At 71.2% G+C, this 55,216-nt stretch carries 55 protein-coding genes and 2 pseudogenes (1 of these 57 only partly in view); 20 read left to right on the forward strand and 37 right to left on the reverse strand.

The features are described 5' to 3' along the window. Positions 1-11 precede the first annotated feature (11 nt). From AB0E07_RS23040 to AB0E07_RS23060, 5 genes are all read right to left on the reverse strand, one after another. A complete protein-coding gene (locus AB0E07_RS23040) occupies positions 12-1,145 on the reverse strand; it encodes a SchA/CurD-like domain-containing protein (protein WP_362255136.1) in 1,134 nt (377 codons plus the stop codon). Positions 1,146-1,326: 181 nt separating this feature from the next. Then, positions 1,327-2,052, reverse strand: coding sequence for a class F sortase (locus AB0E07_RS23045; protein WP_362255138.1), 726 nt, complete (start codon positions 2,050-2,052; stop codon positions 1,327-1,329). A gap of 112 nt (positions 2,053-2,164) precedes the next feature. Next, entirely contained in the window at positions 2,165-2,668 is a 504-nt protein-coding gene (locus tag AB0E07_RS23050) for a hypothetical protein (RefSeq protein WP_362255141.1), read from the reverse strand. Positions 2,669-2,999: 331 nt separating this feature from the next. Beyond that, positions 3,000-4,667, reverse strand: coding sequence for an FAD-dependent monooxygenase (locus tag AB0E07_RS23055; protein WP_362255144.1), 1,668 nt, complete (start codon positions 4,665-4,667; stop codon positions 3,000-3,002). Positions 4,668-4,823: 156 nt separating this feature from the next. Then, positions 4,824-5,453, reverse strand: coding sequence for a TetR/AcrR family transcriptional regulator (locus tag AB0E07_RS23060; protein WP_362255147.1), 630 nt, complete (start codon positions 5,451-5,453; stop codon positions 4,824-4,826). Positions 5,454-5,519: 66 nt separating this feature from the next. Between AB0E07_RS23060 and AB0E07_RS23065 the strand changes: the two genes are divergently transcribed. Then, a complete protein-coding gene (locus AB0E07_RS23065) occupies positions 5,520-7,133 on the forward strand; it encodes an FAD-binding oxidoreductase (RefSeq protein ID WP_362255150.1) in 1,614 nt (537 codons plus the stop codon). Between the two features lie 58 nt (positions 7,134-7,191). Here the strand turns inward: AB0E07_RS23065 and AB0E07_RS23070 are convergent, their stop codons facing one another. The 5 genes from AB0E07_RS23070 to AB0E07_RS23090 all read right to left on the reverse strand — a co-directional run bounded on the left by AB0E07_RS23070 (position 7,192) and on the right by AB0E07_RS23090 (position 13,559). Further along, a complete protein-coding gene (locus AB0E07_RS23070) occupies positions 7,192-8,949 on the reverse strand; it encodes a ThuA domain-containing protein (protein WP_362255152.1) in 1,758 nt (585 codons plus the stop codon). Positions 8,950-8,966: 17 nt separating this feature from the next. Continuing rightward, complete coding sequence (locus tag AB0E07_RS23075; RefSeq protein WP_362255155.1) at positions 8,967-11,813, reverse strand: PQQ-dependent sugar dehydrogenase; 2,847 nt, start codon at positions 11,811-11,813, stop codon at positions 8,967-8,969. Positions 11,814-12,184: 371 nt separating this feature from the next. Further along, positions 12,185-12,874 carry a GAF and ANTAR domain-containing protein gene (locus AB0E07_RS23080; RefSeq protein ID WP_362255372.1) on the reverse strand — a complete coding sequence of 230 codons (690 nt, stop codon included), beginning with the start codon at positions 12,872-12,874 and terminating at the stop codon, positions 12,185-12,187. 175 nt (positions 12,875-13,049) lie between these two features. After that, complete coding sequence (locus AB0E07_RS23085) at positions 13,050-13,205, reverse strand: DUF6131 family protein (RefSeq protein WP_362255158.1); 156 nt, start codon at positions 13,203-13,205, stop codon at positions 13,050-13,052. A gap of 138 nt (positions 13,206-13,343) precedes the next feature. Continuing rightward, on the reverse strand, positions 13,344-13,559 hold the full coding sequence (locus AB0E07_RS23090; RefSeq protein WP_362255160.1) for a hypothetical protein: 216 nt from the start codon (positions 13,557-13,559) through the stop codon (positions 13,344-13,346). Here AB0E07_RS23090 and AB0E07_RS23095 point away from each other — a divergent pair. After that, the gene (locus tag AB0E07_RS23095) at positions 13,522-14,061 is read left to right on the forward strand and encodes a hypothetical protein (RefSeq protein ID WP_362255163.1); all 540 of its coding nucleotides are present in this window, start codon (positions 13,522-13,524) and stop codon (positions 14,059-14,061) included. The genes AB0E07_RS23090 and AB0E07_RS23095 overlap by 38 nt on opposite strands. A 60-nt stretch (positions 14,062-14,121) precedes the next feature. Then, positions 14,122-14,418, forward strand: coding sequence for an antibiotic biosynthesis monooxygenase (locus tag AB0E07_RS23100; RefSeq protein WP_362255166.1), 297 nt, complete (start codon positions 14,122-14,124; stop codon positions 14,416-14,418). A gap of 101 nt (positions 14,419-14,519) precedes the next feature. Here AB0E07_RS23100 and AB0E07_RS23105 read toward each other — a convergent pair whose 3' ends face one another. Both AB0E07_RS23105 and AB0E07_RS23110 read right to left on the reverse strand, forming a co-directional pair. After that, positions 14,520-14,789 (reverse strand): alpha-L-rhamnosidase C-terminal domain-containing protein, encoded by a 270-nt coding sequence (locus AB0E07_RS23105; RefSeq protein WP_362255374.1) that lies wholly within the window; start codon positions 14,787-14,789, stop codon positions 14,520-14,522. An 18-nt stretch (positions 14,790-14,807) separates the two neighbouring features. Further along, positions 14,808-14,969 (reverse strand): annotated as a pseudogene (locus tag AB0E07_RS23110) (hypothetical protein); the annotation flags it as partial. A gap of 20 nt (positions 14,970-14,989) precedes the next feature. Between AB0E07_RS23110 and AB0E07_RS23115 the strand changes: the two are divergent. Continuing rightward, complete coding sequence (locus tag AB0E07_RS23115) at positions 14,990-15,337, forward strand: TetR family transcriptional regulator C-terminal domain-containing protein (protein WP_362255169.1); 348 nt, start codon at positions 14,990-14,992, stop codon at positions 15,335-15,337. Between the two features lie 145 nt (positions 15,338-15,482). On the opposite strand, the gene AB0E07_RS23120 is transcribed toward AB0E07_RS23115, so the two are convergent. Beyond that, on the reverse strand, positions 15,483-15,935 hold the full coding sequence (locus AB0E07_RS23120) for a MarR family transcriptional regulator (protein WP_362255172.1): 453 nt from the start codon (positions 15,933-15,935) through the stop codon (positions 15,483-15,485). 104 nt (positions 15,936-16,039) lie between these two features. On the opposite strand from AB0E07_RS23120, the gene AB0E07_RS23125 reads away from it, so the two are divergent. Further along, the gene (locus AB0E07_RS23125) at positions 16,040-16,597 is read left to right on the forward strand and encodes a quercetin 2,3-dioxygenase (protein WP_362255175.1); all 558 of its coding nucleotides are present in this window, start codon (positions 16,040-16,042) and stop codon (positions 16,595-16,597) included. Continuing rightward, positions 16,594-17,460, forward strand: coding sequence for an alpha/beta hydrolase (locus tag AB0E07_RS23130; RefSeq protein ID WP_362255178.1), 867 nt, complete (start codon positions 16,594-16,596; stop codon positions 17,458-17,460). The genes AB0E07_RS23125 and AB0E07_RS23130 overlap by 4 nt, the downstream gene beginning before the upstream one ends. A gap of 107 nt (positions 17,461-17,567) precedes the next feature. On the opposite strand, the gene AB0E07_RS23135 is transcribed toward AB0E07_RS23130, so the two are convergent. Beyond that, on the reverse strand, positions 17,568-18,140 hold the full coding sequence (locus AB0E07_RS23135; RefSeq protein WP_362255181.1) for a dihydrofolate reductase family protein: 573 nt from the start codon (positions 18,138-18,140) through the stop codon (positions 17,568-17,570). 307 nt (positions 18,141-18,447) lie between these two features. Further along, positions 18,448-19,014 (reverse strand): dihydrofolate reductase family protein, encoded by a 567-nt coding sequence (locus tag AB0E07_RS23140; protein WP_362255184.1) that lies wholly within the window; start codon positions 19,012-19,014, stop codon positions 18,448-18,450. A gap of 226 nt (positions 19,015-19,240) precedes the next feature. Here AB0E07_RS23140 and AB0E07_RS23145 point away from each other — a divergent pair, with 226 nt between their 5' ends. Both AB0E07_RS23145 and AB0E07_RS23150 read left to right on the forward strand, forming a co-directional pair. Next, positions 19,241-20,155 (forward strand): LysR family transcriptional regulator, encoded by a 915-nt coding sequence (locus tag AB0E07_RS23145; RefSeq protein WP_362255187.1) that lies wholly within the window; start codon positions 19,241-19,243, stop codon positions 20,153-20,155. Positions 20,156-20,203: 48 nt separating this feature from the next. After that, a pseudogene (locus AB0E07_RS23150) lies at positions 20,204-20,529 on the forward strand (hypothetical protein); the annotation flags it as partial. A gap of 79 nt (positions 20,530-20,608) precedes the next feature. On the opposite strand, the gene AB0E07_RS23155 reads toward AB0E07_RS23150, so the two are convergent. Then, the gene (locus tag AB0E07_RS23155) at positions 20,609-21,172 is read right to left on the reverse strand and encodes a DUF4440 domain-containing protein (RefSeq protein WP_362255190.1); all 564 of its coding nucleotides are present in this window, start codon (positions 21,170-21,172) and stop codon (positions 20,609-20,611) included. 209 nt (positions 21,173-21,381) lie between these two features. Continuing rightward, positions 21,382-22,287, reverse strand: coding sequence for a helix-turn-helix domain-containing protein (locus tag AB0E07_RS23160; protein ID WP_362255193.1), 906 nt, complete (start codon positions 22,285-22,287; stop codon positions 21,382-21,384). 156 nt (positions 22,288-22,443) lie between these two features. Here AB0E07_RS23160 and AB0E07_RS23165 point away from each other — a divergent pair, with 156 nt between their 5' ends. From AB0E07_RS23165 to AB0E07_RS23180, 4 genes are all read left to right on the forward strand, one after another. Beyond that, positions 22,444-22,740, forward strand: a complete 297-nt coding sequence (locus AB0E07_RS23165; RefSeq protein WP_362255196.1) for a hypothetical protein — start codon at positions 22,444-22,446, stop codon at positions 22,738-22,740. Positions 22,741-22,863: 123 nt separating this feature from the next. Then, a complete protein-coding gene (locus AB0E07_RS23170) occupies positions 22,864-23,496 on the forward strand; it encodes a histidine phosphatase family protein (RefSeq protein ID WP_362255198.1) in 633 nt (210 codons plus the stop codon). A gap of 73 nt (positions 23,497-23,569) precedes the next feature. Next, the gene (locus tag AB0E07_RS23175; protein ID WP_362255201.1) at positions 23,570-24,232 is read left to right on the forward strand and encodes a class I SAM-dependent methyltransferase; all 663 of its coding nucleotides are present in this window, start codon (positions 23,570-23,572) and stop codon (positions 24,230-24,232) included. Positions 24,233-24,296: 64 nt separating this feature from the next. Further along, complete coding sequence (locus AB0E07_RS23180; RefSeq protein ID WP_362255204.1) at positions 24,297-24,683, forward strand: luciferase family protein; 387 nt, start codon at positions 24,297-24,299, stop codon at positions 24,681-24,683. Positions 24,684-24,792: 109 nt separating this feature from the next. On the opposite strand, the gene AB0E07_RS23185 is transcribed toward AB0E07_RS23180, so the two are convergent. Beyond that, positions 24,793-26,250 (reverse strand): catalase, encoded by a 1,458-nt coding sequence (locus tag AB0E07_RS23185; protein ID WP_362255207.1) that lies wholly within the window; start codon positions 26,248-26,250, stop codon positions 24,793-24,795. A 112-nt stretch (positions 26,251-26,362) separates the two neighbouring features. Next, a complete protein-coding gene (locus tag AB0E07_RS23190) occupies positions 26,363-27,649 on the reverse strand; it encodes a glycoside hydrolase family 27 protein (RefSeq protein WP_362255210.1) in 1,287 nt (428 codons plus the stop codon). Positions 27,650-27,772: 123 nt separating this feature from the next. Between AB0E07_RS23190 and AB0E07_RS23195 the strand changes: the two genes are divergently transcribed. Then, positions 27,773-28,420, forward strand: coding sequence for a GNAT family protein (locus AB0E07_RS23195; RefSeq protein WP_362255213.1), 648 nt, complete (start codon positions 27,773-27,775; stop codon positions 28,418-28,420). 15 nt (positions 28,421-28,435) lie between these two features. Here AB0E07_RS23195 and AB0E07_RS23200 read toward each other — a convergent pair whose 3' ends face one another. The 5 genes from AB0E07_RS23200 to AB0E07_RS23220 form a co-directional block, all read right to left on the reverse strand. Further along, positions 28,436-29,167 (reverse strand): flavodoxin family protein, encoded by a 732-nt coding sequence (locus AB0E07_RS23200; protein WP_362255216.1) that lies wholly within the window; start codon positions 29,165-29,167, stop codon positions 28,436-28,438. Positions 29,168-29,281: 114 nt separating this feature from the next. Further along, positions 29,282-30,691 (reverse strand): GH1 family beta-glucosidase, encoded by a 1,410-nt coding sequence (locus AB0E07_RS23205; protein WP_362255219.1) that lies wholly within the window; start codon positions 30,689-30,691, stop codon positions 29,282-29,284. Between the two features lie 61 nt (positions 30,692-30,752). Continuing rightward, a complete protein-coding gene (locus AB0E07_RS23210) occupies positions 30,753-31,658 on the reverse strand; it encodes a carbohydrate ABC transporter permease (RefSeq protein ID WP_362255222.1) in 906 nt (301 codons plus the stop codon). Beyond that, a complete protein-coding gene (locus AB0E07_RS23215; protein WP_362255225.1) occupies positions 31,655-32,602 on the reverse strand; it encodes a sugar ABC transporter permease in 948 nt (315 codons plus the stop codon). Before AB0E07_RS23215 ends, AB0E07_RS23210 begins: the two co-directional genes overlap by 4 nt. Before the next feature lie 203 nt (positions 32,603-32,805). Further along, positions 32,806-34,107: an extracellular solute-binding protein gene (locus AB0E07_RS23220; protein WP_362255228.1), complete on the reverse strand. Its 1,302-nt coding sequence runs from the start codon at positions 34,105-34,107 to the stop codon at positions 32,806-32,808. 274 nt (positions 34,108-34,381) lie between these two features. On the opposite strand from AB0E07_RS23220, the gene AB0E07_RS23225 reads away from it, so the two are divergent. Then, entirely contained in the window at positions 34,382-37,162 is a 2,781-nt protein-coding gene (locus tag AB0E07_RS23225) for a glycosyl hydrolase (RefSeq protein ID WP_362255231.1), read from the forward strand. A 92-nt stretch (positions 37,163-37,254) separates the two neighbouring features. Here AB0E07_RS23225 and AB0E07_RS23230 read toward each other — a convergent pair whose 3' ends face one another. Beyond that, positions 37,255-38,274 (reverse strand): LacI family DNA-binding transcriptional regulator, encoded by a 1,020-nt coding sequence (locus AB0E07_RS23230; RefSeq protein WP_362255233.1) that lies wholly within the window; start codon positions 38,272-38,274, stop codon positions 37,255-37,257. A 231-nt stretch (positions 38,275-38,505) separates the two neighbouring features. On the opposite strand from AB0E07_RS23230, the gene AB0E07_RS23235 reads away from it, so the two are divergent. Next, positions 38,506-39,000, forward strand: coding sequence for a hypothetical protein (locus tag AB0E07_RS23235; RefSeq protein ID WP_362255236.1), 495 nt, complete (start codon positions 38,506-38,508; stop codon positions 38,998-39,000). A gap of 31 nt (positions 39,001-39,031) precedes the next feature. On the opposite strand, the gene AB0E07_RS23240 is transcribed toward AB0E07_RS23235, so the two are convergent. The 3 genes from AB0E07_RS23240 to AB0E07_RS23250 form a co-directional block, all read right to left on the reverse strand. Further along, entirely contained in the window at positions 39,032-39,214 is a 183-nt protein-coding gene (locus AB0E07_RS23240; protein ID WP_362255239.1) for a hypothetical protein, read from the reverse strand. 384 nt (positions 39,215-39,598) lie between these two features. Further along, positions 39,599-40,957, reverse strand: coding sequence for a lipase family protein (locus AB0E07_RS23245; protein ID WP_362255242.1), 1,359 nt, complete (start codon positions 40,955-40,957; stop codon positions 39,599-39,601). A gap of 49 nt (positions 40,958-41,006) precedes the next feature. Next, the gene (locus AB0E07_RS23250; RefSeq protein WP_362255245.1) at positions 41,007-42,614 is read right to left on the reverse strand and encodes a GMC oxidoreductase; all 1,608 of its coding nucleotides are present in this window, start codon (positions 42,612-42,614) and stop codon (positions 41,007-41,009) included. 332 nt (positions 42,615-42,946) lie between these two features. Here AB0E07_RS23250 and AB0E07_RS23255 point away from each other — a divergent pair, with 332 nt between their 5' ends. The 4 genes from AB0E07_RS23255 (at position 42,947) to AB0E07_RS23270 (ending at position 47,231) form a co-directional block, all read left to right on the forward strand. Beyond that, positions 42,947-43,597 carry a TetR/AcrR family transcriptional regulator gene (locus AB0E07_RS23255; RefSeq protein WP_362255248.1) on the forward strand — a complete coding sequence of 217 codons (651 nt, stop codon included), beginning with the start codon at positions 42,947-42,949 and terminating at the stop codon, positions 43,595-43,597. Positions 43,598-44,099: 502 nt separating this feature from the next. Continuing rightward, complete coding sequence (locus tag AB0E07_RS23260; protein WP_362255251.1) at positions 44,100-45,536, forward strand: condensation domain-containing protein; 1,437 nt, start codon at positions 44,100-44,102, stop codon at positions 45,534-45,536. Further along, positions 45,527-46,975, forward strand: a complete 1,449-nt coding sequence (locus tag AB0E07_RS23265) for a condensation domain-containing protein (protein ID WP_362255254.1) — start codon at positions 45,527-45,529, stop codon at positions 46,973-46,975. The genes AB0E07_RS23260 and AB0E07_RS23265 overlap by 10 nt, the downstream gene beginning before the upstream one ends. 82 nt (positions 46,976-47,057) lie before the next feature. Next, on the forward strand, positions 47,058-47,231 hold the full coding sequence (locus AB0E07_RS23270) for a CsbD family protein (RefSeq protein WP_362255257.1): 174 nt from the start codon (positions 47,058-47,060) through the stop codon (positions 47,229-47,231). A gap of 68 nt (positions 47,232-47,299) precedes the next feature. Here the strand turns inward: AB0E07_RS23270 and AB0E07_RS23275 are convergent, their stop codons facing one another. Further along, positions 47,300-48,292: an RNA polymerase subunit sigma-70 gene (locus AB0E07_RS23275; RefSeq protein WP_362255261.1), complete on the reverse strand. Its 993-nt coding sequence runs from the start codon at positions 48,290-48,292 to the stop codon at positions 47,300-47,302. Positions 48,293-48,411: 119 nt separating this feature from the next. Between AB0E07_RS23275 and AB0E07_RS23280 the strand changes: the two genes are divergently transcribed. Then, positions 48,412-48,825, forward strand: a complete 414-nt coding sequence (locus AB0E07_RS23280; protein ID WP_362255264.1) for a contact-dependent growth inhibition system immunity protein — start codon at positions 48,412-48,414, stop codon at positions 48,823-48,825. A 34-nt stretch (positions 48,826-48,859) separates the two neighbouring features. On the opposite strand, the gene gap is transcribed toward AB0E07_RS23280, so the two are convergent. The 8 genes from gap to AB0E07_RS23320 all read right to left on the reverse strand — a co-directional run. Then, positions 48,860-49,858: a type I glyceraldehyde-3-phosphate dehydrogenase gene (gap, locus tag AB0E07_RS23285; RefSeq protein ID WP_362255267.1), complete on the reverse strand. Its 999-nt coding sequence runs from the start codon at positions 49,856-49,858 to the stop codon at positions 48,860-48,862. Between the two features lie 107 nt (positions 49,859-49,965). Then, the gene (locus AB0E07_RS23290; RefSeq protein ID WP_362255270.1) at positions 49,966-50,922 is read right to left on the reverse strand and encodes a helix-turn-helix domain-containing protein; all 957 of its coding nucleotides are present in this window, start codon (positions 50,920-50,922) and stop codon (positions 49,966-49,968) included. A 50-nt stretch (positions 50,923-50,972) separates the two neighbouring features. Beyond that, the gene (locus AB0E07_RS23295) at positions 50,973-51,134 is read right to left on the reverse strand and encodes a hypothetical protein (protein WP_362255272.1); all 162 of its coding nucleotides are present in this window, start codon (positions 51,132-51,134) and stop codon (positions 50,973-50,975) included. A gap of 64 nt (positions 51,135-51,198) precedes the next feature. Then, complete coding sequence (locus AB0E07_RS23300) at positions 51,199-51,420, reverse strand: hypothetical protein (protein ID WP_362255275.1); 222 nt, start codon at positions 51,418-51,420, stop codon at positions 51,199-51,201. A 197-nt stretch (positions 51,421-51,617) separates the two neighbouring features. Continuing rightward, positions 51,618-52,256: a hypothetical protein gene (locus AB0E07_RS23305; protein WP_362255278.1), complete on the reverse strand. Its 639-nt coding sequence runs from the start codon at positions 52,254-52,256 to the stop codon at positions 51,618-51,620. A gap of 105 nt (positions 52,257-52,361) precedes the next feature. Next, positions 52,362-53,261: an STM4011 family radical SAM protein gene (locus tag AB0E07_RS23310; RefSeq protein WP_362255280.1), complete on the reverse strand. Its 900-nt coding sequence runs from the start codon at positions 53,259-53,261 to the stop codon at positions 52,362-52,364. Between the two features lie 10 nt (positions 53,262-53,271). Further along, the gene (locus AB0E07_RS23315; RefSeq protein WP_362255283.1) at positions 53,272-54,645 is read right to left on the reverse strand and encodes an STM4012 family radical SAM protein; all 1,374 of its coding nucleotides are present in this window, start codon (positions 54,643-54,645) and stop codon (positions 53,272-53,274) included. Beyond that, positions 54,642-55,216, reverse strand: partial view of an STM4013/SEN3800 family hydrolase gene (locus AB0E07_RS23320; RefSeq protein WP_362255376.1) — the 3' portion only. It continues 241 nt past the right edge of the window; only the last 575 of its 816 coding nucleotides appear in the window; the start codon falls outside the window, past its right edge; its stop codon occupies positions 54,642-54,644. Before AB0E07_RS23320 ends, AB0E07_RS23315 begins: the two co-directional genes overlap by 4 nt.

A 55,216-nucleotide genomic window follows, 5' to 3' on the forward strand; every position in this document is an offset into this window, starting at 1 on the left:
ACCGGCGCGGATCAGGCCTCGGGGGCCTGGCGGTCGGTGACGAGTTCCATGCGGGAGACCGCGAGAGGTCCGGCAAAGCCGCCGGACACCGGGTGCGCCTCGCCGTCGAGGAGCGCGGCCAGCTCGGCCGCCCGGGCGGGGTCCGGCACACCGAGGGCGAGGTCGGGGTCGAGGCCGTCGCGCAGGTCGACCAGCCGCACCACGATGTCGTCGCGCTGGAAGATCGTGCTGCGCAGCACCGGGGCGTTGGGGTCGTCCGCCGCCGCCTCGTCCTGCCGGGCGAGGAACTCCGCCAGGCGCAGCCCCGCGCCCTCGCGGGCCGGGTAGTACAGCGCGTGGCGCACGGCGTCCGGGCTCTCCTGACCTGCCGTCACATGGTGTACGGCGGGCAGCGCGGCGCGGGTGAAGAAGACCCGGGCGGACTCGGGGTCGTCGAGGTCCCGGTCGTGCTCCAGGTAGGGGTTGATGGCCTCCTCGACGGCCCGCACCTCGGGCTGCCGGGCCACGTGGCGCAGCGCGGCGAGCAGGTCGCCGCGCACCTCGATGGCGCGGACCACACGGTTGCCGTGCATGAACAGGGAGGTGCGGCACAGCCGGGTGGTGTCGTCGACGCGCGGGTCCGGCGAGGTGTAGCCGGACAGGATCCGGGCGACGGTCGCCTCGCTGCCGGGCTTCACCGTGAAGGTGAGCGCGTGCCGGATCAGCCCGTCGCCGATCCTGGGCGAGGTCTGGAGCCTGCGCTCCCCGGGCGAGGTGTCCGCCGCCGGGCCGCCGGTCTCGCGCACGATGTGGAAGCGCAGCGACCTGGTGTCCCGCACACAGCTGTGCAGCGGCTCCACCATGTGGACGTGCTCTTCGCTGTTCACCCAGGTGAGGAAGGGCGGGGCGCTCTCCCACTCGCTGGTGATCAGCCACTGCGAGGGGTTCTCGATGGACTGGCACAGCTGGTCGCTGACGTGTCCGGGAACGGACGCGACCTGGTTGCACAGTTGCTCGTACGCCTCCAGGAACTGCTGCTGGGCGCCGTCGTAGACATCGACGAGGAGGACGACACGGAGCCTCGATCCGTCGAAGACGGACTGCGAGACACGCTGCGCCGCCTGTCGCAGCAGCGAGTCCGGAACACGTTCAGAAGTGGTGGTCATCCTGCGCACAGCTCCTTCGCGGGGCCAGGGGAGGGGTGAGGGGCCGACACCGGCCGCGTGGTCTAGACGAGATCCACGTGGTCTAGACGTCGTCGTGTTTTGATCCTCAGCCCGCTCCCGCAAGCGCGCGACTCGGGTGCACTACGCGGGTGACCGGCCCGCCGGCCGGGCGGAACCCGGCTCAGACCAGGTGCGCGAAGACCACCAGGTTGTCGGTGTAGTCCTTGGCCGTCCGGTCGTAATCACCCGCGCAGGTGATCAGCCGTACCTGCGCCCGGGGGGTGTCGGCGTACACGCGATCGCTGGGGAAGTCGTCCTTGCTGAACGTCTCCGCGCTGTCGACGACGAAGTTCGCCGTGCGTCCGTCGGCCCGCTCGACCTGGAACTTGTCGCCCTTCTTCAGCTCGCTCAGTCCGGCGAAGACGGCAGGCGCGGTCGTTGTGTCGACATGCCCGGCGACGATCGACGTGCCCGTCTCGCCGGGGGAGGCGCCCTTGGCGTGCCAGCCGACGAGGTTGGTGTCCTCCGCGGGCGGCGGGTCGAGCTGTCCCGTGGGGCCGATCGCCAGGTCGGTGAAGGGGGCGTCGACCGAGATCTTCGGAATCAGCAGCCGCACGGGCTTCGAGCGCGGCAGGTGCTTCCCCTCCGGCTTCACCGAGGGCGTCACGGCCGGCTGCTCGGCGGGCTGCCCGGCGGGGGGAGTCCGCGGGGCGGAGGACGCGGTGCTCGGCGCGAGGGGAGTGCCGGGCGACGCGGTGTCGGAGGAGGTGTCGTTGCCGCCGAACAGGCTGACGGCCAGCACCACGGCCACCACGGCACCGAGCAGCATCACGGTACGGGATCCCCGCCCGGCGGAGTCCGGGCCGGTGCCGGGGTCGGTTGTGGGAGAGGAAGGGGGGACTGCCATCGGAGACCACCTCACCAGGGCACGGCAGCAGGTCGGACGGGGGAGGGGAAACGGCGAGGGCCGTCACGCGGGGCAAGCGTGACGGCCCTGTCGGCTATCGCGGCCGGCATGGTCAGGCCACGCTTCCGACGGCCTTCTTGCGGCGGACCGTGTACAGACCGGCACCGGCGACCGCGAGGACGGCGAGGCCGCCGGCGGTCACGGACGGCGTGGCGAGCCCACCGCCACCGGTGTGCATGCCGCCGCTGGGCTTCTCGTGCTTCCAGCCGCCGTCTTCCTTACCGCTCCAGGAGCCGCTGTCCTCCTTGCTCCACTCCTTGCTCTCCTCCTTGGTGCCCTCCTTGTCCTTGTACGTCTCGGGGTCGAACTTGGGGTCGGCGTCCACCGCGGTCAGCGCGCCGCCGCCGGTGTGCATGCCGCCACGGGGGGACTCGTGGTCCTTGTCCCACTCCTTGTGGTCCTTGCCCCAGTCCTTGTGCTCCTTCTCCGCTTCCTTGCTGTGGGACGAGCTCTTGTCGCCGTCCCACTCGCCGTCGGCCGCCCAGGCGCCGGGCGCGCTGAGGACGAGGACGGTCGAAGCCGCCGCGGTGGCCAGGAGCATACGAGCAGAGTGCATCTGATGTTCCTTCCGTCGTGGGGCCGGCAGCCGGCGCTTCGTCAGCTGATAGGACCGGCCCTTGACGTGATCCACCGTCAGGCAGCCAGCGCGAGCCCACCACTCAAGAAGGTCACACGGGTGAACCGGCCGGCCGCTCCGAGCCGTCGCCTCCAATGTGTCGACCCGCTCAACACGCCTATTTTCAGGCGGTTTTGACGACAGGTGAGCGCACCCTGATGGGCCGTCCGATGACGCTCCGTCGGGTGACACGGACGGCGGAGGGGGTGCGGGCCCACAACAGAGCCGGCCGACCCCCTCCGCGGGGATCGGCCGGCTGCGGGTCGTTCGGTCAGTGCCGTGCGAGCAGCGTCTCCAGCGCGGCGCGGAGGGCCGACTCGGCGTCCGCGACCGGCCCGGCCGACCGGCACGCCACGAACCCGTCGGGCCGGACGAGGACCGCGCCGTCGGGGGTCGTGCCATGGGCCGCGGCCCAGTCCGCGTCGCCCTCGGGGACCAGTTCGGCGTCGGCGTCCCGGCCGAACCGGTACGACTCCAGCGGGACGGACATCGCCTCGCCGAGGCGGAGTGCGGCCCCGTGCCAGCCGTTCGGGTCGTCGGCGCCGCTGAGCAGCACGAACGACCGCTCGTAGAGGTCCAGCGTGGAGATCCGTTCACCCCGGTGGCGCACCGCCAAGTGGGGGGCCCTGCTGCCGGGTTCGCCGGAGAGGTCGACCCGCTCGGGGACGACCGGGCCGGCGGGGTCGGTGCCGAGAACGGCGCCCTCGGTGTACCGGTAGCCGAGTGCCACGTTCAGGATGCCGCGCTGCGGCCCGCCGGCACCGCCACCGCCCGCGCCGGGCGGCGGGGCGAAACCGGGATGGCTGTGCTCCACGGAGCGGGCGGCCGCACGGGCGCTGGTCGCCTCGGCCACCGGGCGGCGCTCCGCGTCGTAGGTGTCCAGCAGCCCCTCACCGGCCCAGCCGCCCAGGACCGCGGCCAGCTTCCAGGCGAGGTTGTGCGCGTCCTGGATACCGGTGTTGGAGCCGAAGGCGCCGGTGGGTGACATCTCGTGGGCCGAGTCGCCGGCCAGGAAGACCCGCCCCGCGCGGTAGCCGCGGGCGACCCGCTGGGCCGCGTGCCAGGGCGCCCGGCCGGTGATCTCCACGTCGAGGTCGGCGACGCCGATCGCGCGGCGGATGTGCTCCACGCACCGCTCGTCGGTGAACTCCTCCAGCGTCTCGCCGTGTTCGGGGTGCCAAGGGGCGTGGAAGACCCAGTTCTCCTGGTTGTCGACCGGCAGCAGGGCGCCGTCGGCGCCGGGATCGGTCAGGTAGCAGACGATGAACCGGCGGTCGCCCACGACATCGGCGAGGCGCCGGGAGCGGAAGGTGATGCTCACGTTGCTGAACAGGTCGCCCGGGCCGCTCTGGGCGATGCCGAGCTGCTCGCGGACGGGACTGCGGGGGCCGTCGGCTGCCACCAGGTAGTCCGCGCGGATGGTGGTGTGCTCACCCGTCTCACGGCTCTTGACCACCGCGGTGACACCCGAGGGGTCGCTGTCGAAGGACAGCATCTCGGTGTTGTACCGCAGGTCGCCGCCGAGCTGCCGGGCGTGGTCGAGCAGCACCGGCTCCAGGTCGTTCTGGCTGCACAGGCACCAGGAGCTGGGGCTGAACCGGGCCAGTCCGCCGCCCGCGTCGATCTCCTTGAACAGCCACTCGCCCGCGTCTCCGACCAGCGTGGGCGTTTGCAGGATGCCGTGGTTGGCGGCCAGTGTCTCGGCCGCCTCCCGGATGCCCTGCTCGACTCCCGCCGTGCGGAACAGTTCCATCGTGCGGACGTTGTTCCCCCGTCCGCGGGGGTGGATGGACGTGCCGGCGTGGCGCTCCACCAGGACGTGGGGCACCCCCAGCCGTCCGAGGAACAGTGAGGTCGAGAGGCCGACGAGGGAACCGCCGACGATCAGGACCGGGACCCGTAGGGTCGTGGGGTCGGTTTGGTCGGCTCTTTGGGTCATCGCTCGCCTCCAGCGCGTGGTGTCCGCCGACTCGGCCGGGAACGGCCGGGGGCTTCATCCATGCCCCGAGCCACGGGCGGGGGCCCAAGCTTCACCCGCTTAACGCGCATGGTTCGCCGAGTCGGCGGGCAGTGGCCCGCGGCGTGCGACCCGGGGTCAGGTGCCGTGCTCCGACTGGCCGAGGGCGGCGAGGACGCGTTCGAAGCGAGCGTTCATCTGGGCGGCGCTCTGTTCCGGGTGGTGGCGCCACCAGGCCACCGCGGCGCTGACGGCGCCGTACCAGAGATGGGTGGTGAGGTCGGCGTCCAAGGGCTCGGTGGCGGCCGAACCGCCGAGGTACTCGGCGACACCCGCAGCGCCGAGCCGGTTGAGGCGGCGACGGTGGACCGAGGCCGCCGTGTGCAGTGCGGTGCCGGGCGGCAGCGTGGGGTCGTAGACCAGCTCCCAGTCGTGCACGCGTGACTCCAGTGCCACGAAGACCGCCCGCAGGGTGCGCGCGGCGCGCGTGAGGTCGGCCGGACCGTCCTGCGCGGCCTCGACGGCGGTGACCAGGCGGGTGCCCGCGCGGTCGAGACAGGCCAGGTACAGGCCGTCCTTGGAGCCGAAGTACTCGTAGATCATCGGCTTGGAGATGCCCGCCCGGGCCGCCACGTCCCGCGTCGAGCCGCCCGCGTGGCCCCGGCGGCCGAACTCCTCGGCGGCGGCGTCCAGGATCAGCAGCTCCCGGTCCTTGCGGGGCATGCCCTTGGTGCCCACCGTGCGCGGGGCGTCAACCTGCTTGCTCATGCGCTCCATCCTATGCGAAAGTGACCGCCCGGTAATTTACCCAGCGTTCAGATCGGTGGTGCGGACGTGGACGGCAGGACTCGGTCGTGGTGGGGATGGGGGAACGTCGAGGACGCGGTGACGGGCCGCGAGCGCGCCGAACTGACCCGCCGCGCGGCGGAGTTGCTGCCGGACGCCGACCTGACCGCCCACGAGCCGCCGCCCGTCGAGTCCTTCGGAGTCCGCCCCAGTCGGATCCAGGCGCCGCCCGCGCTGGCCGCACTCGCCTCCGAGGACATACGGGACCGGCTCGCGCACAGCCACGGGCAGGCGTTCCGCGACGTCGTACGGGCCCTGCTGGGGCGGTTGCCCCACGTACCGGACCTCGTCGTGCGTCCCACCACGGAGGAACACGTCGTCCAGGTCCTGGAGTGGTGCGGCGAGGCAGGGGTCGCCGTGATCCCCTTCGGCGGCGGTACCTCGGTCGTGGGCGGCGTCGAACCCCGGGTCGGGGACGACTACGCCGGCGTGGTCAGCCTCGACCTCACCTCCATGGACCGGGTCCTCGAAGTCGACACCACCAGCCGGGCCGCGCTCATCGAGGCCGGAGCACTCGGCCCGCACCTGGAGCGGCAACTGCGGCCCCAGGGCCACACCCTGCGCTTCTTCCCCCAGTCCTTCGAGTTCTCCACCCTCGGCGGCTGGCTGGCCACCCGCGCGGGCGGGCACTTCGCCACCCACCTCACCCACATCGACGACCTCACCGCATCACTGCGTGTCGTCACACCGGCCGGCCTCGTGGAGACCCGCCGCCTCCCGGCCTCCGGCGCCGGGCCGTCCCCCGACCGGATGTTCCTCGGCTCCGAGGGCTCGCTCGGCGTCATCACCCGGGCCTGGGTCCGCCTCCAGGACCGGCCCCGGTGGCGGACCGGCGCCTCGGTCGCCTTCACCGACCACGAAGCGGGCGTCGAGGCGGTGCGCGCGCTGGCCCAGTCCGGCCTGAACCCCGCCAACTGCCGCCTCCTGGACCCCGTGGAGGCGTTCCTCAACGCCGGCTCGCCGACCGCCGTCCTGGTCCTCGGCTTCGAATCGGCGGACCACCCCGTCGACGCGTGGCTGGACCGTGCCCTGGAACTCTGCCGCGACCACGGCGGCAGCCTGACCGAGCCGCCTCGCCGCACCGATACGTCGGCCGCGTCCGCGGGCGCGCGCACCGAGGCCGCCGACACCTGGCGCTCCTCCTTCCTGCGCATGCCCTACCAGCGGGACGCGCTCGCCGCCCAGGGCATGATCGTGGAGACCTTCGAGACGGCCTGCACCTGGGACCGGTTCGCCGCACTGCGCGCGGCCGTCGACGCCGCCGCCCAGGACGCGATGCGCCAGGTGGGCGCCACCGGAGTGGTCACCTGCCGCTTCACCCACGTCTACCCGGACGGCCCCGCACCGTACTTCGGCGTCTACGCCGCGGGCCGCTGGGGCGGCACGGTGGAGCAGTGGGACGAGATCAAGCAGGCCGTCTCCGAGGCACTGATCGCGGGCGGCGGCACGATCACCCACCACCACGCGGTCGGCCGCGACCACCGGCCCTGGTACGACCGGCAGCGCCCCGACCTCTTCGCCGCCGCACTGCGGGCCGGCAAGAAGGTCCTCGACCCCGAGGGAATCCTCAACCCCGGCGCGGTCGTCGACCCCGCACGCTGACGGCCCGGCCCCGGCGAGGACACCGGGACCGGGCCGCTCTCACGAGGGGCTCCCCTCTCTACGGAAGGGTCCATTTCTGGTTGGGGCCGGTGTGGCAGGTCCAGAGGTGGACGGGGGTGCCGTCGTTCCAGGTGCCGCCGGATGCGTCGAGGCATTTGGCGGACTGGGGGTTGCGGAGGGTGCCGTCGGGTTGGGGTGTCCATTTCTGGGCGCCGGTGTTGTTGCAGGTCCAGAGCTGGATTCTGGTGCCGTCGGTGGTGGCGCCGCCGGAGACGTCGAGGCATTTGCCGAGGGCTCGGACGGTGTTGTCGGGGTGGAGGGTCCAGTTCTGGGCGGTGCTGTTGTTGCAGGTCCAGATCTGCGCCTTGGTGCCGTCGGCAGTGTTGCCGCCGTCGACGTCGAGGCACTTGCCGTTGACGCCCTTCACCGCACCCGAACGCGGACCGGGCGGTGTGCCGCCCGCCTCGTCGATCCGGATGTCGCGGAACGCGACCTCGTCCCCGTCCCCGTGGTTCTGGATACCGATGTGGCCCTGCCGGAGACTCCGGGCGGGGTCGGTGTTGGTGAAGTCGTTGATCCTGCGGCCGTTGAGGAAGATCTCCAGCCGTTCCCCGGTGACCCGCAGTTCGTACGTGTTCCACTCGCCCGGCGGATTCAGCGCCGCGTCCCGGGCCGCGAGGTCGGCGGACTTGAACCCGTACACGGATCCCGTAGTGCGGTCCGCCGCGTCGGTGGCGTCGATCTGGATCTCGTAGCCGTTGTTCACCGCCGACCACGGGTCGTCGGAGGCGGGGAAGCCGAGGAAGACGCCTGAGTTGTCGTCACCGGCGGCCCGCCAGTCGAGCTTGAGGGAGTAGTCGCCGGTGAACTCCTTCGCCGCGTACCAGAGCATGCCCAGTCCGCCGTGGGAGGTGAGGCTTCCGTCGGCGAGGGTGAAGCCGCCGGGCCCCGCCTGGCGCCAGCCGGCGGTGGACGAGCCGTCGAACAGCGAGGTGTAGCCGGTCTCGGGCCGGCAGTCCGCCTCCGTCATGCCGGAGGCCCAGCGGATTCCGCCCAGCAGATGGCGGCGGAAGGCGGGTTCACCGTACGACTCGTCGGTGTGGCCGCCGCCCGTGTAGAAGGCCCGGCCGCCCTGGTAGTCCTTGCACCAGGCGATCGGGTGGTCGCCGGACATGTTCCCGCCGGAGTAGCTGGACTCGTCCAAGGAGGCCAGCACCCGTGCGGTGGTCCGGGGATTGGTGCGGTAGTTGTACCACTCGTCGGTGCGCTGCCAGGTGGTGCCGAGATGGGCGGTGGCGTCGTGCGCCCGGTCCTCGACCCTGACGGTCGCGGACTGGATGGCCGGGTGGGAGTGGAACAGGGCGCCCGCCAGGCCCTCGTAGAAGGGCCAGCCGTACTCGGTGTCGGCCGCCGCGTGGATGCCGACGTACCCGCCGCCGCCCTTGATGTACTGCTCGAACGCGGTCTGCTGCGTGTCGCCGAGCACGTCCCCGGTGGTGGACAGGAAGACGACCGAGCGGTACTGGGCGAGATTGCCGGTGGTGAAGACCTGCGGGTCCTCCGAGGCGTCCACCGTGAAGTTGTTCTCCGCGCCGAGGGACCGCAGGGCCGCGATGCCGTCGTCGATCGAGGAGTGCCGGAAGCCCGCGGTGCGGGAGAACACCAGAACCTTGTACGCCGGGTCGGCCGCCACGGCCTGCGGGGCGGAGCCGGACACGGCGTTCCCCGCGTCGGGCATCGCCCCGGCCGCCTGGGGAGTCAGGCAGAGCACGAGCCCGGTGACCAGGCCGAGCAGGGCATTGAGTCGCCTACGCATGTCGAGTCGCCTCCTCTCTACGGAAGGGTCCATTTCTGGTTGGGGCCGGTGTGGCAGGTCCAGAGGTGGACGGGGGTGCCGTCGTTCCAGGTGCCGCCGGATGCGTCGAGGCATTTGGCGGACTGGGGGTTGCGGAGGGTGCCGTCGGGTTGGGGTGTCCATTTCTGGGCGCCGGTGTTGTTGCAGGTCCAGAGCTGGATTCTGGTGCCGTCGGTGGTGGCGCCGCCGGAGACGTCGAGGCATTTGCCGAGGGCTCGGACGGTGTTGTCGGGGTGGAGGGTCCAGTTCTGGGCGGTGCTGTTGTTGCAGGTCCAGATCTGCGCCTTGGTGCCGTCGGCAGTGTTGCCGCCGTCGACGTCGAGGCACTTGCCGTTGACGCCCTTCACCGCACCCGAACGCGTCGTGCCGCCGGACGTGGTGAAGGAGAACTCGTCGACGTCGAACAGCGAGCCCGCCCCGCCCTTGAAGACGAGGTAGAGCCGCGTCGAGCCGGCGGGCTGGTTGGCCAGGGCGGCCGTCACGTCCTGGAAGGTCTCCCAGCCGCCGGTCACCGGCACGGTCGCGGTGCCGAGCAGGGCGCCGGTCGTGGACCCGGCCCGTACCTCGATGGTGCCGCCCGCGCCCGCGGAGGACACCCGGGCGGTGAACTGCGTGGTGTTGTCGAGGGCGTACGGCGAGAAGGAGATCCAGTCGCCGTTCTCGATGTGACCGACGGTCCTGCCGCCGTGTGCCGGGGCGTGGCTGACCACCTGGACTCCGGCGGAGTCGCCGTAGTGCTCGGCCTGCCGGTGGGAGGGCTGGGCGACATGCTGGTCGTGCGTGGTCAGCGCGGGCTGGTCGTTCGCTCCCTTGTCCGTGTACTCGGCGTCGATGACACCGAAGATGTTGGCGTTGGGGTCGTGCTCGCCGTCGGCCAGGGTCTGGAGGGTGCCGGCGCAGCCGGTGGCCGAGGTCTGCGGGTGGCCGTGGCTGTCGTGACCGACGATGAACGAGACCTTCACCTTCGAGCAGTCGATCGTGCCGTCCTCCGGGTCGGTGACCGTCACCCGGAACGGGATCGCCGCCCCGAAGTCGTAGATGCGGCCGTCGTCGGGCAGGTCGATCCGCACGCTCGGAGCGGTGTTGCCGACGGTGATCCGCACGGACGCGGTCGCGGACTTGCCGGTCGGGTCGGTGACCTTCAGCGTGGCCGTGTACTGGCCGTTGGCCGTGTAGGTGTGCGAGGGGTTCGCCGCGGTCGAGGTCCCGCCGTCGCCGAAGGTCCAGGCGTGGGAGAGCGCCCCGCCGTCCGGGTCCGAGCTGCCGGCCGAGGAGAAGGACACCGCGAGGGGCGACGTGCCGGAGGTGACGTTCGCCTTGGCCTGCGCGACCGGGGCGAGGCCGTCGGTGACGTGCTCGATGCGGTACAGGGCGGAGTTCTCGTCGCCGTTGAAGTAGCCGGTGCCGTAGTCCAGTACGTACAGGGCGCCGTCCGGCCCGAAGGCCATGTCCATCACCTGGGTGCCGCTCCAGGGGACGGGGTTGACGGACTGCACCGTGCCGTCCGCGCCGGCCTCGATCCGCTTGATCCAGCGGCGCCCGAACTCCCCGGCGAAGAAGTCGCCGTCGTACTCCTGCGGGAACTTGACCTCGGAGGTGGAGGCGGCGTCGTAGCGGTAGACCGGGCCGCCCATCGGTGACTCGGATCCTCCGCCGAACTCCGGTACGGAGCCGCCGTTGTAGGGGATCCAGGCCGGCCGCGCCGGGGGCAGGTCGGTCAGGCCGGTGTTGCGCGGTGAGGTGTTCCTCGGCGCCGCGCAGTCGAACCTGGCGCCCGAGGTGCCCGCGGCGAAGTCGTAGTCCGTGTACGCGTCGTTGCCGCCGGTGCAGTACGGCCAGCCGTAGTTGCCCGCCTGCGTGATCCGGTTGAACTCGACCTGGCCCTCGGGTCCCCGGGCGGCCTGCGCGGTTCCGGCGTCGGGGCCGTAGTCGCCCAGGTAGACGATGCCGGTGGCCCTGTCGACGCTCATCCGGAAGGGGTTGCGGAAGCCCATCGCGTAGATCTCCGGCCGCGTCCTCGCGGTGCCCGGCGCGAAGAGGTTGCCGCTCGGGATCGCGTACGTACCGTCCGCGTTGACCTTGATGCGCAGTACCTTGCCGCGCAGGTCGTTGGTGTTGCCCGCGGAACGCTGGGCGTCGTAGGCCGGGTTACGGGAGGCCCGTTCGTCGATCGGGGTGTAGCCGTCCGAGGCGAACGGGTTGGTGTCGTCGCCGGTCGACAGATAGAGGTTGCCCGCCGCGTCGAAGTCGATGTCACCGCCGACATGGCAGCAGATGCCGCGGGAGGCCGGAACGTCGAGGATCTTCCGCTCGCTCGCGGTGTCCAGCGTGCCGTCGGTCCTGAGCACGAACCGGGACAGCCGGTTGACGCCGTCGAACGGCGCGAAGGCGGAGGCCGTCCCGTCGGAGGGGGCGTCACCGGCCGGGGTGTCGAGTTTCGGTGCGTAGTAGAGATAGACGAAGCGGTTGGAGGTGAAGGCCGGGTCCACCGCGATGCCTTGCAGGCCCTCCTCGTCGTGGCTGTACACGTCGAGCCTGCCCGCCACGGAGGTGTCGCCGTCCGCGTCGGTGAGCCGGACGGTGCCGTCGCGGGAGGTATGCAGGACCGAACGGTTGGGCAGTACGGCGAGGGTCATGGGCTCGCCCGTCTCGGCCACGCCCTTGGCGAGCGTGATCTGCTGGAACTCCACGGCCGCCGCGTCGGCGCCGTCGGCCGGATCGGGCGGTGCGGCCGACGCCGCACCCGGAGTGAGGCAGCCGACGGCACACACCAGTGCCAGGGTCAGCGAGCGGATGAGGCCGGGTCTGAGCAGTCCTGTGCGCACAGACGTCTCCCGAGGTGTGGGGATGTGACGGCGGGACAAGGACCTGTCCCGCCGCGGGGAGAACCGGCGCGCGCCGTCGCGCCGTGGAACGAACGTCGAACGAACCGGGCTTCATGCACATGACCGGTTCATTTCAAGGAAGTTAGCGGCCTTGGTTCCGGCGCGTAACCCCTTTCGCGCCGGAACTCTCGGCTTCTTCCATGATCAGGACAAAGTCGGTGACGGGCGGAATGGGTGGCGCCGAGCGTGCTTCGAATGCGCCGAGTGGGGGACTTGGAGGTCAGGCCGGGTTCGGCGGCGTGTCCCCAGGGGGCCGGCCCGGCCAGGCTCCCTCGGTTCTGCCCATGTGCCCGGGGAGCCGAGCAGAGTCGTCAGGGCGGTCCGCCCTGCTCGCAGACGCGCCGCGCGACCTCGCGGAGCTTGACGTTGTTGGTCTGCGAGTACCGGCGCAGGACGTCGAACGCCTGCTCCTCGGTGAGGTTGTGGCTGCCCATGAGGATGCCCATGGCCTCGCCGATGGTGTGGCGGGTGGACAGGGCCTGTTCCATCTGGGCGTGCGAGCGGGCACTGGAGAAGGCGACGGCGGCATGGGAGGCGAGCAGCCAGCCGGCGAGTTCGCTGGTCTCGGTGAACGCCCCGGGGCGGGACGAGTAGACGTTCAGGGCGCCGAGTTCCTCGTCCTCGGTGTACAGCAGGAAACCCATCATGCTGCCCACGCCCAGCTCGCGTGCCTGCGGGGCGTAGGAGGGCCAGCGGGGCTGGTCCTGGGTGAAGTCGCGGATGCGGAACACGCGTTCGTCGGTCTCGGACTGGGCGACGTCGAAACAGGGGCCCTCACCCAGCCGTTCCTGCAAGCGGTCGCTGGCCACGACCAACTGCTCGGTCGGTGCCAGGGTCTGGATGCTGTCGCCGTGGAGCACCAGGATGCCGGCCGCCTCGCAGCCCTCCACCAGCTCGACCGCGGAGGCGGTGATCCGCTCCAGCGTGTCGGAGAGCGACCTTTGCGACAGCAGGTCCCGCGCCATCGAAGCCATCTGCTGTGCGAAGTGCGCCCAGTCCATCGCCCCTGCCACCTCCTGCTCGGCCCGCCCGGCCCGCGTCCCCGGGCCGTGGCGCAAGCTTCGCAGGATCGAGGCGGTTCCGGGCGCGGTTGCCCGCCCGTGTCCTCACCCGCGGTTCCCCGGGTCGGAGCAGGTCCGACCCGGGGACGCCACGTCGTGACTGCCGTGCCGGCGATCACCAATAGTGACGGCGGCCCGCGACCGCGTGCCCCATGGAGCCCATGATCCACAGGACGGCGCCGATGACGGCCAGGATGAGCCCGATCGTCCACAGGATCGATACGCCGGTGATGAAGCCGATGACGAGCAGGATGATGCCGATGAGCAGCATGGCCGCCTCCTACGTGAAGTGGTGCCGATACCGCAGTGATCCGAATCGGCCCGGTTCAAACACGCGGTGCCGCCGGCGGTGGGCCCGCCCCGGGCTGCTTGCGGGCGGGCTGCGGACCCCGCCGGCCGCGACCGCCCCTCAGCCGGCCTGACCGGTCGGCATGATGGTGACCTGCTGAAGGTTCACCCGGGGCGGCAGCGCGGCGATGAAGCCCACCGTCTCCGCGACGTCCCGCGCGGTGAGCCACTCCATCGACTCCCGGGAGCCCGCCAGCCAGTCCAGCGCGCCCTGGTCCGTGACGTGGTGCTGGAGCTCGGTGCCGACGATCCCGGGCTCCAGCGCCGAGACCCGCACCCCCCTCGGCCGACGCACCGATGTGCTGGCCTCCAACCGGCTCGCCCGCGCCGTCCTCACCGACTTCGACGCGCTGCCCGCCACCCGCCGCAACCTCGCCCGCTACCAACTGCTCGACCCCGACGCCCGGGAACGCGTGATCGACTGGGAGCGGATCGCCGCGGAGACGGTCGCCGTCCTGCGCTTCGAAGCGGGCCGCTACCCCGACGACCGCCGGCTCGCCGACCTGGTGGGCGAACTCGCCGTCAAATGCCCGGAGTTCACCACCTGGTGGAACGACCACAGAGTCCTGCGCCGCACCCACGGCGACAAGCACTACCGCCATCCCCTCGTCGCGGACATGCACTTCGCCTACGAGTCCTTCCAGGTCCCCGGCGACCCGGAACAGACCCTGTGCGTCTACAACGTGGAACCCGGCTCCGAAACCGCCGAGGCGCTCCGCGTCCTGGCCGGCTGGACGGCCCCGGCCATCACCGCACCGGACGCCTCGCGGCCCGGGTGACACGGTTCGGTGGCCGATCGAGGGTGGTGCGGGCGGCGCGCGGCTGACAGGCTGAGGCCCGTGATCGTCAGAGTGAGTGAGGCACGGGTGCGCCCGGAGCGGTTCCAGGAGTTCCACGACATGATCGTCACGGCGGTCCGTGAGTTCCCGGAGCGCCACCAGGGGCTGCTGGACCACGAGGTGCTGGTCGCGCCACCGCACTCGCTGCTCTACGTCAGCCGCTGGCGCGCCGAGGAAGACCTCGTCGCCTACGCGGGCGAAGGATGGCGCGATCAGCCCGTGGTCCTGCCCGGCGAGGACGAGTACCTCCTCGCTCCCCTTCGGGTGCGGCACTTCACCCTCGCCCCGCTGAACTGAAGCGACCGCGGGTGCCGCGCATCCGGTACCGCCACGGGAGTGGAAGTAGGGGGTGAGCTCCCGTCCCGTGGTCCCCCCGAGCCGGGGCGGGAGCTCACCCCTCACCCCGCTGCGCGCCCGGTGTAGGTGTGGACTCCCGGGCCCGCGACGGTGGGTTCACCGCCGGGTACCTGGATCTCCGCCTCGGTGCCCGGGGGGATCTCCACGGTCAGAGTGAGGTGGTCGCCGTGCCGCCGCCACTCCGAGCGGATGGTGCCGTGCAGGCAGTCGTGGCGGGCCGCCGCCGAGGTCAGGCCCCCGCCGGGGCGGGGGGCGATGACGAACCTCCGGTAGCCGGCGGACGCCGCGTCGGGGTTCCGCGGCAGCCGGATGCCGGCGACGTACTGGTGGAGGAACGAGACGACGGCGCCCTTGCTGTAGTGGTTGTAGGACATCTTGGGGTGTCCGTCCCCGTCGACGCCGTCCCAGTCCTCCCAGATCGTTGTCGCCCCTCGGTCGATCATCGAGAGCCAGGACGGTGAGGTGTCCTGGGTCAGCAAGGCGTGGGCGACGGACGTGCTGCGGGCAGGCCATGGTGACCGCCACCGAGCGCCATCTCGCCGAGCCCGGCCTGATCGAGCTGTTCGTCCTCACCTCCGCCGAGGCCGCCGACCCCACCGGCGCCGCCCACGCCCTGTTCGCCGAGCGCTATCAGCGCGCCGTCGACGAACTGGCCCGCCTCCTGCGGTTCGGCGTGGACGGGGGGACCCTGCGTGCGGACATCGACTGCGTGGCCGTCGCCCGTGAGTGCATCGCCGTCAGCGACGGGCTGCAGCTCCAGTGGGTGATCTCGCAGGGGGCGCTGGACCTGGTCGGCGCCGTGCGGCTGCACGCCGATCGCATCGCGCGGACCGTCACGCCCGACGGGCGGGGACTGTGAGGCGGGGAGGGGTTTCGGGGGCCGAGGGGTCGGCGGCCTCGCGGGGTCGCTGAGCCCCGGGCCTCCGGCTTCTGCCGCGCCGGCGGATTCGCGGGGTCTCTGATGCCCTGGGCCTCCGGCTTCTGCCTCGGCGACGGCCCGTGGGTTACAGCCCTGGGCCCTCGGCGTCGTCCGTCGGTGACCCCCAGGGCTTCGCCAGGATCTCCCGCAGCGCGAGCACGCTCGCCTGTCCGATGCGTGCCGCCAGCCGGCGCTCCAGGTCGTCGAGCAGCGCCGTCGCCTCCTCGTGCGCCCTGCGTCCGGCCGCCGTCCGCCGGATGAGCTTCTGGCGGGCCGAACCGGGGTGGGGTGCCTGTTCCAGCAGTCCGGCCGCCACCAGGCCGTGCGCCGCCTGATGTGCCGTCTGCCGGGTCACGCCCATGCGCCGGGCCAGCTCGGAGACGGTCGTGCCGTCCTCGTCGAGCACCGCGAAGAGCTGGAGCTGTGTCATCGACACCGGCTCGGTCCGCCCCGCCTCCAGCGCGGCCAGCAGCCCCTCCTCGAACCACCGGCGGGCCTCACCCAGTAGCTGCGGCAGATTTCTGCGTCCGGCGTCCATGTGCTCCTCACCTCTCGAAGGCGAGAACGAGCATAGGTCTTGCCCTGCCCGCGAGAATTATGTCAGGCTGCCTGACATTCCCCGGAGCCGCCGCAGGAGAAACCATGACCATCGAGTACGCCACCCGCTACCGCCGTGCTTCCCGGATCCCTCCCGAGCCGGGCAAGCCGTACTTCATCGAGAAGGGCATGGGTGACCGCGCGCACCTCTTCACCGACCTGTTCACCGTGTACGCGGGCGGCGAGCAGACCGAGAACTCCTTCAACTTCTTCACCTGCGAGGGCCCCAAGGGCGACACGATCCCGGCCCATATGCACGCCGACACCCACGAGGTGTTCTTCGTGACGGACGGCGCAGTGCGCCTCTTCGTCGAGGACACGGCCGGGGAGCAGTACGAGAAGCTGCTCACCAGCGGTGACTTCGGCTTCGTGCCCAAGAACTGCCCGCACGCCTACCGCATCGAGCGCCACGGCAGCCGCATCGTCGGCGTCGCCGCCGGCCCCGGCGGCACCTTCGAGCGGTTCTTCGAAAAGCTCGGCACGCCCGTCGAGGCGTTCGGCCTGCCCGAGCGTCCCTTCGTCCCCGAACCGCAGAAGTTCGCCACCGTGCCCACCGAGCACGACGTGAGGTTCCTGCCGGGCCACCAGTGGCGGACCTCGTGACCGCCCCGGTGGATCTGCGGACCCTCATCGCCGCGCCCCCGCCCGATCGGGCTCCGCTGCCACCGGCCGCCCCCGCCGGCCCCGGCGTGCGGCTCCTGCGCGGTGTGCCCTACGCCGAACGGCCCGGCGTCCGCCCCCTGGAACTGGACCTGTGGCTCCCCGAGGACGCGGTCACGCGGCCTCTGCCGCTGGTCCTGTTCGTCCACGGTGGCGCCTGGCGCAGGGGGCGCCGTGAGGACATGGGTTACCGCATGCGCCACTGGCGTCCCGGCCCGTTCGCCCGCATCGCGGCGGCCGGGTTCGCCGTCGCCTCGGCCGACTACCGGCTCAGCGGCGAGGCCGTGTTCCCCGCACCCCTGGACGACCTGCGTGAGGCGCTCGCCTGGATCGCCGAGCGCTCCGGCGAACTCGGCATCGACACCGCCCGCACGGTGGTCTGGGGTGAGTCGGCGGGCGGCCACCTCGCCGCGCTGCTAGCACTGGCCGAAGACACACCCGGCGTGCGCGGTGCCGTCGTCTGGTACGCGCCCAGCGACCTCACCCTCGACGGTGACCGGACGGACAGTCCGGAAGCACTGTTCCTGGGCGCCGCCCCCGCTGCCGTGCCCGAGAGGGCGGCGCAGGCCAGCCCGCTCCACGGTGTCCACGCCGCCGCTCCGCCGTTCCTCCTCGTGCACGGGGAGAACGACACGATGGTCGACTGCTCCCACAGCCGCCGGCTGGCGGCCCGTCTGACCGAAGCGGGCACCGAGGTCGCACTGCGGACGGTGCCGGGCGCGGACCACGTGTGGCACGGGCTGCCCGACAGCGAGGTGGAGGACATCTTCCGGGACTCGCTCCAGTGGGCCCTGCGGCAGGTGTGACCGCGTCCGTGTCGGTGTCCGCCGGGGCCGGGGCCGGGGCGTGGCGGGGCCGGGTTCGGTGGCGGGTGAGGTGAGGCCCATCCGCGCTCCCGGCCCGCCCCGGCCGATCAGCGGACGACGTCGAAGACCTGCTTCTGCAGCCCGTTGGCGTACGCCTCGGACTCGACCAGCTTCAGCTTCTGGGTGTCCTTGTCGGTCCCGCTGAACAGCCGCTTGCCCGCGCCCAGCAGCAGCGGGAAGACGAGCAGGTGGTAGCGGTCGATGAGGCCGGCGTCCGAGAGGTTCCGGTTCAGGGTGGCGCTGCCGTGCATGATGATCGGGCCGCCCTCGGTCTCCTTGAGCGCCGCGACCTCGTCGAGCGAGCGGAGGATCGTGATCTCGCCCCAGTTCGAGACGAGGTCGTCCTCGGTGAGCGTCGTGGAGACGACGTACTTCGGCATGACCTTGTAGTCGGCGAAGTCCTCCATGTCCGGCCACACGGGGCTGAACGCCTCGTAGCTGGTGCGGCCCAGCAGGATCGCGGACGCCTCCTTCTGCTCCCGGTCCTTGATCTCGAACGCCTCGGGGAGGAACTCCACATCCTTGAAGGTCCATCCGGAGTTCCGGTAGCCGGGCTCGCCGCCCGGGGCCTCCACGACGCCGTCCAGGGAGATGAAGGCGGAGCTGATCAGGGTACGCATGTCATTCCTCGCTAACTCGTATCGGTTTGCTCGTCGTTCGGCCGTCGCGTGCTCCGGTCGAACGTCATGTCAGACAGCGGGCCGTACGGAAACTCATCGGCCTCGCGTGAAGAAGTTCTCGCGCCGCCTCGGAGGCGCGGCCGCGCGACTCCGCCACAGGTAGTTGACCCCGCCCTCCACACCCCGCGCCACCGGAATGGGTTTGACGCGGGTGAGGACGCGTAGGCATAGTGATCCCGCGAGACGATACGGATCGTCTCGTTAGATCGGTCTGGTGAACGGAGGGGAGCCGTGCAGGACGTCCCGCTCACTCGGGAGCGGCCGCCCCCTTCGCGTCCGCGGGCGTGTAGACGAGCACCACGACACCGGTGTCGAGGACCTCGGTGCGGACGTGCTTCAGGCGGTCCTGGAAGCCGTCCGCGGCGAGCGAGCCACCGCCCGCGATCACCGGATGCAGCCAGAAGTGGATCTCGTCCAGCAGTCCGTGCGCCAGCAGGGACTTGGCGACGGGCCCGAAGCCGTACATGAGGATGTCGCCGCCCGGCTGCTCCTTGAGCCCGGCGACGGCCTCAACTGCCCTGTCCCGCGGGAAGACCGTGGTGGCGCCCCAGTCGCCGCCGGTGAGGGTCGAGGAGACGACGTACTTGTCGATGCCGTTCATCCGGTCGGAGAAGGCGTCCGCGCCGGCCCGCCGCGACCACGCGGACTCGAAGTTCACGTAGGTCTCGCGGCCCATGAGCAGGGCGTCGGCGGCGAAGAGGAGCTTGTGGGCGTACCGCTCCAGGTCGTCGCTCCAGTAGTCGAAGGACCACTGGTCGAGCTTCTCGATGTCCCCGTCGAGGGACAGGTACGTCGAGTTGATGATTTTGCGCATGACGGTTCGGCTCCTTGGCGGGAGAGGAATCCCGGGGACCTGGTCGACCGGTCGAAAACGGGGCGGCCGGTCGGCAAAGAATGAATCAAGTTGCCTGCTCGCGGCAGGTGTTGGAAGATTTCGCGCCGGTCGAGCGCGGTCACCCCAGCATCGGGGCGGGGGAGGCGGCCGACAAGGCCGGAAGCGAGCACGCTCCGTTGAGCGTGGCTACACGACGAGGAGACGCATGCTGGAACGACTGGAGCTGGAGGCGTTCCTCACGCTGGCCGAGGAACTCCACTTCGGCCGGACCGCCGAGCGTCTCCATGTCACGACCAGCCGGATCAGCCAGACCATCAAGAGGCTGGAACGCCGGGTCGGCGCCGATCTGTTCGTCCGCAACAGCCGCAGCGTGACGCTGACCGAGGTGGGCAAGCAGCTCCGGGAGGACCTGCTGCCCGCGTACGAACAGATCGGCCTCGGGATCGCACAGGCCATCGCCTTCGGACGCGGGGTGACGATCAAGGGCGTGCTGCGGGTCGGCTGGTCCGCGCCGTGGTGCGGGAACCTGATGGTGCGGGCCGCGGAGGTGTTCCGCCTGCGGCACCCGGAGAGCGAGGTCGAGTTCGAGATCGGCGAGGTCCAGCTCTGCGATCCGCTCGGCGGGATGCGCGAGGGGCGCGTCGACGTCCAGTTGACCGAATTCCCCATCGCCGAGCCGGACATCACCACCGGGCGGCTGGTGTTCTCCGAACCGCGCTCCCTCATGGTCCCGGCCGACCATCCGTTCGCGTTCAGGGAGTCCGTCTCGATGGAGGACCTGGCCGACGCGGTGCTGGTCACCCTCGCCGACGAACGCATCCCCCGCTACTGGATGGACCGCTACTTCCCGCGCCGCACCCCGTCCGGCCGCCCGATCCCGCAGGGCCCCGCGACCAACTTCTGGCCGGAGGTCCTGGTGCACGTCGCCTCCGGCACGGGCGTCAGCACGGTCGCCGCACGCGCCGAACACTTCCACGCCCGGCCGGGGTTGACCTTCGTGCCGTTCCGCGACGCCCCGCCCATCGAGTACGGCCTGATGTGGCCCACCGCGGGCCGCAACCCTCTGCTTCCCCCCTTCCTGGAGGTCGTCGAGGAACTCGCGTCCGCCCCGGGACCGTGATCCTTTCGGCCCGCCCTCTGGTCAACGCGCATAGAGCGCGGGCACCATGCTTCCCGCACCACCTGCACGTCCTTCGACCAGCTCAACCAGGCCACCGCGCAAGGGGCCCAGACCCTCAAGCGCGCCAGCGGCTGCGCCCTGAACATCACCGGCGGCACCGAGACCGGCCATGCCTCCGGCACGTACTCGCACTGGAACGGCTACAAGCTCGACTCGCCAAGCACACCTGCGTCGGCACCTACATCAAGAACACGTTCACTTACCTCGGCCTGCGCGGCGACGGCGCTCCGCAGTGGCGCTCCGGCTCGGGCAACATCCACGCCGACGAGGGCAACCACTGGGACGTCACCCATGACAACTGCGGCGGCTGCTGAGCCCGTTGGGCCAGCCACGTATGAACGCCGGACGGGTGCTGCGCGGGCGGCTGCCGATGCTGTCGCCCGCGGAGGCCATTCAGTCCGTTGCGGGCCCGTCCTCGTCGGTCGGCGTCAGTTGCGTCAAGGCGCAGCGCCAGCGCTCGCCGTCCCAGACGAACACGTCGGTGGCCCACTCGTCCGCGCTGAACGGATCGCCCCGGTAGGCGCCGCTGTTGGTGCCGTGGGTCGTCACCAGTACGGTCGTGTCGGACAGCGACACCACGCGCTCGACGTCGAGGTTCATCGTGTCGTGGGTCAGGTCACCGGAGGCGACCAGTTTGAGGAAGGTCGAGCCCGGTGTGATGCCGTTGCCGGCGACGAACGTCCAGTCCGAGGTGGTGAAGCGGGCGATGGCCTCGGCATCGTTGGCGACGAGGGCGGCGCACCAGTCGTCGATCAGGGCGGCGAACGTCTCCCGGTCGGCCCTCGGCGCCGAACCCTCGCCCCGGTAGGTGCCGAAGCTCCACAGGTTTCCCTCGATGTCGCGCACGGTGAAGCCGCGCGACCCGTAGTCCTCGTCGACCAGCCCGCGCACGGTCTCGGCACCGGCCGCGACAGCCCGCTCGAACAGCGCGTCGGGGTCGTCGCAGACGACGTACACCGCGTCGTTGCCGGGAGCACGCTGCCCCCCAGGCGGACTCGTCCTTGGCGGCCGACCCCAGCATCACGCCGCCGCCCAGCATCACGCCGCCGCCCAGCGGCAGACGCAGCTCCGCGTGCTCGACGACGGACGGGTCGTCCTGGCGGGCGTACACCGCGCTCTCCCGGAAGCCGAACGCCTCCGTGAGGAATCGGATCGCGGCACGTGCGTCACGGTAGGTGAGACACGGCCAGAGGGTGGTTGTCGTGGTCTTGTCGGTGGTGTTCATGGTTCGACGATCCCGCGTCGTGACCGGAGCTGTCTTGGACGGATGGAACATCCCCCGCGAGCAGCGCGGTCGGAGTGCACCCGGCCAGTGAGACGAAGTCCCGGGTCAGGTGGGACTGGTCGTAGTACCCGCACGCTGCCGCGACCTGGGCGATCGACACGAAGGGCGGGGAACTGCGCAGCATACGCTGGGCCCGCTCGAACCGGACCACCCGGGCGGCGACCTTCGGTGACAGACCGAACTCGCTGCGGAAGCGGCGGGCGAGGTGCTGGCGGCTCCACCCGCTCTCCTCGGCGAGGTCGCCGACGGACACCTCGCCGCTGGAGGCGACCACCGTCTCCCACGCGAAGCGCAACTCGGGTACCGGCTCCCGATCTCCGGCCAGCCGGCCGAGGACGGTGTCACAGACGGCGAAACGCCGCTCCCACCCGGCGGTGCCCTGGAGCCGCTCCCACAGCTCTCGGCCGACGGGCCCGACCACGTCGGCGAACTCGACGGACATGTTCCACAGCGCGCCCGCGGGCAGGCCGAACAGGGCCCGGCTCCCGAGCGGCGTCAGCTCCACGGTCACGCCCTCCTGGTCGCCCCGGTGGGAGATGAGCGCCGACGAGACTTGGAGACCGCTCAGCACGCACCCGTAGTGCTGCGGAGACTGCGCCGGATCCGTCTGGGCCACCACGTCGATGTCGTCGCCGATGCTGACGATGAAGGTCATGTACCGCGAAGGCAGGCCGCGGTGCAGCGCCGGAGGGAACCCGGTCAGCCGGTAGCCGCAGTAGCGCTCGATGAAAGGGCGCAACGGAGGAACCGGCACGGCCGTCACCCATTCCTGGGACCGTTCCACCATGCCCAAAGTCTACGGCCGATCCCTCCCGCGGCTCCGGGCGCAGGGGGAGGGGTGTGGTCATGTCACAACACGGACACAGGGAGTCCACAGTGAGCGCCTGGGGGTCCTCCGGCCGCGCATGATTCCCCTTCAGCAGTCCGAACCTCTGGGGGGATCATGAAGACCCGTACCGCCGGCATCGCCGTACTGTTCGCACTCGCGGCGCTCACCGCGTGCGGCAGCGACGACAGCGCCGACCCCGCCGCCTGCAAGGCCGCGCTCGCCAAGCAGGTCGGCGAGGCCATGGAGAGCGGCGAGGAGGGCAGCCGTCCCGGCGCGTGCGAGGGGCTCAGCGACAAGGAGATCGAGGACATCGCCCGCGAAGTCGTCGGCGAGGAGGTCGAGGACTCCCTCGGGGACCTCGAAGCCAGCCTCGACGACTCGCTCGAGGACCTGGAGACCGCGGCCCCCTGATCGACGGTGACCGGGCGTCGGTTCGCCCGGTCGGCTGCCGTGCGGCGTGCGGGAACCGATCCAGGTGGACCGGCGTCACTCCACGAGTCCGAAAGAAGATCGAACTCGTCGAAGGACGTGCCCATGCCCCGTACGGCCGCGCGCTACCTCTATCTCACCCGTCACGGCGAGGCGTCGCCGGACGAGAGTGGGCTGAGCGAAGCCGGCCGTCAGCAGGCCGTCCTCCTCGGGCAGCGCCTCGGGCGGGTCCCGCTGACGGCCGTTCACCACGGTCCGCTCGCCCGCGCCGAGGAGACCGCCCGCCTGATCGGCGATCAGCTCGACGGAGTCCCCTTGCGGCGCTCCGCGGCAGCCGGTGACTACCTTCCCCACGTGCCGTCCCGGGACGAGCTGCCGCCGCAGGCCGCGGACGACTGGCTGGAGTTCCTGGGCCGGTTCACGGGCGAGGAACGTGAGCAGGGCCCCGACCTGGCGGCAGCGGCGCTCACCGAGTTCACCGGCCCCGTCGACGGCGACGAGACACACCACGAACTGCTCGTCACCCACAACTTCCTGGTCGGCTGGCTGGTCCGAGCCGCCCTCGACGCGCCGAACTGGCGCTGGCTCGGCATCAACCACGCGAACGCGGCCCTGACGGTCATCCGCTACACCCCTGACCGCCCGCCCGCGCTGCTGCTCTTCAACGACACCGCCCACCTCCCCAACAAGCTGCGCTGGACCGGCTTCCCAGGCGAACTCAACGACTGGCTCGGCTGAGCCCTGCCAGGACCGATTGTCAGTGGCTGCCCCTAGCCTCGGGCGTCATGGGTATCGAGTTCGAGGAGGAGCGGTGAGCGGGTACCAGGGCGAGACCGCGGCGGCCTACGACGGGGTCGTCGAGCTCTACGCGTCGTTGTTCGACGACCGGTTACAGAACCGGCCGTTCGCCCGGACCATGATCCGAACCTTCGCCGAACTGGTGCGTGCCACGGGGAACGCCCGCACGGCCGATGTGGGCTGCGGTCCCGGGCATCTGACGGCCATGCTGAACGACCTGGGTCTGGACGCCTTCGGGATCGACGTCTCGCCGGGCATGCTGGCCCACGCCCGGCGCGCCCGACCGGCGCTGCGGTTCGAAGAGGCGCGGATGGAGCGCCTGCCGGTCGAGGACGGTGCCCTCGGCGGAGTGCTCGCCCACTACTCGATGATCCACACCCCGCCCGCGGAACTGCCGGCGTTGCTCGCGGAGCAGGTGCGTGTACTGGCGCCCGGTGGGCTGCTGCTGGTCTCGTTCTTCGGTACGGAGGGGCCCGAGCCGGTCCGCTTCGACCACAAGGTGACGCCCGCCTACAGCTGGCCGGTCGACCGCCTCGCCGCGATGCTGACCGAGGCCGGACTCGTCACGGTTGCCCGGCTGCTCCACGACCCGAAGTCGGAACGCGGTTTCCTCGACGCGCATGTGCTGGCCGGTCGACCGGAGGCCCAGGAAGGGGGTTCGACGGCCCGGCTCTGAAACGCCACAGTTACGTCTCCCTCAAACCCTGGTGTCCGGAGGGTGAGCACTCCATGATGAGGGCATGACTGCCGCCTGGCATGCCATGGCTCAACTGGCCAGCTGGCCGGACCTCGTGGAGGCTCCTCCCAGCTGCGGTACCGGCCGGGCGTTGCGCTCGACCCGTGCCGAGATCGCGCACTTCCACTCCGACCGCAGTGTCGACCTGCACCTGACCGCGGGTGCGATCCATCGCTTCGAGCGCCAGCTCCGGGACTCGACAGCCATCCATCTGATCCCCGGCTCCCACTGGGTGACCGTGCGCATGGAGTGCGAGGTGGACATCAGCCTGCTCATGACCCTGATGAGCGCGGCGCTCCAGGCGCACGGGAGGTGGCCGACGGGCGCGGCATCGCCCGTGCGCTGCAACGATCGCCGTGAGACGGTGCTCGCGCACCGGGTGTGCCTCTGAGGGCACCGCCGCCGAGAGGGCGCCTGATGTCCTCGGGCCTCTCCCGGCACGCCGGAGGGCGCCCACTGGGACAGGGGCGCCCTCGCGACGGTCCGCCGCCGGTGACCGCTCAGCTCTGCTGGGCGCGGACCCCCTCGGCGATGCGCTTGCCGAGGGTCGCGTCCACGTTCGTCCAATAGGCGAACGCGCGCTCCAGGATCGGTTCGCTCACACCGTCGAGGAGATGGCCGACCACGTTGTCGACGAGCCGGTCCCGGGCCGCGTCGTCCAGGACCTCGCGCACCATCGTGCCCGCCTGCCCCCAGTCGTCGTCCTCGGCGTGCGAGACGTAGGCCGACCGGGTGATCTCCCCGTCGGCCGTCCAGCTCGGCGGGGCGCCGTAACGCTCGGTGTCCGCGGCCGGGCCGCCCTTCGAGTTCGGCGCGTACACCGGGTCGCTCGTCTTCCGGTACGCCATCGCGCCGTCCTTGGAGTACGTGTGGACGTCGACGACGGGCGCGTTCACCGGCAGTTGCTGGTAGTTGACGCCGATCCTTGCCCGGTGGGCGTCGGCGTAGGAGAACAGCCGGGCCAGCAGCATCCGGTCCGGGCTCGGTCCGATGCCGGGGACCAGGTTGTTGGGCTGGAACGCCGCCTGCTCGATCTCGGCGTGGTTGTCGGTGGGGTTGCGGTCCAGCGTCATGCGGCCCACCGGGATCAGCGGGTAGTCGCCGTGCGGCCAGACCTTGGTCAGGTCGAAGGGGTTGAAGCGGTAGGCGGCCGCCTCCTCGTACGGCATGACCTGCACATGCAGTGTCCAGGAGGGGAAGTCCCCGTCGCGGATGTGCTCGAACAGGTCCCGCATGTGGTAGTCCGAGTCGCTGCCGGCCAGGCGGTCGGCCTCGTCCTGGGTGAGGAACTCGATGCCCTGATCGGTCTTGAAGTGGTACTTCACCCAGAACCGCTCACCGGCCGCGTTGATCCACATGTAGGTGTGGGAGGTGTAGCCGTTCATGTGGCGCCAGGTCCGCGGGATGCCGCGGTCTCCCATCAGCCAGGTCACCTGGTGCGCGGACTCCGGGGACAGCGTCCAGAAGTCCCACTGCATGTCGTGGTCGCGCAGATTGCTGTCGGCCCGCCGCTTCTGGGACCGGATGAAGTGCTGGAATTTCATCGGGTCCTTGATGAAGAAGACCGGCGTGTTGTTGCCGACCATGTCGTAGTTGCCCTCGGAGGTGTAGAACTTCACGGCGAAGCCGCGGGGGTCCCGCCAGGTGTCCGGGCTGCCGCGCTCGCCGGCCACCGTGGAGAAGCGGGCGACCAGGTCGGTGCGGGTGCCCGGCTGGAAGAGGGCCGCCTTCGTGTACCGGCTGACGTCGTGGGTGACCTCGAAGTGACCGAACGCGCCGCTGCCCTTGGCGTGCGGCTGCCGTTCGGGGATCCGTTCCCGGTTGAACTGTGCCATCTGCTCGATCAGGTACGCGTCCTGGAGAAGGATCGGTCCTGCCGGGCCCACGGTGAGCGAGTGCTCGTCACTCTCCACCGGGGCGCCGGAGTCGGTCGTCGTCGCGGGTCGGCTCTCGTTCATCGCTCTGTCCCTTTCGTCGTCTCGCCCGACTACCCTCATCCGGCCGGGTGAAAGCCGCTACTCGGGGCGTGACGCTGAGTGACCGACCGAGGGTGGTTACGGAGCGTTATGACTAGGCGCTCAGCAGTACAGCGCCGTGGGCCGGAAGATCCATCTGCACGTGGTGGCCGTCGTGCGGGATGTCCTGCCGCGTCCACAGCTCCCGCAGCCGATCCCCCGGTCCGACACCGAGGGAACCCAGCGGGACCGTGACCCGGCGGGCCTCGGCCGTCAGGGAGAACACGGCCGCGTAGCGGCGGCTGCCGTCGGAGTCGTTCGCGGTCCACAGCACGAGTCCGTTCTCGCGCAGGACCTCGCGGCCGTCCGTGCCGTGCCACAGCACGGACAGGGCCTCCTCGTTGCTGAGCAGTGCGATGGTCTCGGGGGGACTGGTGGGCAGGTCGCCGCCCATCATCAGAGGGGAGCGGGAGATCAGCCACAGGGTGAGCAGGCTGATCTGCTCGGCCGCGGTGAGCCTGCTCAGCCGGTCCGCTCCGCGCTCCGCCCGGATCCCGATGCGCCCCAGCGGGAGCATGTCGGCATCGGCCCAGCCCGCGGGGCTCTGCCACGGCGCCCAGCGAGCCATCCGGGCGAACTGGGCCTCCACGTCCTCCCACCGGTCCCAGAGGTCGTCGCAGATCCGCCACATCGTGGCGTGCTCCCTGAGGTGGTTCAGGTGTGCCAGCGAGACCTCGGTGCCGGGCGACAGGCTGAGTTCGATGGGGCGCCCGCCGCGCTCGACGGCCCGCGCGTAGGCGGTGATCTCCCGGTCGTGAAAGGGCTTCAGCATGTCGTCGGCCTTGATGAAGTCGACGCCCCAGTCGGCGAATTGGGCCACCTGGGAGTCGTAGTACGCCTGCGCGCCCGGGTGATCGTGGTCGAGGCCGTAGTTGTCCGAGTTCCATGGACACACCGAGGTCGTGTCCGCCACCTGGTCCGCGGTGAACTCCGTTCCCCGGATGGGAAGTCGGCCGGCCACCGCCCGACGGGGGACACCCCGCATGATGTGCAGCCCGAACCGCAGACCGAGGGCGTGCACGCGCTCGGCGAGCGGGCGGAAGCCCGCGCCGCCCGCGGACGAGGGGAAGCGGTTGGGCGCAGGCAACTGCCGCCCGAACGCGTCGAGAACGAGCGGGGCGTCGGGGTTGTAGCCGTGGGAACGCGCGGTGGGTTCGTACCACTGGATGTCCACGACGACGGTGTCCCACCCGTACGGCAGCAGGCGCGCGGCCATGAACTCCGCGTTGCCGAGGACCTCCTCCTCCGTGACGGTGGTCCCGTAGCAGTCCCAGCTGTTCCAGCCCATGGGCGGCCGCAGAGCCCGATCCGGGAGGGGCCGGGGGAGTCGATTCTCGGGCATGGTCTTCTGTACCCCCAGGCCTCGGACCGTACACAGCGGAATGCGCGCGACAGGGGTGCGCGGGCTCTGGGACGCTTCGGGGCCGGAGACGGGTGATCCGTGTGGGCGTGTGAGGGGTGAGTGATGGGTTTCAGGTTCGAGGGACCGGTGCTGGAGGGCGCGCTCGTGCGTCTGGAGCCGCTGGAGCATCGGCACGCGGCCGATCTGGCTCGGGCGGGGGAGGAGGACCGGAGTTCGTACCGGTTCACCCGGGTGCCCGGTGCCGACGAGGTCGAGGGGTACATCGACGCCCAGCTCGCCCGGGCCGCCGCGGGGAAGCTCGCGCCCTACGCGCAGGTCGACCTCGCGTCGGGACGGGCCGTCGGCGCCACCTCGTACGGGGATCCCCGGCCGTGGCCGGACGGCGAAGGGCTCTGCGCGGTCGAGGTCGGGTTCACCTGGCTCGCCGCGTCCGCCCAGGGCACGGGCGTCAACACCGAGGCCAAGTACCTGCTGTTCCGGCACGCCTTCGAGGAGTGGAAGGTCGCACGCGTCGACCTGACGACCGACGCGCGCAACCTCTGGTCCAGGACCGCCATCGAACGGGCCGGCGCACGCTTCGAGGGCGTCCTGCGGAACTGGTCCCGCTCCTGGGTGCCGGGCGAGGACGGCGGGCTCCGGGACTCCGCGGTCTTCTCCGTCATCGCGGAGGAGTGGCCGGAGTGCCGGGCGGGACTGGAGCGGCGCCTGCGAGGGAAGCGGCCCGCGGCGGAACCGTCCGGTCGGCGCTGAGGGCGACGGAGCGGGTCAGCGGTGTTCGGGGTTGTCGGCGCCCGGTCGGCAGCCCGCCTCCCACCGCGCCCGCTGGTTGCCGTACGCCGGTACACCGCCCGAGCGCTTCAGCAGCGCGGCGAGGTGCATCAGGTTCCACGCCATGAACGAGGTGTTGCGGTTGGTGAAGTCGTTCTCCGGGCCGCCGGAACCCGGGTCGAGGTACGAGGGCCCCGGACCGGCGGGGCCGATCCAGCCGGCGTCCGCCTGCGGCGGGATCGTGTAGCCGAGGTGCTGGAGGCTGTACAGGACGTTCATCGCGCAGTGCTTCACACCGTCCTCGTTGCCGGTGATCAGACAGCCGCCGACGCGGCCGTAGTAGGCGTACTGGCCTTCCGGGTTGAGGAGGCTGGAGCAGGCGTAGAGCCGCTCGATCACGCGCTTCGTCACGGAGCTGTTGTCGCCGAGCCAGATGGGGCCGGCGACGACCAGGATGTCCGCCGCCATCACCCGCTCGTACAGCGCGGGCCACTCGTCGGTGGCGAAGCCGTGCTCGGTCATGTCCGGGTACACCCCGGGCGCGATGTCGTGGTCGACGGCGCGGATCTCGGACGTGGTGACCCCGCGCGACATCATGATCGCCGCGCTCTTGTCGATCAGCCCCTGGGTGTGGCTGAGCTGCGAGGAGGGCTTGAGGGTGCAGTTGATGTAGAGGGCGGTGAGATCGTCGAAACGGGGTCCGCCGTCGGCGGAAGGTGAGGCTGTCATGGGGGCAGCGTCTCGCGTACGTACCTGTTTGCACCGCTTCGACACCGTTCCGGCGCGCGCCGCAATCCCCGTGGCGGACGGTCGGCGGCCGTCCGCCACGGGGATCGGCCGGACCTACTGGAGGCCGCCGCGCGCGATCACCTCCGCGTACCAGCGGGCGCTGTCCTTGAAGGTGCGGCGCTGGGTCGCGAAGTCGACGTGGACGATGCCGAACCGCTTGCTGTAGCCGTAGGCCCACTCGAAGTTGTCCAGCAGGGACCACAGGAAGTAGCCGCGGACGTCCGCGCCGTCCTCGATCGCGCGGTGCACGGCCGCCAGGTGGGCGTGCAGGTACTCGACCCGCTCGGGGTCCTTCACCTCGCCCGACGGGTCGGCGTAGTCGTCGTACGCGGCACCGTTCTCGGTGATCACCAACGGGGTGCCCGGGAGGTCGTCGCGCAGCCGCAGCAGCAGCTCGTGCAGCCCGTTCGCGTCGACCGGCCAGTCCATCGCGGTCCGCGGTCCCGGTGCGGGCAGGAACCGCACGTACTGCTCGGCGCCCGCCCAGGGCGAGGGGTCCGTGAACGGCTCCACGGACGGCGGGGCGGCCGCGACCACGGTCGGGGAGTAGTAGTTGATGCCGAGCGAGTCGATCGGGGCCGAGGCGGTCGCGAGGTCGCCGTCCTCGACGAACGACCAGTCCGTGACGGCGGCCGTGTCGGTGATCAGGTCCTGCGGAAGCACTCCGTGGAAGACCGGGTCGAGGAAGACGCGGTTGCCGACCGCGTCGATCCGGCGGGCCGCGTCCAGGTCCGCGGGCGCCTGCGAGTTCGGGCGTACGGCGTGCAGGTTCAGGGTGAGGGAGATCTCGGAGCCGCCGCCGAGGCCGGCACGCAGCGCGCCGACCGCGAGGCCGTGCGCCAGGTTGAAGTGGTGCGCGGCCCGCAGGGAGGCGAGGGCGCTGGTGCGGCCGGGCGCGTGCACGCCGTTGCCGTAGCCGAGGAAGGCCGCGCACCAGGGCTCGTTGAGCGTGGTCCAGGTCGCCACCCGGTCGCCGAGGGCGCCGGCCATGATGGCCGCGTACTCGCCGAACCGCTGCGCCGTCTCGCGCTGCGGCCAGCCGCCCGCGTCCTCCAGTTCCTGCGGGAGGTCCCAGTGGTAGAGCGTGGCCACCGGGCGGATGCCGGCCTCCAGCAGTTCGTCGACCAGGCGGCGGTAGAAGTCCAGGCCCTTCTGCACGGCGGGCCCGCGGCCGGTCGGCTGCACGCGCGGCCAGGCGACGGAGAACCGGTAGTCGGTGACGCCGAGCCGCCGCATCAGGGCGATGTCCTCGCTCAGGCGGTGGTAGTGGTCGGCGGCGATGTCCCCGGTGTCGCCGTTGCGGACCTTGCCCGGGGTGCGGCTGAAGGTGTCCCAGATCGACGGGGTCCGGCCGTCCTCACTGGCGGCTCCCTCGATCTGGTACGCCGCCGTGGCCGTGCCCCAGCGGAAGTCCGCCGGGAAACGGTGGGTCGTGGTGTCGGGGCGGGTGTCGAGCGCGGTCATGAGGTGGGAACTCCCAGGAGTGAGACGGTGGTGCGGGAAGGAGGGCGGGGCCGGACGCGCGTCAGCCCTTGACCGCGCCCTGCATGATGCCGCCGACGATCTGACGGCCCAGCAGGCCGAAGACCAGGAGGACCGGCAGGGTGCCGAGCAGGGTGCCCGCCATGATCACGGACTGGTCGTGGACGTAGCCGCCGCCGAGCTGGCGCAGCGCGACCTGGACGGTCGGCTCGGAGGAGGTCAGGGCGACGATGGGCCAGAAGAAGTCGTTCCAGGCGGCCATGAAGGTCAGCAGGCCCAGGACGGCCATGCCCGGCCGGGCGATGGGCACCACGATCGACCAGAAGATCCGGGCCGTGGAGGCGCCGTCGACCCGTGCCGCCTCGATCAGCTCGTCCGGCAGGGACTGCACGAGGTACTGGCGCATGAAGAAGACGCCGAACGCGGAGACGAGGCCCGGCAGGATCACCGCCTGGAGCTGGTTCACCCACTGGAGTTCGGCGATCAGCATGAACAGCGGGATCACTCCGAGCTGCGGCGGGATCATCATGGTGCCGACGGTGATCGCCAGCAGCGCGCCCCGGCCCCGGAAGCGGAGCTTGGCGAAGGCGAAGCCGGCCAGGGTGGAGCAGAGTACGGTGCCGACGGTGATCGACCCGGAGACGATGAGGGAGTTCAGCAGCGCCTTGCCGATGTCCGCCTCCTCCATCACCGCCTCGAAGTTGCGGATCAGGTTGGGGCCCGGCAGCAGGGTCGGCGGCACCTTCGCCAGGTCGGCGTTGGAGCGGCTCGCGGCGACGATCGTCCAGTAGAACGGGAACGCGGAGACCAGCACGGCCACGATCAGGACGGCGTAGGCGAGCGGGCCGCCGTGGTTGGTGCGCCCCGCGCGGGAGCGGCGACGGCCCTTGCCGGGGGCGGGCTGTTCGGCGGGCCGGGGCTGCACCGGCGGTTCGGCGAGCGCGGTCATCGGCCGGCCTCCTTGCGGGAACTGCGGCGCGCGAGCAGGGCGTTGACCCCGACGAGCACCAGGATCAGCAGGAACATCACCCAGGCGATGGCGGCGGCCCGGCCCAGGTGGAAGAAGCCCCAGCCCTGTTCGTACATGTACAGGCCGAGGGTCTGGTACTGGTGGGAGATGCCGCCGGAGATGGAACCCTCGAAGAGCAGTGGCTCACCGAAGAGTTGGGTGGCGCCGATGGTGGAGACGATGACCGTGAAGACGATCGTCGGGCGCAGTCCGGGCAGCGTGACATGGAAGAACTGCCGCCACTTCGAGGCGCCGTCCACCTCGGCCGCCTCGTACAGCTCGCCCGGGATGGACTGCATGCCCGCCAGGTAGATCAGGGCGTTGTAGCCGGTCCAGCGCCAGATGACGATGGTGGAGACGGCGATCTGCGAGGCGACCGTGCCGGTCTGCCAGTCGACCGGGTCGATGCCGACGAGCCCGATGACGTAGTTGATCAGTCCGAAGTCGCGGCCGAAGAGCTGGGCGAAGACCAGGGTGGCCGCGGCCACCGAGGTCGCGTACGGCAGCAGCATCGCCGTGCGCAGGAAAGTACGGCCGCGCAGACGGTAGTTGAGCAGGTGGGCGAGGCCGAGCGCCATCACCAGCTGGGGCACGGTGGAGAGCACGCCGATGGTGAACGTGTTGCGCAGCGAGGTCCAGAAGAACTCGTCGCCGAGCAGCGCGGTGTAGTTGTCGAGGCCGCGCCACTCCATGTCGCCGGGGGTCTGGAGCTCGACCCGGTACAGCGACACGAACGCCGTGTAGATCAGGGGGAAGAGGCCGAAGGCGGCGAAGAGGGTGAAGAACGGGGCGATGTAGGCGTAGGGCGAGACCTTCCGCCACGCGCGCCGGACGGCGGGCGGTCGGGGCGGTGAGATCGGCTTCGCCGGTGCGGTGAGGGTCACGGTGCGGCCCTTCGGATGAGTGAGTGCGGGAGGCCGGGTGGCGGGGGCTGGGAGCCCGGTGGCGTCGGCGCCGGACGGTGCTGGGCGGGTCGGCGCCGGGGGCGTCCGGTGGCGGGGCCGGGGCGGCGGGACGGGCGGCCCGGGGTCGGTCCCGTACGCGGGCGGGTGTGTCCGCGCGCGGGGACCGGCCCCGGTGCGAGGCGTCAGCCGATGGTGTTCTCGACGCCCTTCTTGGCGTTCTCCCACGCCTTGTCGGGGGCGGTGCCCTTGCGCTCGACCTCGCTCAGCGCGTTGGTGATCTGCTGGGCGACGTTCTGGTCGTGGATGCCGAGCACCTGCACGGGGGCCGCCTTGGCGGCGTCACCGAAGATCTTGCCGATCGGGGCGTCCGAGAAGTACGGGTCCTTGGCGTCGGCGACCTGGTCGATCGCGCCGGTGGCCGAGGGGAAGTTGCCCTGCTTCTGGAAGAGCTTGGCCTGCTGCTCGGGGGCGGTGAGCCACTTGATCAGCTCGTATGCCTCCTTCTTGTGCTCGGCCGCCTTCGGCACGGAGAGGTAGGAGCCGCCCCAGTTGCCGGCGCCGCCGGGCAGCTGGGCGATGTCCCAGGTGCCCTCGCCCGCGTCACCGGCCTGGCCCTTGATGTAGCCGAGCATCCAGGCGGGGCAGGGGATGGTCGCGAAGGAGCCGGCCGCGAAGGCCTGGTTCCACTGCGGCGACCACTGGTCGAGCTTGGCGCTCAGTCCGCTGTCCGCCGCCTCGACGGAGGTGTCCCAGGCGGTCTTCAGCGCCGGGTTGGTCTCCCAGATCAGGTCGCCGGAGGCGTTGTAGTAACGCTCCTTCTCCTGCCCGATCATGATCGAGTAGAGGCTGCCGACGCTGTCCAGCCAGGCGCTCTTGGCGGGGGCCTTCTTCTTGTACTGCTTGCCCAGCTCGATGTAGCCGTCCCAGGTGGACCACTTCTGCGCGAGTTCCTCGCGGTCGGTGGGCAGTCCGGCCTTCTTGAACAGGTCGGTGCGGTAGCACATGGCCTCGGGGCCGACGTCCGTGCCGAGACCGAGGACCTCGCCGTTCTTGCCGGTGGCGGCGGACCACTTGGCGTCGGCGAACTCGCTCCTGAGCTCCTCGGCGCCGTACTTCTTCAGGTCCTCGAACTTGTCGGCCTGAAGCTGGGTCACCGAGGCGATCCGGCCGACCTCGATGCCCTGGACGTCGGCGAGGCCGCCGCCGCCGGCGAGCCGGGTCTGGAGGGACTTCCAGTAGTCGGCCTCGTCCTCGGTGTCGGTCTGCTTGATGGTGACGCCGGGGTTGAGCTTCTCGTACTCCGCGTAGAGCCCGGCCTCCTTGTAGCCGAAGGATCCGAAGAGGTCGACGGTGATCGTGACCTTTCCGCCCGCGCTGTCGGAGGAGTCTTCGGACGAACCTCCGCAGGCGGCGAGCAGGGCACCGGTGAGGACGACCGCCCCCAGGCTGGTGGTGGCTCTCTTGGCGGCTCGGGCGATGGGCATGGGAAGCCTCCCTTGGCTTCGGGGTGGAGCGAGAACACCTTGAGAGCGCTCTCAAACTGCGGGTGGAGCGTGCCCGTTCCGAAGGGGTCCCGTCAAGACTCGAAGACATAACGGGTTCAACTCGGGGTTCAACTGCCTTCTGTGTCGCATCTATTGACGTCGAGGTTTCAGGAGTCTTACGTTTCCGGCCATCTGAGAGCGCTCTCGAAACGTTCCGGACACCAACACGTCGAGACACCCCACTTTCCGTCGTGATGACACGAGGTGCCCCTTCATGCCAGCCACCCGCAACAGACCGGCCACCGTGCTGGTCCTGGCCGCCGCACTGGCCGCCGCCGGACTCGGTCCGGCCGCGACACCGGCAGCCGCCGCCACGATCACCGTCGGCGCCGGCAGCTACTCCGACACCCGCCCGGCGGGAACCACCGGCCCCACCACCAACACCGGCACGCCGGTCACCCCCAAGGTGACCTCCGCCGCGCAGGGCAAGCCCGTGCCCACCAACGACTGGTGGTCCTCACTGGCCTTCCAGCGCTACGGCGACAACCCCTACTCCACCCCGATGTACGGCCACCCGCTCACCTACCAGGCGGTCTCCGGCGGCCTGGAGATCGGCTACCCGACCTCGCCCGCGATCGTCGGCGACGGCCGCCAGTACGAGTTCGCCCACAAGGCCGACCTCACCCTCGGCCTCACCGGGCTCAACTCGCCCGACACCAAGGCCGACGCCTGGTCCGACTGGACCGTCACGCCCTACTGGTCCGACGGCACGCGCACCCTGCGCACCACCATCGGCCACGGCATGCCCTTCGTCTACGCCAAGGGATCCGGCGGCGACGCCCGGATCACCACCGCCTCCGCGCCCACCGTCTTCTCCGACCAGGGCAACGTCCTCGGCATCACCGTCGGCGGGCACCACTACGCGCTCTTCGCGCCCACCGGCAGCGACTGGAACGTCTCCGGCTCCGCCGTCACCGCCGGCCTCGGCGGCAAGGACTACTTCTCGGTCGCCGTCCTGCCCTCCACCGACGCGCTCGCGACGTACCGCAAGTACGCCTTCAGCTTCGTCACCGGCTCCACCGTCGACTGGAGCTACAGCGGCGGGACCGTACGCGCCACCTACTCCCTGACCACCGAGGCGAAGGAGGGCACCGAACGCGGCACCCTCCAGGCCCTCTACCGGCACCAGTGGCTCAACACCTCCGACGCGCTGACCCCGTACACCTACGTCTCCCCGCGCGGGACGATGAAGGTGCGCGAGTCCGGCTCGTTCACCACCTCGCAGAAGTCCTCCCCGGTCCTGCCCGCCGTGCCGAAGACGAGCGCCGTCGAGACCGCCAAGCTGCGCGACTACCTCAACGAGGTCGCCAACTCCGCCGACCCGTTCTCCGGTGCCGTCGACACGTACTGGACCGGCAAGGCCCTCGGCAAGCTCGCCCAACTCGTGCCGCTGGCCGACCAGATCGGCGAGACCGCGGTCCGCGACAAGCTCCTCGGCCTGATCAAGGGGCGCCTCCAGGCGTGGTTCACCGCCGGCGGCGCCAACGAGTTCTCCTACGACCAGGCGTGGAAGACGCTCACCGGCTACCCCGCCTCCTACGGCAGCGACAGCGAACTCAACGACCACCACTTCCACTACAGCTACTACGTCTACGCGGCCGCGATCGTCGCCCAGTACGACCAGGCCTGGGCAGCCGACTCCGCCTGGGGCGGCATGGTCAAGACCCTGATCCGCGACGCGGCCAACCCCAGCCGCACCGACAGCGCCTTCCCGTTCCTGCGCGGCTTCGACGTGTACGCCGGCCACAGCTGGGCCTCCGGCCACCAGGGCTTCGCCGCCGGCAACAACCAGGAGTCGTCGTCCGAGTCGACCAACCTCAGCGCGGCCCTCGTCCTGTGGGGTTCGGCCACCGGTGACACCTCGCTGCGCGACCTCGGCAGCTATCTGCTCACCACCGAGGCCGAGTCGATCGCGCAGTACTGGTTCGACGCGGACGAGCAGGTCTTCCCCGCCACCTTCGGCCACGACACGGCCGGCATGGTCTGGGGCAGCGGCGCCGCCTACGCCACCTGGTGGACGGCCAACCCCGAGGAGATCCACGGCATCAACGTCCTCCCCGTGACCGGCGGTTCCCTGCACCTCGGCGGCGAGAAGGCCGCGATCCGAAGGAACCTGGCGGAGCTGGAACGCGAGAACGGCGGCCCCGCCGTCGAATGGCGGGACATCCTCTGGGAGTTCCAGTCGTTCGCCGACCCGTCGGCGGCGAAGGCCAAGTGGGACGCGGGCAACGGCTCGTACACCCCCGAGGCCGGCGAGTCCAAGGCGCACACCTACCACTGGATCACCACCCTCGACACGCTCGGCGCGCCCGACCCCACGGTGTCCGGGGACATCCCCACCTCCGCCGTGTTCAGCAAGGGCACGACCCGCACCTACGCCGCCCACAACTACGGCTCCACCGCCCGCACGGTGACCTTCTCGGACGGCAAGACCCTGTCCGTGCCCGCCCGTTCGACCGCCACCGGCACCGGAACCGGCGGCGACCCGGACCCCGACCCCGATCCCGAACCGTCCACCGGCAACACCTTCCAGCTGCGCACCGGCGGCACCCTCACCACGGCCACCGGAGGCACGGCGGGCAGCGACACCATCGCCTCCGCCGACGGCGCCAACCACGACGGCACCCCGAACCAGCCGCTCGTCTACGAGGTCCGCGGCGTCAACGGCACCCTCACCCCGGGTGCGAGCACCGCGTTCCGGCTCCAGGTCGACGCCGGCACCGCGGTCGGCCTCGGCCAGCAGGTCAGGGTCAGCTACGACCTCACCGGCAACGGCAGCTTCGACCGCACGGAGACGTACCACTACTTCGCCACGGACCCGGTGGCCGGCTGGGAGCAGTACGCCCAGACGCGCGGCCTGAAGGCGTCCACCGGAACCCTCGGCAACCTGGCGAACGGCACGGTCCGTCTCGAGGTGTGGAGCGCCATCGGCAACGGCACCTCGAAGATCCAGACGGGCACGGAGAACTCCGTACTGGTGATCCCGTTCGGCTGACCCGAACGGCTTCACCGTCCCGGCTCCCCACGGGACACGGCGGGCATCGGCGATCGAGCCGGTGCCCGCCGCGCCGTGTGCCGTGCGCCGGCTCAGGCCGAGTCGCGGCGCACCAGCGAGGTGGGCGTGATGACCGAGGCGGGCGCGGGACTCCCGGACTCGTCGAGCAGCTTCATCAGCAGCTTCACCATCAGCCGGCCCATGCCCTCGATGTCCTGGTGGACCGTGGTGAGCGCGGGCTCGGTCTGCTCGACCACCGAGGACATGTCGTCGAACCCGACCACCGCCACGTCGTCCGGGACCCGCACGCCCCGCTCCCGCAGGGTGCGCAGCGCGCCCAGTGCCATCAGGTCGTTGGCCACGAACACCGCGTCGACGTCCGGGCGCCGGTCCAGCAGTTCGGCCATCGCCAGGGCCCCGCTGCGTTCCGTGAAATCACCCTGGCACATCAGGGAGGGATCGGCGTCGAGCAGCACGTCGTGGTAGCCGTCGACCCGGTCCAGGGCCGCCATCAGATCGAGCGGACCGGCGATGTGCGCGATGGTGCGACGGCCCAGGGAGACCAGGTGCTGCACCGCCTGACGGGCGCCGCCGCGGTTGTCGCAGTCGACGTAGGGCACCGCGAGGTTGCGGTCCGAGCGGCCGCCGAACACGGTGGGGATCCGGGACTTGTCGATCAGGGCCGGCAGTTCGTCGTCGTTGTGCACGGAGAAGGCGAGCGCCCCGTCGACATGGCCGCCGCCGAGGTAGCGGGCGATCCGGTCATGGTCACCCCGGCCCTCCACCCAGAGCAGCACCAGCTGCGAGTCGTGCGCGGTGAGCTCCCGGCTGATGCCCCGCACCTGCTGCTCGAAGAAGGGGTCGGAGAATATCCGGAACTCCGGCTCCGCGATGATCACGGCCACCGCGCCGTTGCGCCGGGTGACCAGGGTCCGGGCCGCGTGGTTCGGTACATAGCCGAGTTCCTCGACGGCCCGGCGCACCTTGTCCACCAGCGGGGGACGCACTCCGGCGCCGCCGTTGACCACCCGGGACGCCGTAGCCCGCGAGACGCCGGCGCGCGCCGCGACGGCTTCCAGAGTGGGGCGGGGCCCCGTGATCGGTTCGGGCAAGGCGGGCACTCCCTCTTCCGGTGCGCGTTCCGTCGTCGGCGATGTGGTCGGTCCCAGGATATCGGCAGCCCACCCCGCTGTGAGAGCGCTCCCGCGCCTGGTCGGCGCCGGTGCGGGGAGTGCGCCGTGGGCCGGGTGTGCCGGGCGGCGGGATCGGGCAGATTGTCTGTCCGCGGTGTGTTTCGGGGGGATCCGTTGCTGTTCAACCTTCTTACGCTGACCGTCGCTCTGGTGGCCGTCGTGATCGCCGCGGCCTCCGCGCTGCGGCAGGCTTCCGACACACGGCGCTCGAACCTCCTGCTCTACACGCTGGAGCTGGGGAGCCGTGCGCGTGCGCCCGAGTTCAAGGAGGCCGCCGAGTTCGTGACGACCTCCCTGGACGGGCGCGACCCCGCGCCGGGCATCACGGGTCTGCCGCCGGCCGAGCGGGAGAAGGTGCTGCTCGTCGGGGGCTTCTACCAGGACCTGGGCATGCTCGTCGTGACCGGGGTGCTGGAGGAGCGCATCGCCGTCGCCATCCACTACACCGGGATCAAGACGGTGTGGCGCGTGCTGGAGCCCTTCATCCAGGCGGAGCGCCGACTCCTCGACGAGCGGGGGGCGGGCGGCCTGTGGGGGGCCTTCGAGCACTTGGCGGTCTACGTCGAAGCCACTCCCTACGACGAGATGCGCCGCATGAACGACAAGAGGTTCTCCCGCCGCCGCTTCCCCCACCCACAGGTCTGAAGGGGCGGGGGAGTCCTTCGAGCGGCGTCGGTCAGCCGGCCGGCGGCATGAGGGGGTCCGTGCGGTTGGTCCACTGGTCGAGGAGGCGGCGGGTGTTCGCGGTGGTCGGGTTGTCCGTGCCGAGGGCGCGGGCCATGTCCGTGACGACAGAGGTCAGTTCGTCGGTCGCCGCGGTCTTGTCCGCGGGGGTGGCGTTGGGGCGTTCGTGGCGCATGATCGCCAGGGAGCTGCGGGCGATCAGGGTCGTGTCGTGGTCGGGGCCGCAGGGTCGTGTCGTGGTCGGGGCCGAGGTGCTCGGTGGCTTTGCCGATGAGGTCGGTGATCGCTGCCTCGGCCTGATCGGTGCGGCCGTCCTGCGAGAGCCACTCGGCGCGGGTGTACTGGGCGGCGAGGGTGTGGGGGTGGCCGGCGCCGAGGACGCGGGTGGACTCCTCGACGAGGCTCGCGATTTCGCTGTCACGATCCGCCAGGTCGCCGTGTTTACGGACATCATCGTGTCCCCGGTGATCGGAACGGAAGACCTCAACTTCCCACGCACAGAGGGTTGGTGGCCGTCGGGAAGGGGTTCTCGTCCGACGGCCACCAGGGGGCGCGGCGGTCAGGGCTGGAGCGGCATGCTCCAGCAGTTGGAGGTGGTCGGCTTGCCGGAGAGCCGGTCGGTCAGCCACGAGACGGCGTCGCCCTGGTCGGTGATGAGGGGGACGAGGTGGTTGGTGAGGATCTTGTCGCCCAGGTTCGGCAGGACCATCGCGTCGTAGGTGACGTTGCCGCCCTTCGCGCACCAGTCCTTGGCCAGTTGCCGGGCCTGGGCGTGGGGCACGATGTCGTCCTGGGTGCCGGTGACCACGCGTACGGGACCGGAGGGCTTGAGCGTGCCGATGCGCTGCCTGTCCAGGGCGGCCTGGGCGCGGGGGTCGGCGGCGATGATGTCGGCGACGGACTTGCCGCTCTTCGTCCACTTGGTGCTGTTGGTGAACCCGTAGCCGAAGATCGCGTCGCCCACGCACATGGTCGAAGCGTCCTTCAGCGCCGCCTTGCCGGTGTCGTTGACGTTCGCCTCGATGACGGCGCGCAGATCGGCGTCGGCCTGCGCGAAGCCGTTGATCGACCAGGCGAGGGCCCCGGCGAGGGCGCTGCCGTCGATGCCCTTCATGGTGGAGGTGAGGTCGGCGGGCGGCGCCCCGGCGTAGGTGCCGGCGAGCGGGACGTCCGGGGCGTAGGAGGACTGGAGTTCGGCCGCGGCCGCGCTGGCCCCGCCGCCCTGGCTGTAGCCGTACAGGCCGGTGGGGGAGGACGGGGTGACGGAGGCCCCGGGGACGGCTCGGGCGGCGCGGGCCGCGTCGAGCAGGGCGTGCGCCTGGTCGAGGCGGTTGACGTAGGTGTGCAGGCGGTCGGTGGTGCCGAGCCCCACGTAGTCGGTGAGGACGACGGCCGCGCCGGTCTGAAGGATCCGGTAGACGGCGAGGGCCTCGTAGCCCACGGAGACGGTGTCCCCGGTGAGGGTGAGCGGGTTTTCGAGGGCGAACGAGGGCGCGCACTGGTCGCCCTGCCCCATGGTGCCCGACGCGACGGCCACCAACGGCCGTGGCCCGGACCCCTTCCAGGCGGCGGACGGCTCGATGTAGGCGCCGGTCACCGCGACGGGCAGGCCCGCGGAGTCGGTGGATTTGTACATCAGCCGGGTGGCCGTGCCGGGCATCGGTCGGCCGTCGAGGCCCGGGATGCTCAGGCCGAGCGGCAGCGGCTCGGTGCGGATCAACGCACCGTTCGCCGAAGGCAGTTGGGCGGGCGGTGTGTAGAAGGCGGGGATGGTGACACCGCGGGAGACGACGGGCTGGGTGTCGGCGGCGGTGGCGGAGACCGTCGGCAGACAGGCGCAGACCGTACCCGCGACGGTGACGGCGAGCAGCCGGGCACCGGTCGTGGCGGGGTGGGAACGGGATCGCTTGCGGCTCAAGGGATGTTCCTCCTTCTGGGGTGATGGGGTGATGGGGTGGTGGGGTGGATCAGATGACCGTGCCGACGTCCTCGGTGGTGAGGGCGTCCAGCGCGCGTTCGGCCACCGCGGCGATGGTCATCGAGGGGTTGCAGGCCCCGGTTGTGCCGGGGATCAGCGCACCGTCGAGCACGTAGAGGCCGCGCTGGCCCAGCACGCGCCCCTCCAGGTCGCAGACCGTGCCCATGGACGCGCCGCCCAGGGGGTGCCAGGTGCTGTTGACCAGGGAGTTGGTGTCGGTGAGGACGCCGAGGCCCTGGGAGATCCGGGTGACGCGGTGGTGGATGGCGCGGTGGCAGGCCGCGTCGCCGTTCGAGGGCCAGTGCAGCGACACCGAGTCGGTGGACGAGTCGTAGCGGAAGCGGCCGCGGCCGGGGCTGACTCCGAAGCCGACGAGCATGGTGGTGCGGGTGTCGAGCCCGAGGGGTGGCAGGGACGCCTGGATGACGGTGTTCGCGGTGGCCGGGTCCTGCCACGCCTTGCTGCCGTAGACGACCGGGCCGCCCTGCTCGGCGCCGAAGTCCTCGCGCAGGTTGGTCCAGGCGTAGATGCGGTCGCCGTTGGTGCCCCAGCCCTCACCCAGGCCGTCGGGCAGGTCGGGGACGGCTCCGGTCGCCGCCGCCCGGACCAGGAGTCTGCTGGTGTTGACGCTGCCGGCGGCCATGATCAGCGCCCGGGTGGTGAGGATTTTCTGTTCCTGTACGACCCCGGCGTCGTCGGTGCGGTCGACGTGCACCTCCCAGCGGCCGTCGTCGGCCCGTGCCACGGAGGTGACGTTGTGATGGGTGGCGACGGTGACCCGGCCGGTCGCCTCGGCCTGCCGGAGGTAGGTCACGTCCACCGAGTGCTTGCCGCCGTTGTTGACGCCGAGCGCGCAGTCGCCGTTGGTGTAGGCGGGCTTCATCTCGCCGCGCAGCTCGGCGAGGGCGTAGTCCCAGTCGATCGGCATGGGGATCTTCTCGACGCCGTATCCGGCCTTCCGTACGCGCTCGGCGAAGACCCGTGCGGTGTAGTAGGTGGGGGACTCGACCAGGGTGTCGGGGGCGGGGGCGACCCGGAGCATGCTCGCGACCCTGGGGTAGTGGACGGCGTTCATGCGCCGGTAGTCGAGCCCTTCGGGCAGCCAGGTGGTGAACACGGCCTCCGAGGGCTGGAGGGTCATGCCCTGGTACACGAGCGATCCGCCGCCGACTCCGGCGGCGCACACGCTCAGGATGTTCTCGCCGAGCACGGGTTCGAGGAGCCCCGTGTAGGGCGCGAAGTCGAGTGCGGTGCCCAGGAGTCGGGCGAGCGGCCGGGCCGCCTCGGGGAGGGTGCCGTACCAGAGCATTCGCTTGTCCAGGCCTGACACGCGGGGGAACGTCTCCGCGTTCGGGCCGGTCGGCCAGCGTCGTCCGCGTTCCAGGACGGTCACCGGGACGCCGGCCCGGGCGAGGCGCAGGGCCGCCACACCGCCGCCGAAGCCGGAGCCGATGACGACGACCCGGTGTTCCTCCCGGGTGAGCCGTACGCGGCCCGGTGCGGCCGGTGCGGCCGTGGCGGGTGGTGGCGGCAGAGCGCCGGCGGCGGTGAGCGCGGCGGCGCCGGTGAGCAGTGCGCGCCTGCTGGGAACGGGCATGTGCGACTCCTTGACGAGGGTGTGGGGTGCCGTCGAACGGTGTGCGGGCCCGGGGGCGGCAGGTCCTGCCGGGAGAGGAGGGCTGGTCAGGGATGGCGTGCGCATGCCAAAGAGAGCGAGCGAACGATGGTTACTCGCCAGTCAGCTACCGCAGAGTAGGGTCGCCTGTCACTCAGTGACAAGATGTCTGCGTGCGTCATTTGCGGGCCGGGGGTGCGGGCGGGGGTGCGGGCGGGGGTGCTGTGGCGGCCCGATCGGGAGGAGCGGGGTTCGTGTCAGGTGGCTGCCTGACTATGCTGCGGTGATCGGGTCGTGGGGTGCGGGGGGCGAGGGTGCGCGAGACGCCGTCGAAGGTGTGGGAGCAGGTCACGCGGGACGACGGTGACCGGCCGTCACTCGTCGAGCGGCGACGGGCCGCCCTCCGGGTCGAGATCGCCCGGGAGGCGGTCCGCCTGTTCACCTCGCAGGGGGTCGCGGCCACGACGGGGGAGCAGATCGCCCAGGCCGTGGGGATCTCCGCACGGACCGTGTGGCGCCACTTCCCCAACAAGGAGAGCTGTGTCCTGCCCCTGCTCGCGGTGGGCCTCGACTTCGCCGTCGAGCGGCTGAGTCACTGGCCCGCCGACGCGAGCCTGCTGGACTTCGTCGCCGAGATGTTCCGCGACGGTGACCTGCCGTCCGGCACCCCCGCCATCCTCGATCTCATCCGCATGACCTCGTCCGATCCGGCACTGCGCGCCGTATGGCTCCAGGCCCACGACGAGGCGCTGCCCGTTCTCGGCCGGCTCCTGGCGCGGCGGGTCGGCGCGGACCCGGGAGACCTGCGCATCGCGGTGCACGCCGCCACCCTCAACGGTGCGCTGCGGGCCGCGGCGGAGGAGTTCGCCCGCCGGTACGCCGACGACCCGCGGGCGGCGTCCCGCGAGATGGCCGCCTGCCTCGACGCGGCCCTGCGCGCGGCGTCCGAGGGCCTGCCGTACTGAGCGGGCGTCCCACCGGAGCACCCACCCCTCGGGCGCGGGCAGCACCCACCCCTCGGGCGCGGGCGCGGGTGCGTCGAGGAATGTCGTTTCGTCACGCGCGGCCCACTTGTCACTGGGTGCCGCCGTCCCTATCCTCTGACCTGACCGGCGAGTAACTTACGCTTCCTAAGTCAACTCGCTCTCCCGGCACGGGACTTGCCGGTCACGTCACACCGCATCCGTACAGCCCTCGCGCGCTCACCCCACCCGCTCCGACCGCGCACACAGGGCCGCACACTCGGTCGGCGCCGCGCGTCCCCACCCGCCTTGCGCATGCCGACAGAAGACGCCCGCACGGCTCCGACGTACCCGTTCCCGCGGCCATCACGGCACCCCGTGCCGCGCTCCAGCGCCACCCGGGGCGAACCCGCACACCCACCTGCCCCCCCCCGGGACGGCCCCGTACGAGTCCGCGTCGCCAACACCCCCACACCAGGCACCACTTGGACATGGAGGCGGAGCAGTGAAGTTCATCGACATCGAAGATCTCGAAGTTCTCCCGGGACGGCTCGCCGTCTGGCGGCCGACCGCACCCCTTCTTCCCGACAACTCCGGCTGGGCGCCCGACCCCAGACCGGCCTCGCACCTCCAACAGGCCTACCTCACCGACGTCCTGCGCCACCCGACGGGACCGTCCTGGCTGGCCACCGCCTTCGAGCTGCCGGGACCGCTCGACACGAGCGCCCTGCGGCGAGCGCTGCTGAACTGGATCGACCGCCACGAGACCCTGCGCAGCAGACTCACCCCGCACGGGACCGGCGACCCTCCCCGATTACGCCGCACCACCCTGCGGCCGGGCGCGGCCGACGTGCGGCGCACCGTCCACGGCGACTTCGTCGACGCGCCGGGGCTGACGGCCCGGGTCGAACGGATCCTCGACTCCGGAACCGACCCGCTGAGCTGGCCCTCCTTCGTCTTCCTGACCGTCGAACGCCCCTTGTCCACCACGCTGCTGCTCGGGTTCGACCACCACGACGTCGACGGCTACTCGATCTTCCGGATCGCCGGGGAGATCCAGGAGTTGTACGGAGCGGCACGTCGAGGTCACGAGCCGGCGCTCGAACCGGTGGGCGCCTACCCGGACTTCGCCGAGACCGAGCGAGCCGAGGCGGCGGCGCTCGGCGAAGGGCACCCCACCGTCGCCCTGTGGCGCGATTCCCTGGCCGGGACCGGCGGCGAACTGCCGGGCTTCATCATGCCGTTGCTCGCCCCCGAGGCTGCCCGGGCGGTCCGGCAGACGGGCGCCTGCGAGTGGCTGCTCGACGCAGAGGAGGCCCACGCCTTCGACCTGGCCTGCCGTGCCAGGGACGGCACCTTCTTCTCCGGCGTCCTCGCGTGCCTCGCGCTCGCCGCCCGTGAGCGGGCGGGCCTGCGCACCTTCCGTGCGGCGGTGCCCTTCCACACCCGCCGGGAGAGCCGGCATCGGGAAGCGATGGGCTGGTACGTGGGCATCGCGCCGGTGGGCGTCCCCGTGCCGGACCCCGACGACTTCGGCCGGGTCCTGAAGGAAGCGACGCAGTCGATCGGCCGGGCCCGCCCCCTGGCCGACGTGCCCCTGCCCAGAGTGGCCGAACTGCTCGGCCGCGACCTGCGGGTCCGTTTCATGGTCTCGTACATGGACCTCCGCCACATCCCCGGCTCCACCCGATGGCTCCGGTGGCGGGCCACCGCGCTCCGCAGCCGCCGCGTCGGCACACGGGAGGTCTGTCTGTGGGTGATGCGCAACCACGAGGGCTGTTACGTCAGTTACCGATTCCCCACCAGTCGCACGGATCGGAACGCCGTTCTCCGCTACCTGGCCGAGTTCCGCCACCGCATGCGCCGGGTGGCCGAGCCCCCGACCGGTCCGACGATCCCGTGCGACGCCACCGAAGGAAGGGAACCAGCGCCATGCGGATGACCCCGCTCACCGAACACCATCCGCACCCCGGCGAACTGGTCGAGTTCCGGATACCCGACCGCCTCGTGGCGAAGGCCCGGCACGCTCCCGTCGACTCCACCCCGCCGTCCCTGGTCCAGGAGAACCACCTGCGCCGCCGGCTCGCCAACGCCCGTGCCGGGCAGGCGCAGTCACCCTGGCTGGGCATCTGCTTCGACCTGCCCGGCCGCATCGACCCGTCCGCCATGGCCCGGGCGCTACGGCGTTGGATCCTGCGCCACGACACCCTCCTGACCTACTTCTCCACCGGACGGGACGGTACGACGCGACCCGCCGCCGACAGCCCCGCTGACCCGGTCGGTGAGGAAGCCCAACTGGTCCGCCACCGCGTCGCGCCCGACGACGTACACGTGGAGGTCGTCCCTCGTGGGACATGGGACTCAGGCTCGGAGCTGCGGGACTTCCTGGCTGAGCGGTTCCGCACGGACACCGACCCGACGGCGTGGCCGCCGTTCACCGCCGCCGCCGTACTCCGCGAGGACTCCTCGACGCTCTACTACGCCGTCGACCACACGCACACCGACGGTTACTCCATCACCCTCGTCTTCGACGAACTCCGCGCGCTCTACGAGTCGGAACTCGGCCGCGCTCCCGCCGTGCTCGCGGACCCGGGCAGCTACGCGGAGGCGGTCCTCGACGACCGGCGGAGGGCCGCCGCCCTGCGCCTCGACGGACCCGAGGTCAGGCGATGGGCCGAGTTCTTCCTCTCCGGCCCGCTGCCGTCCTTCCCCCTCGAACTGGGCGTTCCCGACGGTGAGAACCGCCCGAGCACGGCCCTGGAACTCGATCTGCTCACTCCGGACCGGAGCGACGCCTTCGGCAAGGTATGCCGATCGCACGGCGCCGGATTCTCGGCGGGACTGCTGGCCGCCCTCGGTATCGTCCACCACGAACTGGGCGGCCGGGACGCCTATCGGGGCCTGAGCGTGGTCCACACCCGCAACGAACCGGGCCGGCAGTCGGCACAGGGATGGTTCATCAACCTCGTCCCCCTCGCCTTCCCGCTCGCCGACGCCCACGGAACGGCCCTGCCCCTTCCCCAACTGCTCGCGGGCGCCGGGAAGTCCTACGCCGAGGCGGGCGACCTCACCCTGGTCTCCCCGCTGCGCGTCGCCGAACTCACCGGCTTCTCCCTGCACTCCGACGCCGCCCAGGTGCTGCCGGTCGTCTCCTACATCGACGCCCGCCGCATCCCGGGCTCCCGAGAGTGGCGGGACGCGCACTGCGAGGCCCTGGTCGGCCCGAGCCCGGCCAGCGAGGTACTCCTGTGGATCAACAGAGTCTGGGACCGCACCTACCTGCTCGCCAGCTACCCCGACACCCCACGGGCGCGCACCGAGGTACCGCGCTTCTTCCACCGCTTCCAGCAGGTCGTACGGGGGATCGCCGATTCGGCGTGACCCTCGGCCTGTTTCGCTGCCCGATATGGGGTACTCGGCGTCTGAGAACGCCCCCCACGGCTAGGTAGGAGAGTGGACCGAAATGGCCGGACGGCAGAAGGCGAAGGGCAAGATGGAAGAGGCCACGGGCAAGGCCAAGGAGGCGGCCGGTCGTACCGTGGGCAACGAGCAGATGGTGGCCGAGGGCCAGGCCAAGAAGTCGAAGGGCGCGGCCCGCCAGGCCAAGGAGAAGGCCAAGGACGTCTTCAAGTCCTGATCCGCCCGGACGGCGAGCGGGATCCCCGCAGCGCGGATACCACCGCGGGGTCCCGCTCATGCCGGTCCTCACCCGGCCGCGGGAAGGCTCTGCGGGAGACCGAGGCTCGGGAAACGGTCGGCGTGGAACGTCGTGATCTCGGTGATCGCCCCGTCGGCGACCCGCAGGACGTCGATCGTCAGCGGCAGGTACGCACCCGCCCGCTCCTGGCGGAGGTAGAAGGCGACGGCGGGCTGTCGGTTCACGGCGGTGAGGACGGGGCGCAGGCCCTTCATGCCCTCGAAGCCGCTCTCGACCCAGTCCTTCAGCACGGCGTCGCGGCCCACGCGCAGGCCGGGCGTGGGCGGCATCGAGCAGCGGACGTCGTCCCGCAGCATGGTGGCGATCGTGCCGATGTCCGTGGCCACACTCGCGTCGGTGTACCGGCGCACCAGTTCGCGCGTCCCCGCGTCCTGCCCGCCGCCGGTCCAGTCCTGCCGCTCGGCGGGCAGATGCTCCCGCATGCCGGCACGGGCCCGTTGCAGCGCGCTGTTCACGGAGTTGACGGAGTCCCCGAGAAGCTCCGCGACCTCCTTGGCAGGCCACCCGAGCACATCGCGCAGGATCAGCACGGCCCGCGGCCGCGGCGCGAGATGCTGGACCGCGACGACGTACGCCAGCTCGATCGTCTCCCGCGCCACCGCGAGCGCCTCCGGCTCGGCCTCGTCGCCCGCGGGCAGCTCGTCGAGCAGCCGGTCCGGGTAGGGCTGCAACCACAGCACCTCGCCGCCCGTCGCGGGCTCCGGACGGGACTTGGCGAGCAGGTCCAGACAGGTGTTGGTGGCGATCCGGTACAGCCAGGCCCGGAACGTCGACCGACCCTCGAAGGTCTCCCGACGCCGCCACGCCCTCAGGAACGTCTCCTGCACGGCGTCCTCGGCGTCCTCGAACGAGCCGAGCATCCGGTAGCAGTGCACGTGCAGCTCCCGCCGGTGCCGCTCCGCCAGGCGCGCGAACGCCGGCTCGTCGACCTCGTCCAGACTGCTCACGCCCAGCTCCCCCAGCCGCGTGTCCGTACTCATCAGGTGATCCTTCCGCCTCGTGGTGCCCCGTCGTAGATGTGACGGGTACGAGCGCGAAAACTCATCACTCGGGTCGGGCCCCACCCGTTGGGCGTGGGGGCAGGGGCGAGGATGCGCCCATGGACCGCCTGCTGCACCTCGACCGTACGCTCGACGAGCTGGACCCGCCCCGGTGGCCGGACGCCGACGAGCACGCGACCCGGCTGGTGCGCACGGTGCACGGACTGCGGCGGGTGCCGCTGGGCAGGCTCGGTCCGGCGGATCTGCGCGTCCTCGTCACCCAGGCGGTGGCACTGCCCCACGTCCTGCCCCACGCGGTACGCCTGCTGGCCGAGGAACCACTGCTCGACGCCTGCTTCCACGCGGGCGATCTGCTGCTCGCGGCAGTCGACGCTCCCGCCGCGGTCTGGGAACTGCTGCCCGACGTCGAGGCGCGCCTGCGCGAGGTGGTTCGGGCGCTGACGCCGGAGGAGGTCGCCGAGCTGCCCCGAGGCGCCGCCGAGCAGCTCGCACGCTTCACCGCCCGGCCGTGAGCTGCCCGGCCGGGCGGTGAGGTGTCGTCCTGGCTCAGGCCGAGGCGAGGTGCTCGAGGGTGTCGATGACGCGGTTGGAGAAGCCCCACTCGTTGTCGTACCAGGCGACCACCTTGACGTGGCGGCCCTCGACACGGGTCAGCTCCGAGTCGAAGATCGACGAGGCGGGGTTGCCGGTGATGTCGGAGGAGACCAGCGCGTCCTCGGAGTACTCCAGGACACCGGCGAGCGGGCCCTCGGCCGCGGCGCGGTAGGCGGCCAGCACGTCGTCACGGCTGACGTCGCGGGCGACGGTCGTGTTCAGCTCGACGATCGAGCCCACCGGCACGGGGACGCGGATCGAGTCGCCGGACAGCTTGCCGTCGAGACCCGGCAGCACCAGGCCGATCGCCTTGGCGGCGCCGGTGGTGGTGGGCACGATGTTGACGCCGGCGGCGCGGGCGCGGCGGGGGTCGCGGTGCGGGCCGTCCTGGAGGTTCTGCTCCTGGGTGTAGGCGTGCACGGTGGTCATGAACCCGTGCTCGATACCGGCCAGGTCGTCGAGGACCTTGGCCAGCGGCGCCAGCGCGTTGGTGGTGCAGGAGGCGTTCGAGACGATGGTATGCAGCTCGGGGTCGTACGCGTCGGTGTTGACCCCGTAGGCCAGGGTGACGTCGGCGCCGTCGGAGGGGGCGCTGACCAGGACCTTGCGCGCGCCGGCGTCCAGGTGGGCGCGGGCCGCCTTGGCGGAGGTGAAGCGGCCGGTCGCCTCCAGGACGATGTCGACGTTCAGCTCGGCCCACGGCAGGTTCGCCGGCTCGCGCTCGGCGAGCACGGTGATCCGGCGGCCGTCGACGACGAGGGTGTTGCCGTCGGTGGTGACCGGACGGCCGAGGCGGCCCGAGGTGCTGTCGTAGGCGAGGAGCCGGGCGAGAGCGGTCGGCTCGGTGAGGTCGTTGATGGCGACGACTTCGAGGCTGCTGTCGCGCTCCAGCAGCGCGCGGAGCACGTTGCGTCCGATGCGGCCGAATCCGTTGATGGCGATGCGAGTCATTGTGTGGGGTCCCTTCCCGTCCCCGCCAGCATCGTCCGCGGCGAACACCGCTGACAGTGGCTGGATCGCCATGGTTCAAAAGGATCCCGCCACGAGGTGGCGGCGGGTCACTCGCCGCGGGTGAAGGTGCGCCGGTACTCGCTGGGGGTGGTGCCCAGAATCCGCTGGAAGTGCAGGCGCAGGTTCGCGCCGGTGCCGAGACCGACGTCGTCGGCGATCTGCTCCACGCTGCGCTCCGAGCGTTCGAGGAGCTCCCGGGCCAGGTCGACCCGGGCGCGCATCACCCACTGCATGGGTGTGTAGCCGGTCTCCTCGACGAAGCGGCGGGAGAACGTCCGCGGGGACACCTCCGCCTGCCGTGCGAGGGTGTCGAGGGTGAGGGGATCGCCCAGCCGGTGCAGCGCCCACTCACGGGTGACCGCGAACCGCTCGCCGAGCGGCTCGGGCACACTGCGCGGTACGTACTGGGCCTGGCCGCCACTGCGGTAGGGGGCCGCCACCAGGCGCCGGGCCGCGTGGTTCGAGGCGGCCACGCCGAGGTCGGCGCGGAGGATGTGCAGGCACAGGTCGATGCCGGAGGCGGCGCCGGCCGAGGTGAGCACGCTGCCCTCGTCGACGAACAGGACGTTCTCGTCGACCCGGACCAGCGGATGCCTGGCCATGAGGGCGCGGGTGTAGTGCCAGTGCGTCGTGGCGCGTCTGCCGTCCAGCAGGCCGGTGGCGGCGAGCGCGAAGGCACCGGTGGAGATGGCGGCGAGCCGCGCGCCCCGGGCGTGGGCGGCGGTCAGCGCGCCCAGGACCGCCCGAGGCGGGTCGTCGCGGTCGGGGTGCCGGTAGCCGGGGACGAAGACGATGTCGGCCCACGCCAGCGCCTCCAGGCCGTGCTGGACGGAGTAGGCGAGGCCGTCACCGCCGGCCACCAGACCGGGTTCCGCCCCGCACACCCGCACCTCGTACGGCATGCTCGCGCGGGTCGTGAACACCTGCGCGGGGATGCCGACGTCGAGTGGCTTCGCGCCGTCGAGAACGAGTACGGCGACGCGATGCAGGCGGGCGGCTGGCACACGGAGAGATTACGCGGGTACGAGGTCGGGTGCCGCTCGGCGGCGACCCGTCATCCCGTGGTGGCTCGCGGCGCCGCGCCGGGCTCCGCCGAGGGGATGTCCTCTTCGTCGAAGTCCGGAGCCCGGAAGGGATCCGTGGCCGGAGGCGGGGCCACCGCCGGGGAACGCAGGGGCTGCTCGTCCGGAGCGGAGAACAGCGAGTTCGGGTTCATGAGGGTTATGCCTTTCTTCACCGGCCCCGTACGGGGCCGGCAGCCGGAACCGCTCGCGGCGGTTCTACAGCTTTGTCATCTTCGTGTACGGGCTCAGGACACGTACCGGCGTCGAGCCGAAGTCCACCAGCGTCGCCACGCCGTCCTCGATACCGATCACTCGGCCGAGGCCGTACATGTCGTGCGTGACCTGGTCGCCCAGCTCGAAGTGTTTCGGCGTCGGTACGACCGGGGCTGCGAAGGGGCTGGTGGGCAGATGGCGCCTGGGGCCCGGAGAGTTCGTCATGGCTCAGTATGCACGCGCGCGCAGTCCCCCGTGTAGTGACCCATGGCACAGATTCGGCCAGTAGTCACAACGCTACAGCGCTGACCTGCGAATTTCATACTCGGTAACAGGTCTTGGTGTTCTTCGCACGGCGGGCGCGGCCCATGACGACGGTCTCGCGGTCATGGACCACGTGCGCCCCCGCTGCTGTTGGCCGACTACTGCGCGTTGTCCTCGGGCACGGCCGTCGGCGCGGGTACGTCGGAGGCGGTGTAGAAGACGGACTTGCCCTGCTTGTGTCGCCGGGCGCCGTCCTTCGCGACGAGTCCCTCCAGCGCCGTGCGGACGACAGTGGTCTTGAGGGTGCGCTCGGGGTGTTCCCGGCCGAGCGTGTCGGCGATCTCCGCGGCGGAACGGGGTTCCTGCCGAGCCGCCAAGTGGGCGCGTACCAGGTCGACCAGCGTGGGTGCGGCGGCCGGGGCCGCCGTCGCCTTGGCCGGGGCCTTCCGGCCGACCCGCTTACGGTTCGCGGTGGGGGCCTGGTCGCTCTTCGTCTCCTTCGCCGCCTTGCTCGCCTTCGAGGTGCTCCTGCGGGCGGCGGGCACCACCGCGGCCGCCGGCTTCTCCGCCGCCGGCTTCTCGGCTTCGGACTTCTCGGCTTCGGGCGCGATGCCGAGTGCCTGCCGGACCTTGGTCAGCACCTCGTGGTCCTGCTGGAGAGCGGCCAATTGTTCCTGGAGCGCCGCGATTTCACCGCTGACACGCTCCTGCTCCTTGAGGTTGCGCTCAAGGTCACCGATGACCTGCGCACTGTACTGCGAGGTCAACTCGGAGGCTGCGGCCGTGATTTCGGCCATGGAGCTCACATCCTTCCTCGGCGCCGCGAACGATGGACGAACCTGCGGCGTGTGCGAACACTAACGAGTGTGCGCTTCTGCCTGGTGCCTTATGAGGAGAAGCAGTTACTGGCGCACAGCATCTCGTGGAGATGATAGGAAGGTTACCTGTGTGGATTCGTGCCGCATGGCCGGGATTCGTTCCAGTACGCCGCCCGCGAACACGTCGTACAGCGGCAGGGTCTCCAAATGGACGTAGCCGATGTGGCAGTCGCACACGGCCAGGGGGCAGGGACGCGGACGGAGTGCGTCGCGGTAGGTGCCGTCGTAGAGGTTGCCCAGCTCGGCGCGGACGAAGTGGCAGCGGCGCACGGTGCCGTCCCCGTCGACGGAGACCACTGACTCGCCGGTGCGGCAGGGCAGTCCGGCGCTGGCGTGCGGGGTGCGGCTGTAGGGGAACAGCGGGTCCAGCGCGGTCCACTCCTCCGCCTCGGCGTCCTCGTAGGTGTGGCCCTCGGCCGCGTTGACCCACAGGTAGACGTGGTCCGGCAGGTCCTCGCGCAGGCGGCGCGCGGCCGGGAGGTGCTCGGGCAGTCCGACCACGCCTACGCTGAAGCGGACCCCGCGTTCGGCGAGGTCACGGCACTTGCCGAGGAAGCGGTCGTAGGGCGTCTGGCCCGGGTGGAAGGTGCACCACAGGGCGAGGGTGTCGCGGTCGGCCGTGTCGAGCCAGTCGGTGCGGCAGCTCAGATTGGTCTGGATCGCCACCCGCCGGATGTGCGGCAGGTGCGACAACTCCGCGAGGGTCCTGCGGTACCAGGAGCGGACCAGACCCTCGCCCCACGGTGTGAAGAGAAGCGAGAGCCGGTCGTCGGTCCGCTCGGTCGCCCATGCGGCGAAGCGGTGCAGGGCGGCGCGGTCCGCGCGGAGTTGGGCGGTGGAGTCGCGGCGCTTGGCGAACGGGCAGTAGGGGCAGTCGTAGTCGCAGGACGCGAGCGGGCCCCGGTACAGGACGGTCAGATCCATGGCGGGCCGCTCACTTGCGCTCGTAGGCGGCCATGGCGGCGCGCACGGCCGGGGAGAACAGCAGCGGTCCGATCGCGTCGGAGTGCGCGAGGCCCTCGGGCGTGAGACGCAGGCGGCCGGTGGCGGGATCCGCGAGCCAGCCCCGCGCGGCGAGGCCGTCCAGTTCGGCCGTGAAGTCGTCACCGGGCGCGGAGCCGAAGCGGGCGCGGTAGTCACCGGTGTCCAGGCCGTCCGCCTGGAGCAGGGACTGCAACAGGTGGCGGCGGCGCGCCTCGTGGGCGTCGACGCGGTAACCGACCTCGGCGTGACCGAAGCCGGCGGTGGCGACGTAGTCGTCGATGATTCCGCGGATCTCGTGCATGCCCACGGCGTAGTCGAACGAGTAGTGCAGCGCGGACGTGTACGAGCGTGCCCCGCAGCCGAGGCCGATCATTCCGTCCGTCTGGCAGGCGTAGTCGTCGGCGCCCTGCGGTGGGGCGTCGGCCCGGCGGAACATCCGCATCGACTGCTGGACGTAGCCCCGGGAGAGCAGGTGGTCGCGGCCCGCCCGGTACAGGCGCAGCCGCTGCTCGTCCCACGCGGGGTCGGGGCCGTCCGTGTTCCGGCGGTGGCGGTCCAGGCCCGTCAGGGGACGTACGTAGAGGGGGTAGAGGTACAGCTCCTCGGGCCGCCAGGCGAGCGCCGCGTCGAGCGAGCCGAGCCAGGTCCGCTCGGTCTGGCCGTCGATGCCGTAGATGAGGTCGATGTTGAGCACCGGGACGGTGGTGTCGCGGATGCGGCCCAGCGCCGCCTCCACGTCCGCGCGGCGCTGCGGGCGTACGGCCGCCCTGGCCTCGGAGTCCACGAAGCTCTGCACGCCTATGCTCAGCCGCGTCGTGCCGCGCTCCGCCAGGACCGCCAGCCGGTCGGCGGTGGCCGTGGCGGGCGAGGTCTCCACCGACAGCGGCACCGCGCGCAGATCGGCGCCCATGCGGTGCTCGGCGATGTCGCAGAGCCGCTCCAGTTCACGCGCGGTGAGGAAGGTCGGGGTGCCGCCGCCGAACGCGGCCGTGGCGAACCGGACGTCCTCGCTCTCGCCCAGGGCCTCGCGCACCGCCCACGCCTGCCGCTCCAGGGCGTCCAGGTAGGCGCCGGTCAGGCCGTCGGGGGCGCCGATGCGGGTGAAGAGGTTGCAGAACCCGCAGCGGACCTCGCAGAACGGGATGTGCAGGTACAGGGAGAGGGCGCGCTTGTCCTCCCCCGCCCACAGGTCGCTCAGCGCGGGCCGGTCGTCCAGCGGCCGGTAGGCGGTCTTGTGCGGGTAGGCGTACACGTAGTGCTGGTACGGGCTCGTCGACGCGGCCTCGGCGGGCGTGCCGGGCACGGTGGTCAGGTTGGTGCTCATCGCGTGGCCTCGGCGGGGTCGAGGAAGAAGTGGGCGTAGGGCACGGTCCACACCGACTCGTGGCCCAGGCGGTGCCCGGTGTAGCCGTCGTCGCCGTAGGCGGTGCCGTGGTCGGAGCAGACGATCGCGAAGCAGCGGCGCCGCGCGCTCATGGCGTCGAAGAGGCGGCCGATGTGCCGGTCCACGTACTCCAGGGCGGCGGCGTGGGTCGCGCGGGTGTCACCCGCCTCCCGGGTGGCGCCGGGTAGGTGGAACCAGTTCGGCTGGTGCAGCGCGGAGACGTTCACGAACAGGAACAGGCGCTGCTCGGAGGGGAGTTGGGCGACGATTCGCTCGGCGCGGTCGACCTGGTTCTCGAAGGAGTGCGGTGAGGTGACGCCGAACCCGGGCTCCCAGTGGCTCTCCTGGAACAGGTCCGGCAGCACCGAGCCGAGCGGGCCCTGCTTGTTGAAGAAGCCCACGCCGCCGATGCACGCCGTGCGGTACCCGGCCTTCGCGAGCCCGCTGACGAGATCGGGGGTGTCGTAGACGAACGTGCCGTCGGCGGTGGTCTCGCTGCCCGCGAACGTCG

The organism is Streptomyces sp. NPDC048002 (assembly GCF_040653275.1).
Lineage (GTDB): Bacteria > Actinomycetota > Actinomycetes > Streptomycetales > Streptomycetaceae > Streptomyces.

Bases quoted from the DNA above. Each gene is read 5' to 3' on its own strand.
- AB0E07_RS23040 (WP_362255136.1), bottom strand. From the start codon at position 1,145: ATGACCACCACTTCTGAACGTGTTCCGGACTCGCTGCTGCGACAGGCG.
- AB0E07_RS23045 (WP_362255138.1), bottom strand. From the start codon at position 2,052: ATGGCAGTCCCCCCTTCCTCTCCCACAACCGACCCCGGCACCGGCCCG.
- AB0E07_RS23050 (WP_362255141.1), bottom strand. From the start codon at position 2,668: ATGCACTCTGCTCGTATGCTCCTGGCCACCGCGGCGGCTTCGACCGTC.
- AB0E07_RS23055 (WP_362255144.1), bottom strand. From the start codon at position 4,667: ATGACCCAAAGAGCCGACCAAACCGACCCCACGACCCTACGGGTCCCG.
- AB0E07_RS23060 (WP_362255147.1), bottom strand. From the start codon at position 5,453: ATGAGCAAGCAGGTTGACGCCCCGCGCACGGTGGGCACCAAGGGCATG.
- AB0E07_RS23070 (WP_362255152.1), bottom strand. From the start codon at position 8,949: ATGCGTAGGCGACTCAATGCCCTGCTCGGCCTGGTCACCGGGCTCGTG.
- AB0E07_RS23080 (WP_362255372.1), bottom strand. From the start codon at position 12,874: ATGGACTGGGCGCACTTCGCACAGCAGATGGCTTCGATGGCGCGGGAC.
- AB0E07_RS23085 (WP_362255158.1), bottom strand. From the start codon at position 13,205: ATGCTGCTCATCGGCATCATCCTGCTCGTCATCGGCTTCATCACCGGC.
- AB0E07_RS23115 (WP_362255169.1), top strand. From the start codon at position 14,990: ATGGTGACCGCCACCGAGCGCCATCTCGCCGAGCCCGGCCTGATCGAG.
- AB0E07_RS23120 (WP_362255172.1), bottom strand. From the start codon at position 15,935: ATGGACGCCGGACGCAGAAATCTGCCGCAGCTACTGGGTGAGGCCCGC.
- AB0E07_RS23125 (WP_362255175.1), top strand. From the start codon at position 16,040: ATGACCATCGAGTACGCCACCCGCTACCGCCGTGCTTCCCGGATCCCT.
- AB0E07_RS23135 (WP_362255181.1), bottom strand. From the start codon at position 18,140: ATGCGTACCCTGATCAGCTCCGCCTTCATCTCCCTGGACGGCGTCGTG.
- AB0E07_RS23140 (WP_362255184.1), bottom strand. From the start codon at position 19,014: ATGCGCAAAATCATCAACTCGACGTACCTGTCCCTCGACGGGGACATC.
- AB0E07_RS23145 (WP_362255187.1), top strand. From the start codon at position 19,241: ATGCTGGAACGACTGGAGCTGGAGGCGTTCCTCACGCTGGCCGAGGAA.
- AB0E07_RS23160 (WP_362255193.1), bottom strand. From the start codon at position 22,287: ATGGTGGAACGGTCCCAGGAATGGGTGACGGCCGTGCCGGTTCCTCCG.
- AB0E07_RS23165 (WP_362255196.1), top strand. From the start codon at position 22,444: ATGAAGACCCGTACCGCCGGCATCGCCGTACTGTTCGCACTCGCGGCG.
- AB0E07_RS23170 (WP_362255198.1), top strand. From the start codon at position 22,864: ATGCCCCGTACGGCCGCGCGCTACCTCTATCTCACCCGTCACGGCGAG.
- AB0E07_RS23180 (WP_362255204.1), top strand. From the start codon at position 24,297: ATGACTGCCGCCTGGCATGCCATGGCTCAACTGGCCAGCTGGCCGGAC.
- AB0E07_RS23185 (WP_362255207.1), bottom strand. From the start codon at position 26,250: ATGAACGAGAGCCGACCCGCGACGACGACCGACTCCGGCGCCCCGGTG.
- AB0E07_RS23190 (WP_362255210.1), bottom strand. From the start codon at position 27,649: ATGCCCGAGAATCGACTCCCCCGGCCCCTCCCGGATCGGGCTCTGCGG.
- AB0E07_RS23195 (WP_362255213.1), top strand. From the start codon at position 27,773: ATGGGTTTCAGGTTCGAGGGACCGGTGCTGGAGGGCGCGCTCGTGCGT.
- AB0E07_RS23200 (WP_362255216.1), bottom strand. From the start codon at position 29,167: ATGACAGCCTCACCTTCCGCCGACGGCGGACCCCGTTTCGACGATCTC.
- AB0E07_RS23205 (WP_362255219.1), bottom strand. From the start codon at position 30,691: ATGACCGCGCTCGACACCCGCCCCGACACCACGACCCACCGTTTCCCG.
- AB0E07_RS23210 (WP_362255222.1), bottom strand. From the start codon at position 31,658: ATGACCGCGCTCGCCGAACCGCCGGTGCAGCCCCGGCCCGCCGAACAG.
- AB0E07_RS23220 (WP_362255228.1), bottom strand. From the start codon at position 34,107: ATGCCCATCGCCCGAGCCGCCAAGAGAGCCACCACCAGCCTGGGGGCG.
- AB0E07_RS23225 (WP_362255231.1), top strand. From the start codon at position 34,382: ATGCCAGCCACCCGCAACAGACCGGCCACCGTGCTGGTCCTGGCCGCC.
- AB0E07_RS23240 (WP_362255239.1), bottom strand. From the start codon at position 39,214: ATGCGCCACGAACGCCCCAACGCCACCCCCGCGGACAAGACCGCGGCG.
- AB0E07_RS23250 (WP_362255245.1), bottom strand. From the start codon at position 42,614: ATGCCCGTTCCCAGCAGGCGCGCACTGCTCACCGGCGCCGCCGCGCTC.
- AB0E07_RS23265 (WP_362255254.1), top strand. From the start codon at position 45,527: ATGCGGATGACCCCGCTCACCGAACACCATCCGCACCCCGGCGAACTG.
- AB0E07_RS23270 (WP_362255257.1), top strand. From the start codon at position 47,058: ATGGCCGGACGGCAGAAGGCGAAGGGCAAGATGGAAGAGGCCACGGGC.
- AB0E07_RS23275 (WP_362255261.1), bottom strand. From the start codon at position 48,292: ATGAGTACGGACACGCGGCTGGGGGAGCTGGGCGTGAGCAGTCTGGAC.
- AB0E07_RS23280 (WP_362255264.1), top strand. From the start codon at position 48,412: ATGGACCGCCTGCTGCACCTCGACCGTACGCTCGACGAGCTGGACCCG.
- gap (WP_362255267.1), bottom strand. From the start codon at position 49,858: ATGACTCGCATCGCCATCAACGGATTCGGCCGCATCGGACGCAACGTG.
- AB0E07_RS23295 (WP_362255272.1), bottom strand. From the start codon at position 51,134: ATGAACCCGAACTCGCTGTTCTCCGCTCCGGACGAGCAGCCCCTGCGT.
- AB0E07_RS23300 (WP_362255275.1), bottom strand. From the start codon at position 51,420: ATGACGAACTCTCCGGGCCCCAGGCGCCATCTGCCCACCAGCCCCTTC.
- AB0E07_RS23305 (WP_362255278.1), bottom strand. From the start codon at position 52,256: ATGGCCGAAATCACGGCCGCAGCCTCCGAGTTGACCTCGCAGTACAGT.
- AB0E07_RS23310 (WP_362255280.1), bottom strand. From the start codon at position 53,261: ATGGATCTGACCGTCCTGTACCGGGGCCCGCTCGCGTCCTGCGACTAC.
- AB0E07_RS23315 (WP_362255283.1), bottom strand. From the start codon at position 54,645: ATGAGCACCAACCTGACCACCGTGCCCGGCACGCCCGCCGAGGCCGCG.